The sequence below is a fragment of the Pseudocolwellia sp. AS88 genome (assembly GCF_030551755.1).
GTDB lineage: Bacteria > Pseudomonadota > Gammaproteobacteria > Enterobacterales > Alteromonadaceae > Pseudocolwellia.
In genome coordinates this window covers 1-57,671 of record NZ_JAUPEC010000024.1, presented here as the reverse complement: position 1 = coordinate 57,671, position 57,671 = coordinate 1, and the positions used below count along the sequence as shown (strand labels likewise).

55 protein-coding genes (1 of these 55 running past the window's edge) are annotated in these 57,671 nt (G+C 35.4%); 23 read left to right on the top strand and 32 right to left on the bottom strand.

Annotated features, from left to right (window positions below):
* Together Q5N69_RS15045 and Q5N69_RS15040 are read left to right on the top strand one after the other, a co-directional pair.
* On the top strand, positions 1-318 hold the 3' portion of the coding sequence (locus tag Q5N69_RS15045) for an HlyD family efflux transporter periplasmic adaptor subunit (protein ID WP_304369906.1). Its footprint begins 1,836 nt before the window's first position; the window shows 318 of its 2,154 coding nt (coding positions 1,837-2,154); the start codon falls outside the window, past its left edge; it ends in the stop codon at positions 316-318.
* A 65-nt stretch (positions 319-383) separates the two neighbouring features.
* Complete coding sequence (locus Q5N69_RS15040; protein WP_304369905.1) at positions 384-1,199, top strand: PhzF family phenazine biosynthesis protein; 816 nt, start codon at positions 384-386, stop codon at positions 1,197-1,199.
* A 109-nt stretch (positions 1,200-1,308) separates the two neighbouring features.
* Here Q5N69_RS15040 and nhaD read toward each other — a convergent pair whose 3' ends face one another.
* From nhaD to Q5N69_RS15015, 5 genes are all read right to left on the bottom strand, one after another.
* Positions 1,309-2,550 (bottom strand): sodium:proton antiporter NhaD, encoded by a 1,242-nt coding sequence (gene nhaD, locus Q5N69_RS15035; protein ID WP_304369904.1) that lies wholly within the window; start codon positions 2,548-2,550, stop codon positions 1,309-1,311.
* A gap of 332 nt (positions 2,551-2,882) precedes the next feature.
* The gene (locus Q5N69_RS15030) at positions 2,883-3,368 is read right to left on the bottom strand and encodes a YHS domain-containing (seleno)protein (protein WP_304369903.1); all 486 of its coding nucleotides are present in this window, start codon (positions 3,366-3,368) and stop codon (positions 2,883-2,885) included.
* Positions 3,369-3,958: 590 nt separating this feature from the next.
* On the bottom strand, positions 3,959-4,150 hold the full coding sequence (locus Q5N69_RS15025; RefSeq protein ID WP_304369902.1) for a hypothetical protein: 192 nt from the start codon (positions 4,148-4,150) through the stop codon (positions 3,959-3,961).
* Between the two features lie 145 nt (positions 4,151-4,295).
* Positions 4,296-5,447 (bottom strand): anhydro-N-acetylmuramic acid kinase, encoded by a 1,152-nt coding sequence (locus Q5N69_RS15020; RefSeq protein WP_304369901.1) that lies wholly within the window; start codon positions 5,445-5,447, stop codon positions 4,296-4,298.
* The gene (locus tag Q5N69_RS15015) at positions 5,447-6,859 is read right to left on the bottom strand and encodes a peptidoglycan DD-metalloendopeptidase family protein (protein ID WP_369686665.1); all 1,413 of its coding nucleotides are present in this window, start codon (positions 6,857-6,859) and stop codon (positions 5,447-5,449) included. Before Q5N69_RS15015 ends, Q5N69_RS15020 begins: the two co-directional genes overlap by 1 nt.
* 156 nt (positions 6,860-7,015) lie before the next feature.
* Between Q5N69_RS15015 and tyrS the strand changes: the two genes are divergently transcribed.
* Positions 7,016-8,215, top strand: a complete 1,200-nt coding sequence (tyrS, locus tag Q5N69_RS15010; protein WP_304369900.1) for a tyrosine--tRNA ligase — start codon at positions 7,016-7,018, stop codon at positions 8,213-8,215.
* Positions 8,216-8,264: 49 nt separating this feature from the next.
* Here tyrS and Q5N69_RS15005 read toward each other — a convergent pair whose 3' ends face one another.
* The gene (locus Q5N69_RS15005; protein ID WP_304369914.1) at positions 8,265-8,798 is read right to left on the bottom strand and encodes a helix-turn-helix domain-containing protein; all 534 of its coding nucleotides are present in this window, start codon (positions 8,796-8,798) and stop codon (positions 8,265-8,267) included.
* A gap of 113 nt (positions 8,799-8,911) precedes the next feature.
* Between Q5N69_RS15005 and Q5N69_RS15000 the strand changes: the two genes are divergently transcribed.
* The 4 genes from Q5N69_RS15000 (at position 8,912) to Q5N69_RS14985 (ending at position 15,360) form a co-directional block, all read left to right on the top strand.
* Entirely contained in the window at positions 8,912-10,087 is a 1,176-nt protein-coding gene (locus Q5N69_RS15000) for a benzoate/H(+) symporter BenE family transporter (RefSeq protein WP_304369899.1), read from the top strand.
* A gap of 245 nt (positions 10,088-10,332) precedes the next feature.
* Complete coding sequence (locus Q5N69_RS14995) at positions 10,333-10,803, top strand: hypothetical protein (RefSeq protein WP_304369898.1); 471 nt, start codon at positions 10,333-10,335, stop codon at positions 10,801-10,803.
* A 241-nt stretch (positions 10,804-11,044) separates the two neighbouring features.
* Positions 11,045-11,542 carry a DUF3016 domain-containing protein gene (locus Q5N69_RS14990; protein WP_304369897.1) on the top strand — a complete coding sequence of 166 codons (498 nt, stop codon included), beginning with the start codon at positions 11,045-11,047 and terminating at the stop codon, positions 11,540-11,542.
* 281 nt (positions 11,543-11,823) lie between these two features.
* Positions 11,824-15,360, top strand: coding sequence for an EAL domain-containing protein (locus Q5N69_RS14985; RefSeq protein WP_304369896.1), 3,537 nt, complete (start codon positions 11,824-11,826; stop codon positions 15,358-15,360).
* Positions 15,361-15,469: 109 nt separating this feature from the next.
* On the opposite strand, the gene Q5N69_RS14980 is transcribed toward Q5N69_RS14985, so the two are convergent.
* Entirely contained in the window at positions 15,470-15,772 is a 303-nt protein-coding gene (locus Q5N69_RS14980; RefSeq protein WP_304369895.1) for a hypothetical protein, read from the bottom strand.
* Between the two features lie 43 nt (positions 15,773-15,815).
* Entirely contained in the window at positions 15,816-16,832 is a 1,017-nt protein-coding gene (gene epmB, locus Q5N69_RS14975) for an EF-P beta-lysylation protein EpmB (protein WP_304369894.1), read from the bottom strand.
* 35 nt (positions 16,833-16,867) lie between these two features.
* Here epmB and efp point away from each other — a divergent pair, with 35 nt between their 5' ends.
* The gene (gene efp / locus Q5N69_RS14970; protein WP_304369893.1) at positions 16,868-17,437 is read left to right on the top strand and encodes an elongation factor P; all 570 of its coding nucleotides are present in this window, start codon (positions 16,868-16,870) and stop codon (positions 17,435-17,437) included.
* 82 nt (positions 17,438-17,519) lie between these two features.
* On the opposite strand, the gene Q5N69_RS14965 is transcribed toward efp, so the two are convergent.
* Positions 17,520-18,527 carry a GlxA family transcriptional regulator gene (locus Q5N69_RS14965; protein WP_304369892.1) on the bottom strand — a complete coding sequence of 336 codons (1,008 nt, stop codon included), beginning with the start codon at positions 18,525-18,527 and terminating at the stop codon, positions 17,520-17,522.
* A gap of 136 nt (positions 18,528-18,663) precedes the next feature.
* Here Q5N69_RS14965 and Q5N69_RS14960 point away from each other — a divergent pair, with 136 nt between their 5' ends.
* Positions 18,664-20,565, top strand: coding sequence for a beta-ketoacyl synthase (locus Q5N69_RS14960; RefSeq protein ID WP_304369891.1), 1,902 nt, complete (start codon positions 18,664-18,666; stop codon positions 20,563-20,565).
* Positions 20,566-20,741: 176 nt separating this feature from the next.
* The gene (locus Q5N69_RS14955) at positions 20,742-21,182 is read left to right on the top strand and encodes a hypothetical protein (protein WP_304369890.1); all 441 of its coding nucleotides are present in this window, start codon (positions 20,742-20,744) and stop codon (positions 21,180-21,182) included.
* A gap of 105 nt (positions 21,183-21,287) precedes the next feature.
* Here Q5N69_RS14955 and Q5N69_RS14950 read toward each other — a convergent pair whose 3' ends face one another.
* The 3 genes from Q5N69_RS14950 to folE2 form a co-directional block, all read right to left on the bottom strand.
* Positions 21,288-22,706: an FAD-dependent oxidoreductase gene (locus tag Q5N69_RS14950; RefSeq protein ID WP_304369889.1), complete on the bottom strand. Its 1,419-nt coding sequence runs from the start codon at positions 22,704-22,706 to the stop codon at positions 21,288-21,290.
* Positions 22,707-22,734: 28 nt separating this feature from the next.
* Entirely contained in the window at positions 22,735-27,201 is a 4,467-nt protein-coding gene (gene gltB, locus Q5N69_RS14945; RefSeq protein WP_304369888.1) for a glutamate synthase large subunit, read from the bottom strand.
* Between the two features lie 484 nt (positions 27,202-27,685).
* Entirely contained in the window at positions 27,686-28,612 is a 927-nt protein-coding gene (folE2, locus tag Q5N69_RS14940; RefSeq protein ID WP_304369887.1) for a GTP cyclohydrolase FolE2, read from the bottom strand.
* A 298-nt stretch (positions 28,613-28,910) separates the two neighbouring features.
* Between folE2 and Q5N69_RS14935 the strand changes: the two genes are divergently transcribed.
* A complete protein-coding gene (locus tag Q5N69_RS14935; protein ID WP_304369886.1) occupies positions 28,911-29,261 on the top strand; it encodes an Hpt domain-containing protein in 351 nt (116 codons plus the stop codon).
* 38 nt (positions 29,262-29,299) lie between these two features.
* On the opposite strand, the gene arcA is transcribed toward Q5N69_RS14935, so the two are convergent.
* Complete coding sequence (gene arcA, locus Q5N69_RS14930; RefSeq protein ID WP_304369885.1) at positions 29,300-30,001, bottom strand: two-component system response regulator ArcA; 702 nt, start codon at positions 29,999-30,001, stop codon at positions 29,300-29,302.
* 295 nt (positions 30,002-30,296) lie between these two features.
* The gene (locus tag Q5N69_RS14925; RefSeq protein ID WP_304369884.1) at positions 30,297-31,328 is read right to left on the bottom strand and encodes a methyltransferase; all 1,032 of its coding nucleotides are present in this window, start codon (positions 31,326-31,328) and stop codon (positions 30,297-30,299) included.
* Between the two features lie 183 nt (positions 31,329-31,511).
* Here Q5N69_RS14925 and Q5N69_RS14920 point away from each other — a divergent pair, with 183 nt between their 5' ends.
* From Q5N69_RS14920 to Q5N69_RS14910, 3 genes are read left to right on the top strand one after another with little or no spacing between them, the layout of a single operon-like run.
* Positions 31,512-32,744 carry a DsbA family protein gene (locus tag Q5N69_RS14920; protein ID WP_304369883.1) on the top strand — a complete coding sequence of 411 codons (1,233 nt, stop codon included), beginning with the start codon at positions 31,512-31,514 and terminating at the stop codon, positions 32,742-32,744.
* 54 nt (positions 32,745-32,798) lie between these two features.
* Positions 32,799-33,905 carry a succinylglutamate desuccinylase/aspartoacylase family protein gene (locus Q5N69_RS14915; RefSeq protein ID WP_304369913.1) on the top strand — a complete coding sequence of 369 codons (1,107 nt, stop codon included), beginning with the start codon at positions 32,799-32,801 and terminating at the stop codon, positions 33,903-33,905.
* Positions 33,906-33,964: 59 nt separating this feature from the next.
* Positions 33,965-34,861: a DMT family transporter gene (locus Q5N69_RS14910; RefSeq protein ID WP_304369882.1), complete on the top strand. Its 897-nt coding sequence runs from the start codon at positions 33,965-33,967 to the stop codon at positions 34,859-34,861.
* Positions 34,862-34,938: 77 nt separating this feature from the next.
* Here Q5N69_RS14910 and yjgA read toward each other — a convergent pair whose 3' ends face one another.
* Positions 34,939-35,457, bottom strand: coding sequence for a ribosome biogenesis factor YjgA (gene yjgA, locus Q5N69_RS14905; protein WP_304369912.1), 519 nt, complete (start codon positions 35,455-35,457; stop codon positions 34,939-34,941).
* Between the two features lie 125 nt (positions 35,458-35,582).
* Between yjgA and pmbA the strand changes: the two genes are divergently transcribed.
* Positions 35,583-36,938: a metalloprotease PmbA gene (pmbA, locus tag Q5N69_RS14900; protein ID WP_304369881.1), complete on the top strand. Its 1,356-nt coding sequence runs from the start codon at positions 35,583-35,585 to the stop codon at positions 36,936-36,938.
* A 124-nt stretch (positions 36,939-37,062) separates the two neighbouring features.
* On the opposite strand, the gene mgtE is transcribed toward pmbA, so the two are convergent.
* From mgtE to Q5N69_RS14840, 12 genes are all read right to left on the bottom strand, one after another.
* Positions 37,063-38,421: a magnesium transporter gene (mgtE, locus tag Q5N69_RS14895; RefSeq protein ID WP_304369880.1), complete on the bottom strand. Its 1,359-nt coding sequence runs from the start codon at positions 38,419-38,421 to the stop codon at positions 37,063-37,065.
* A gap of 309 nt (positions 38,422-38,730) precedes the next feature.
* Complete coding sequence (locus Q5N69_RS14890) at positions 38,731-39,006, bottom strand: HPr family phosphocarrier protein (RefSeq protein WP_304369879.1); 276 nt, start codon at positions 39,004-39,006, stop codon at positions 38,731-38,733.
* A gap of 14 nt (positions 39,007-39,020) precedes the next feature.
* Positions 39,021-39,875: an RNase adapter RapZ gene (rapZ, locus tag Q5N69_RS14885; protein ID WP_304369878.1), complete on the bottom strand. Its 855-nt coding sequence runs from the start codon at positions 39,873-39,875 to the stop codon at positions 39,021-39,023.
* 39 nt (positions 39,876-39,914) lie between these two features.
* Positions 39,915-40,367 (bottom strand): PTS IIA-like nitrogen regulatory protein PtsN, encoded by a 453-nt coding sequence (ptsN, locus tag Q5N69_RS14880; protein ID WP_304369877.1) that lies wholly within the window; start codon positions 40,365-40,367, stop codon positions 39,915-39,917.
* Positions 40,368-40,400: 33 nt separating this feature from the next.
* The gene (gene hpf, locus Q5N69_RS14875; protein WP_304369876.1) at positions 40,401-40,688 is read right to left on the bottom strand and encodes a ribosome hibernation promoting factor; all 288 of its coding nucleotides are present in this window, start codon (positions 40,686-40,688) and stop codon (positions 40,401-40,403) included.
* 33 nt (positions 40,689-40,721) lie between these two features.
* Positions 40,722-42,233 carry an RNA polymerase factor sigma-54 gene (locus Q5N69_RS14870; protein WP_304369875.1) on the bottom strand — a complete coding sequence of 504 codons (1,512 nt, stop codon included), beginning with the start codon at positions 42,231-42,233 and terminating at the stop codon, positions 40,722-40,724.
* A 54-nt stretch (positions 42,234-42,287) separates the two neighbouring features.
* Complete coding sequence (lptB, locus tag Q5N69_RS14865; RefSeq protein ID WP_304369874.1) at positions 42,288-43,019, bottom strand: LPS export ABC transporter ATP-binding protein; 732 nt, start codon at positions 43,017-43,019, stop codon at positions 42,288-42,290.
* Positions 43,020-43,022: 3 nt separating this feature from the next.
* On the bottom strand, positions 43,023-43,568 hold the full coding sequence (lptA, locus tag Q5N69_RS14860) for a lipopolysaccharide transport periplasmic protein LptA (protein ID WP_304369873.1): 546 nt from the start codon (positions 43,566-43,568) through the stop codon (positions 43,023-43,025).
* Positions 43,534-44,100: an LPS export ABC transporter periplasmic protein LptC gene (lptC, locus tag Q5N69_RS14855; RefSeq protein ID WP_304369872.1), complete on the bottom strand. Its 567-nt coding sequence runs from the start codon at positions 44,098-44,100 to the stop codon at positions 43,534-43,536. The genes lptA and lptC overlap by 35 nt, the downstream gene beginning before the upstream one ends.
* On the bottom strand, positions 44,097-44,642 hold the full coding sequence (gene kdsC / locus Q5N69_RS14850; protein ID WP_304369871.1) for a 3-deoxy-manno-octulosonate-8-phosphatase KdsC: 546 nt from the start codon (positions 44,640-44,642) through the stop codon (positions 44,097-44,099). The genes lptC and kdsC overlap by 4 nt, the downstream gene beginning before the upstream one ends.
* Entirely contained in the window at positions 44,643-45,605 is a 963-nt protein-coding gene (locus tag Q5N69_RS14845; protein WP_304369870.1) for a KpsF/GutQ family sugar-phosphate isomerase, read from the bottom strand. It lies immediately after the preceding gene.
* Positions 45,606-45,628: 23 nt separating this feature from the next.
* On the bottom strand, positions 45,629-46,603 hold the full coding sequence (locus tag Q5N69_RS14840; protein ID WP_304369869.1) for a calcium/sodium antiporter: 975 nt from the start codon (positions 46,601-46,603) through the stop codon (positions 45,629-45,631).
* Positions 46,604-46,917: 314 nt separating this feature from the next.
* On the opposite strand from Q5N69_RS14840, the gene Q5N69_RS14835 reads away from it, so the two are divergent.
* From Q5N69_RS14835 to murA, 7 genes are read left to right on the top strand one after another with little or no spacing between them, the layout of a single operon-like run.
* Positions 46,918-47,721 carry an ATP-binding cassette domain-containing protein gene (locus Q5N69_RS14835; RefSeq protein ID WP_304369868.1) on the top strand — a complete coding sequence of 268 codons (804 nt, stop codon included), beginning with the start codon at positions 46,918-46,920 and terminating at the stop codon, positions 47,719-47,721.
* A complete protein-coding gene (gene mlaE, locus Q5N69_RS14830) occupies positions 47,721-48,500 on the top strand; it encodes a lipid asymmetry maintenance ABC transporter permease subunit MlaE (protein WP_304369911.1) in 780 nt (259 codons plus the stop codon). The genes Q5N69_RS14835 and mlaE overlap by 1 nt, the downstream gene beginning before the upstream one ends.
* 43 nt (positions 48,501-48,543) lie before the next feature.
* Positions 48,544-49,014: an outer membrane lipid asymmetry maintenance protein MlaD gene (gene mlaD, locus Q5N69_RS14825; RefSeq protein ID WP_304369867.1), complete on the top strand. Its 471-nt coding sequence runs from the start codon at positions 48,544-48,546 to the stop codon at positions 49,012-49,014.
* A 26-nt stretch (positions 49,015-49,040) separates the two neighbouring features.
* Entirely contained in the window at positions 49,041-49,739 is a 699-nt protein-coding gene (locus Q5N69_RS14820) for an ABC transporter substrate-binding protein (RefSeq protein ID WP_304369866.1), read from the top strand.
* Positions 49,739-50,038 (top strand): lipid asymmetry maintenance protein MlaB, encoded by a 300-nt coding sequence (locus tag Q5N69_RS14815; protein WP_304369864.1) that lies wholly within the window; start codon positions 49,739-49,741, stop codon positions 50,036-50,038. The genes Q5N69_RS14820 and Q5N69_RS14815 overlap by 1 nt, the downstream gene beginning before the upstream one ends.
* 47 nt (positions 50,039-50,085) lie before the next feature.
* Entirely contained in the window at positions 50,086-50,343 is a 258-nt protein-coding gene (locus tag Q5N69_RS14810; RefSeq protein ID WP_304369862.1) for a BolA family protein, read from the top strand.
* Between the two features lie 23 nt (positions 50,344-50,366).
* Positions 50,367-51,626, top strand: coding sequence for a UDP-N-acetylglucosamine 1-carboxyvinyltransferase (murA, locus tag Q5N69_RS14805; protein WP_304369860.1), 1,260 nt, complete (start codon positions 50,367-50,369; stop codon positions 51,624-51,626).
* A 319-nt stretch (positions 51,627-51,945) separates the two neighbouring features.
* Here the strand turns inward: murA and Q5N69_RS14800 are convergent, their stop codons facing one another.
* From Q5N69_RS14800 to Q5N69_RS14790, 3 genes are all read right to left on the bottom strand, one after another.
* Positions 51,946-53,016 (bottom strand): trypsin-like peptidase domain-containing protein, encoded by a 1,071-nt coding sequence (locus Q5N69_RS14800; RefSeq protein ID WP_304369858.1) that lies wholly within the window; start codon positions 53,014-53,016, stop codon positions 51,946-51,948.
* 107 nt (positions 53,017-53,123) lie between these two features.
* Positions 53,124-53,606: a histidine phosphatase family protein gene (locus Q5N69_RS14795; RefSeq protein WP_304369856.1), complete on the bottom strand. Its 483-nt coding sequence runs from the start codon at positions 53,604-53,606 to the stop codon at positions 53,124-53,126.
* Positions 53,607-53,665: 59 nt separating this feature from the next.
* Positions 53,666-54,784 carry a fatty acid desaturase gene (locus tag Q5N69_RS14790; RefSeq protein ID WP_304369854.1) on the bottom strand — a complete coding sequence of 373 codons (1,119 nt, stop codon included), beginning with the start codon at positions 54,782-54,784 and terminating at the stop codon, positions 53,666-53,668.
* 150 nt (positions 54,785-54,934) lie between these two features.
* On the opposite strand from Q5N69_RS14790, the gene fabR reads away from it, so the two are divergent.
* Complete coding sequence (fabR, locus tag Q5N69_RS14785) at positions 54,935-55,570, top strand: HTH-type transcriptional repressor FabR (RefSeq protein WP_304369852.1); 636 nt, start codon at positions 54,935-54,937, stop codon at positions 55,568-55,570.
* Here fabR and trmA read toward each other — a convergent pair.
* Both trmA and Q5N69_RS14775 read right to left on the bottom strand, forming a co-directional pair.
* The gene (gene trmA / locus Q5N69_RS14780; RefSeq protein ID WP_304369851.1) at positions 55,560-56,654 is read right to left on the bottom strand and encodes a tRNA (uridine(54)-C5)-methyltransferase TrmA; all 1,095 of its coding nucleotides are present in this window, start codon (positions 56,652-56,654) and stop codon (positions 55,560-55,562) included. The genes fabR and trmA overlap by 11 nt on opposite strands.
* Positions 56,655-56,859: 205 nt before the next feature.
* Positions 56,860-57,306, bottom strand: a complete 447-nt coding sequence (locus tag Q5N69_RS14775; RefSeq protein WP_304369849.1) for an RNA-binding protein — start codon at positions 57,304-57,306, stop codon at positions 56,860-56,862.
* Between the last annotated feature and the right edge of the window lie 365 nt (positions 57,307-57,671).

Genomic DNA, 57,671 nt, shown 5'->3' with positions numbered 1-57,671 from the left:
GCTGATGATCCGGCTTCGCCAGCGATTAAACTTTCTTTAAGCGCAATAGCTCCAGTGGCTGCTGACCAAATTGATCTTAGAGTACTCACCTCAGTCAATAGTGGTGATATTGCTGTAGACACGGATGACGATGGAAGATTAAAGCCACGCCAACCCGTTTACCTTTTAAAACTGTCCCCCGTAGACCTTGAACCTACGTCGGTTCATAGTGCACGTACTATTATTGGCGCTGTTGAAATACAAGCTGAATCAAAGAATCTTGCTTCGCGTATATTTCAGCAAGTAGCCCGCGTGCTTTCAAGTGAAATTGGTTTATAATGAAGCACTTGCTGTTATTTACTTAGGGATGGTCGTCTGTTGATTAGGCTGGCATATTAAAACGTATGAAATTAAAAATATATCAGATTGATGCGTTCGCATCTAAAATTTTTCAAGGTAATCCTGCGGCTGTTTGCCCATTAACTCAATGGTTAGATGACGATGTACTACAAAAAATAGCAGAAGAAAATAACCTCTCTGAAACTGCATTTTTTGTGATATCTGAGGATAGTATTCGTTTACGTTGGTTTACGCCAATGGAAGAAGTAGATTTATGTGGTCATGCAACGTTAGCAGCAGCTTTCGTGCTTTATGAATACCTTGATTATGCTAAACCAGAAGTGAATTTTATTACTAAAAGTGGTGAGCTTATTGTGAGTAAAAATGAGCAAGGTTTTAGTATGGACTTTCCTGCTTCAATGCCAAGTGTCATAGAGGCTCCGAAAGCTTTACTTGCTGGCTTAGGTTTAAACATAAATACAACTGATGAAGTTTTACCTACAAAAGTTATGGCAGCATTCGATTACGTTGTTGTGCTAAATAGTGAAGCGGAAGTACGTGCACTAAAGCCTGATTTTTCAAAATGGTTAGCACTTGATTTACGCGGCGTGGTTGTTACCGCTGTTGCTGATGATAATGCTGTAGACTTTGTTAGCCGAAGCTTTTTCCCTAAATTAAGCGTAAATGAAGATCCTGTTACAGGTTCTGCTCATTGTGAGATTGCTCCATATTGGAATGAAAATCTTAATTCTTCAGCTCGTATATTAACAGGGTTACAGGTATCTAAAAGAAGCGGTACTGTATTATGTGAAGTTAAAGGTGATAGAGTCATTTTAACGGGACAAGCAGTCAGTTATATGACAGGCGAAATAACGATTTAAGCTAACGTTTTAAGGCCAGAGAAAGTAGATTGGAAAATGCTTTCTATTATTCTCTATAAATCATTAAGAGAATAATAGAAGCAATCATTTCATAACATTGAACAGCGACTTAATAAAAGTGTTGTGCCAGCATTATAGTTACTACATAGCCAAAGACATAAGCGGCGAATAAAGCAGGGATGTACTTAGAGTAAGACATGAAAGTAATTTCTTTCATTTTACTCATAGCAATAATACCTGCCGATGAACCAATAACAAGTAATGAGCCACCTACACCTACAGCATATGTTAGTCCTAACCATTGTGGTGTGGTCAACGCTGGGTCAGCTTTTAATAAAGCCGCGGTTAAAGGTACATTGTCGAGTAAGGCTGAACCTATACCTGCTAAGAAGCTGGAAACATTTGGATCGAATTTATTGTAAATTTCAGTAATTAGTTCTAAAACACCAATCTCTTTCAACATACCGACAATTAATAAAATTCCTAAAAAGAACAACAAAGTGTCGTATTCTATTTTACGTACATAATCTAATATTAAGGTAACTTCGGTATCTGTTTTGTAGGTTCTGCCTACTAAAAACATAATAGAAAGACCTGATAAAAAAGTTAATACCGGTGGTATTTTAAAGAAAATGTTAAACGCCATCGTTAAGATAATGGTACTAAAAAATATGGCAGCAATAACAATATCTATTCTGTCGTAACTTTGTTCTGATGGCGTTATATTGGCTTGGCCTTTCGTACCAAAAGAAAGAATAATTGCTAAAAAGAAAACACTCGCAATAGCAGGAATAAGTAACATTAACAGTTCAGAGATCTTCACGTGACCATCTAAGAATATCATAAGTGTAGTTACATCACCGGTGATCAAAGACACACCACCTGAGTTAACGGCAAAAATAGTTAACACAGCCATTTTAAGCTTGGTTTTCTTATCTAAATCAAAAGATTGCAATAAGGTTAAGGTTACTAGTGTTGCGGTAACGTTGTCACAAATCGCTGATAGAACTAACGAGAATAAGGCAACTAATAACATAAGCCTGCGTTTTGAAAGCTGTGTGGGGAAAAGCTTTTGTACGGCAACCTGAATTACACCTTTAGCATTTAAATAGGCAACAAAGGTCATGGTAGACATTAAAAACAACCATAAAACAGCAATTTCTAAAAGGTTCTCTTCTAGATGGTGGTTAAGTGCTGAATGTTGATCAGGTTGTGCATGTATAAACAATGCAACCCATGAAATACATCCAAAAAATAGAGTGGTTTTGGCTTTATTAATATGTGTAACTTCTTCAAAAATAATACTTAATAAAGCAAGAACGGCAAAAGCAATAAGCAGGTATTCAAACATGATATTCGACTCGGTATTAACTAAAAACGTGTAGGCTAAAAAAATCAAACCTAGCAGAGGGCGCAATTAGAGCATGTATACTAATTTATGCTAAATAATTTTTAGAAAGATTATAATAAGGAAATCATATATAGGAGGTAAGTTGCTATAGAAAAAGTATTAAGACGAGTAGGTTACAGATTTAAAAGTGAGAGAAAAATTTGTTTAGATGATTTATCTTTAAGGTAACCAAATATTAACGTGCTGTTAGAAGATGAATAATCAGTATGTTCTTATTAATTTTTTAGTGCATATATAAAATTTAATATATGCACTTTAATATGTAATTTTACTTAGAACGTGCGTTTAAAAGTAAGCCAGTTATTATCTCTTACTATATTTTTTTGAGTAAAAGTAAACTTGTTAACTTTAACGTCTTGTTTGGCAACCTCTTCATTAAAATAAAGATAAAGTTTGTTATCACGCACTATAAAAGCTTCAGGGTTTGAATGAACAAGCTTGTTCTCATGGATTGAATGTGAGCAGTAACCACCATATTGAGGTATAAATTGCTCAGGGTTTTCTAAAAATTTATCGCGGTTTTCTGCTGATGAGAAATGCCAAGTTCTATTTTGATATTGGCAGCTATGTATAGATGTACCTTTAACTGCTTGATTTTTAGTAAAGTAAGCTACAGGATCAAAGCCGTCGATAGCAATTCCTTTTTCATTCGCTTGAATTGGGCTTGCTTGAATAGGATTCGACATAGTCTCTTTTGAGAAGATGTTTTTATCTTTTACCATTTCTTGGGCTGAGTTTGTTTTAATAGGGTTCGACATACTCTCTTTAGAGAATATATTTTTGTCTTTTATCATTTCCTGCGCTGATAATGAGAAAGACAATAAAATAAGTAAAATAATTTTTATTTTCAATTTAGTCACTAGTTATTAATAATTTTTAGTGAAAAGAATGTAGCATAATAATGGGAAAGCGGCAAAAAGCCATTTAGTTACAGACATGAATCAATGGTTAAAATAAAAAAGCTCTTATTCGTGTCTATTGATCTTTCGAGATTGTTTTTACAGCAAGGTGTTTGATATTTAGACAAGGCAGAGTATGTGACGTGTAGCTGGCTACTCGAACATACGATAACGCCCTGTTTATCCAAAGTTAGAAATATCAAACACATGCTGCCCTTTGGATTCATTTAAACCGAATTTACTCATTGCTGCCTACATGAAGTCCGTACTTGGGTTATGTTGGAACGTATAACCCGTGTTCGCTTTTTTAATACGACTGCATGGATGCAGAAGGTAGGGCGACTCAGGAGACAAAGCTCACATCGCGATTAAATCCGTTTTAAATTGAATAAAATTAAACTCTGAAAGTTCAACAGACCCTAAATAAGAGCTTTACATATATATTATTTTTAGTAGTAAGTGTCTTCTCTATTATGAGCTTGTGGATCTTCGATTAATTCCTCGAATTCTACTTCAAAACTGTTACTGTCGTTACAGTCTGCCATATAAATTCTTCGCGTTGAGCCATCAATTGAAGTAACCGTACCGCTACCTTTTTTGCTGCCACATTTCATACCTACGTGAATATCATCAAATTGCATCATTTCCCCTTAGCTTAACTATATATAGTAAGGCGCACAAACTAGATTGATTTATAATTGTAGTACAATCTTACAACAATGCGCGTCTTATTTTTGAACAACGAACAATCATTATAGAGAGAGACATTTTTATATCTAGTCTTTTTTACGGGTGAAACTCAATACCTAAAACTGCTTCTTTGCTAGCCCCTGTTACTGCTGGAATGTTGCCTGGAGTCTTTTTATCGAAAGCATAAGCAAACCAAGCAAAGGCAGAGGCTTCTAAAGCGTCACTATTAATGTCAATTGTGTCGCTACTTGTTACGTTTAGATTGTTAAGTTTTTGTTTTATTAGATTAAATAGGTAAGAGTTTAAGGTGCCGCCACCGCAAAGGTATACGTTGGCTTTCGTACTTAAAATGTTTATTTGATCGCTAATCGTTTGTGCTGTTAGCTCGGTCAATGTAGCTTGAATATCTTCAGTTTTTAGTTCTATGTTATCTTTAGACAGCTCAACAAACTCAGTTATATTTTTGTTTACCCAATCAAGATTAAAATATTCTCTACCTGTACTTTTAGGTGCTGGTAACTTGATATAAGGATCATTAAGAAAGTGCTGTAAAAGTGCTGAGTTTGTAGTACCTGATTGCGCCCATTCACCATTATGATCAAATCGACCTTGCTTGTGAGCTTTATACCAATCATCGATCAGTGCATTTCCTGGCCCAGTATCAAAACCTAATACTGACGTCTTTGTGTCTTTAGGAAGGTAAGTTACGTTAGCAATCCCACCTATATTAACTACAAATACATCTTCAGATTCGTTGGGAAATAATGCTTTATGAAAGGCAGGAACTAATGGAGCTCCTTGACCGCCTAGCACCATGTCTTTTGTTCTAAAGTCACCAATAACTCTTATATTAGTTAAAGTAGCTAAGGTTTGATTACAGCTGATTTGAAGTGTAAATGGAGCCGCTATGTCAGCTGTTATTGTTGGTCTATGGCGGATGGTTTGTCCATGATTGCCAATAGCGATAATTTTGTTTTTATCGAGCTTCTCTTTAGAAATAAATGCCTCAATAGCTCCGGCAAACTGTTTAGCTAGTAAAACATCTAAAGCAAAGGCTTTATCAATTTCATTAGATGCAGGTTGATAAAGTTGAGTTATCTTTTGATAGGTGTTTTCATCGTAAGCTTGGTAATAACTAGTAACAAGTTCAGGTTTACCTGATGAAAAGTCGACAAGTGCTAAATCTATTCCATCAGCACTTGTACCCGACATAAGACCAATATATAACTGATTGTTAATTGTGGTCATTACTGATTTGATTGTGTTTCTTGCATACTTAACATAACTTGGCGTGAGCCAGCCAGTTCAGCTAAACGTTGTTCAGCTAGCATTGCAAATTCTGCTTTGTCTTTTTTAGCTAAAGGGTTTGCATTAGGTAATTTTACTGTTCTAGGATTGCGATGCACGCCATTAAGTAAAAATTCATAATGTAAATGTGGTGCTTCAGACATACCTGTAGAGCCTACATAGCCAATAACATCGCCTTGTTTAACACGTTGACCTTTTTTAACTTTACGCTTAGAAAAGTGTAAGTATTTGGTCACAATATCATTACCATGCTGAATAAACACATAGTTACCATTGTACTTGTTATAAGCTGACTGAATAACTTTACCATTACCTGCCGCAACAACAGGGGTGCCTGTTTTGGCTCTGTAGTCAGTGCCGTTATGTGCTTTCCATTTTTTCTGTATTGGGTGAAAGCGCTTTGGCTTGAAGTTAGAACTAATATATCTAAAGTTTACTGGTGCGCGTAAAAAAGCTTTACGCATACTTTTCCCAGTAGCTGAGTAATATTCACCATCAGTAAATCGGATAGCTTGGAAAGGCTCATTTTGGTTAACAAATTCAGCAGCTAATATTTTCCCTGCACCAATAAATTCACCATCGATATATTTGTTTTCATAAACAACATGAAAGCTGTCGCCTGATCTAATATCTAAAGCAAAATCTATATCCCAGCCAAAAATGTTGGCTAAGTTAATTATTTGAGCATCATCTAAACCTGCTTCAATACCGGCACTCCAGAAATTCGATTTAATAATCCCATGGGCGGTAGTTTCTCTAATTTCTACTGTTTTAGTTTCTACGTGAGATTCGTAATGATCGGTATTCCAGTTTACATATAAAGTATCTGTTTTACTAAGAGGGTAGGTAAGCGCTACTAATTTGCCGCTTTCGTCTTTTGCTATATGAAGTTGATCACCAATATTTAATTTTTGTAGTAACTTTGAATCTTTACCTTTAGCAATACTTAATTCATGAGTTGTGCGGGGGCTGTAACCTAAACGTTTTAATATTTTTGCTAAAGAATCACCACTTTTTACTTTTGCGGTATCCCATGTATAGCTTTCAAAAAGCTCTGATTCATCTTCAGTAACTTCATCTATTTCATTTTTTTTATTTTCATCATCAGCTTCTACAGCAACATTGGTATTACTCGCTTGAGTCTTTTCACTTTCAGCTGAAGATAATGAGTTTTGAGGGACAGGTAATTGATATCTTTTACCAATTTCTAATGCTGTATCTTGCGTTTGACGTCCCGCAGTTGCTTTTTCAGAAGGTAAAATAAGCAAGAGCACAAATATAATAGTGCAAACACTAATTATAATTTTATGTTGCTTAGGCAGCTCTAGGAAGTAATTATGTATAATATTCAATCGTTTAACTTCTATTGTCTAAATTTTACGAAAAGGCGAATGAGTAACTATAACAAAAAAAAACAAATACAACAGCTATAGGGTTTTATCCTAAGCATAAAGTGCAGTAGAATTCGTCTATAAAATATCAAAAATTACCCCCTATTGGAGCCCTGAATGACCGATGTCAGCCAAGCGTTTGAAGAAATTAAACGCGGTGCAGAAGAGATCTTGTTAGAAGATGAGTTACTTGCAAAGTTAAAAAAAGGTAAGCCATTAAAAATAAAAGCTGGTTTTGATCCTACCGCTCCCGATTTACACTTTGGACATACCGTACTTATAAATAAGTTACGTCAGTTTCAACAGTTAGGTCATGAAGTTATATTTCTTATTGGTGACTTTACAGGAATGATTGGTGATCCGACGGGTAAAAACGTTACACGTAAACCGTTAACCAAAGAAGATGTACTAGCCAATGCTGAAACATACAAAGAGCAAGTATTTAAAATTCTAGATCCGGCTAAAACTACAGTAGCTTTTAACTCTACTTGGATGGACCAGTTAGGTGCTGCAGGTATGTTGAAACTTGCTTCTCGCCAAACGGTTGCTCGCATGATGGAGCGTGATGATTTTAAAAAGCGTTATGCTGGCGGTCAAGCTATTGCTATTCACGAATTTATGTACCCACTTGTTCAAGGTTGGGACTCAGTGGCTTTAGAAGCTGATGTTGAGTTAGGTGGTACAGATCAAAAATTCAATCTATTAATGGGTCGTGAACTACAAAAGTCTGAAGGGCAACGTCCTCAAACGGTACTAATGATGCCATTGTTAGAAGGTTTAGATGGCGTACAAAAAATGTCTAAATCATTAAACAACTATATTGGTATTACAGATAGCCCAACAGAAATGTTTGGTAAAATGATGTCGATTTCAGATGTATTAATGTGGCGTTATTTTGAATTGTTAAGTTTTAAGCCGATCGCTGAAATTGAAGCTTACAAAACTGATATTGAGAACGGTGCTAACCCTCGTGATGTTAAAATTAATTTAGCGAAGGAGTTAATTGCTCGTTTTCATGACGAAGACGCAGCTGAAGCAGCTCATCAAGAATTTATCAACCGTTTTCAAAAAGGTGCAATGCCTGACGAAATCCCAGAAGTTGATGTTAATTCAGAAGATGGCACTATTGCTATCGCCAACTTGTTTAAAGATGCGGGTTTAGCTGCAAGCACTTCTGAAGCTATGCGTATGATAAAACAAGGTGCGGCCAAACTTGATGGTGAAAAAATTGTTGATAATAAATTAGCCATTGAAGCTGGAACAACAGGTATTTTTCAAATTGGTAAACGTAAATTTGCGAAAGTAACAGTAAAGTAAATCACCTCTTAATTGTTTCATACAAAGCCAGTAATAATTACTGGCTTTTTTATGTGTTTTTTTTACCTTCATCCGTATAAAAAATCACATTATGAAACGTTGCTGTTTTAGCTGACAGGTTACGATATCCATGCTCCACATCTGCGTTAAACTTCACAAATTCACCTTGTTTTAAGTGATGCCACTGGTTGTTAATGAAATATTCCATTTCACCATCAATAACAATAAGGTGTTCTATTACGCCTTTACTGTGCGGTACTGATATATGTTGATGTGCTGGCTCTAAAGTTAATAGTAGAATTTCGCTTTTTGTTGCCGGATCAAAAGAAAATAAGGTAGAAACAGCGATGCTTTTTTCCGTAATGAGTTTTTTAGGCTCTACATTATTACTTTCTAATTCACCAAAGAAATAAGTTAAGGGTAGTGCAAAACCATTGGCTATTTCCCATAATTTACTTACTGTTGGACTTGACTCACCACGTTCAATTTGACCTAACATGGCTTTTGAAACACCAGTATTTTTACTTGTAGTATCAAGGCTCCAGCCTTTATTGCTTCTTGCTGACTTTAGTTGAAGGCCGATAATATTATGAGGAAGGCTAATATGGATTCTCCTTGTGCGTTATTGCGCACGGTGTTATAAGTAATAATTAAAATATTTTTCAAGCGTACGTTAAAACATACAAACGTCTTATTATGGGAGTCTGGTCTTTGTTAGTCAATCGAGTATTAAACGCTACTCTTGCTGGTTTTGTTGCTGTTCTAATTGGTTTTACAAGCTCTATTGCGCTTATTTATCAAATGGTTATTAATTTTGGTGGTGATGCTAATCTTGCTGCTAGTTGGCTATTTACTTTAGGTTTATCGCTAGGCATTAGTAGCATAGCGCTATCATATTTTTATCGTATTCCTATTTTAGTTGCTTGGTCGACTCCTGGTGCAGCATTATTAATTGGTAATGCCCAAGGGCTCACGATAAATGAAGCTGTTGCAGGTTTTATCTTTTCTGCCGTACTCATATTCTTATGTGGTGTAACCGGTTGGTTTGAAAAGCTGATGAATAAAATCCCTTTTCAATTGGCAACAGCGATGTTAGCAGGTGTTTTAGTTAATTTTGGAATAGGTGTATTTGATCAAATGAATACACAGCCTTTTCTTATTATGGTTATGTTTATTGTTTATCTTGTTAGTAAGCGTGTTTTTCCTAAATACACTATGTTGTTTGTATTAGCTGCTGGTGTAATCGTTGCGGATCAAACAGGTCTGATCCTACCTAATGATGCCAAATTTACTTTTGTTGGGCTTACATACATAGCACCCAATTTCACTATGCAGAGTGTGCTTGGTGTTGGTATTCCTCTTTTTATTGTAACTATAGCAGCACAAAATTTACCTGGAATTGCTGTGTTAAAAGCACATGGATATAAAGCGCCCATTTCAAAAATACTGAGCTTTACAGGGCTAGCAAATGTAGTTGCAGCACCTTTTGGTGGTTATTCTTTAAATTTAGCTGCGATAACTGCGGCTTTGTGCATGAGTGAAGATGTAGACGCAGATCCTAATAAACGTTATTGGTCAGCTGTTGCTGGAGGCATTTTTTATATTCTTATGGGGATTTTTTCTGGTTACCTCATTGGAGTGTTTTCTACATTTCCAGCCGCACTAATTTTTGCACTAGCGGGATTGGCCTTATTTGGTACTATCACAAATAGTATTAAACAATCTTTATCGGATGAGCATTATCTGGAAGCGTCAATGATCACCTTTTTAGTCACAGCATCAGACTTGAGCATGTTGGGTATTAGTTCAGTAATGTGGGGCTTGATTGCAGGAATATTTACTTTATTTATAATGAACGTATTTCGTCGGTAATTAACAGACATGAAAATGTGCAAATGGTAGCAGGTTTTATATTGCGGGATTGATTGGAGGAATAGATAGAGGCATAAAATGTTTCAATGGTTAACAGGTTCTATATTGTGGGATTGATTGCAGGAATAAATAAGAGGCATGAAAATGTGCCAATGGTTAACAGGTTCTATGTCACGGGATTAATTGCAGGAATAATAACTTTATTTATAATGAATGAATTCTGTCGATAAGTTAGGGGCTTAATAATGTATAAATGGTTAACAATTATGGGGATTGTTTGCTTTGGGTTTGTAGTTGTATTACTAAGCTTAGGTTATGCACTTAAAGAAAACGAAGCTGCAACAACTGCTCTTAAAAATAAGCTAAACCAAGAAAAGCTTAATGCTACAGAACAAAGCTCTCCTAAAGCACAATTAACTTTTGTTGATAAAGACAAGGTGAATCTAGATAAGCTAACACGCTATAAAAATATTATCGTTAAAAACGTTACCTGCGTGAATTCAGCACAATGTGTGCTAATTGATACAAAAGAAGTTGGTTTGAATTGCGTAGTCGCTGTAAATACGATTGGTGCATCTTTATTAATGAAGGAATTGAGAAAAGATTTTGAGGGTAAATCAATTCCACAAAATAACTGCGATGTTCAAGCAAAGAACTTAACACAAGTTTGCGCGCAAAATATGTGTCAGGTAGAAGCATTAATTACGGAAAAATAATGTCCTTTTCAGTGTAGTTGGTAGCACTTGATTACATTTTCAGTAATGAAATTACTTACTAAATAATGTCAGTAAAGTTAAGCTATTTTTATAAAGGGTGATTTAGATAGAAAAGTTCCATTGCATGAGACGTTTTATGTATAACAAAAACGGTTAATGGCAACATCTAAGTAAAACTTTAAAATTGAATACATTGCTGCAAAGTTCACTTAAATAACAACAGACTTTTTTTGGAGGTAATATGAAAATATTAAAAATATCTTTAATACCATTCTTTTTACTCACTACTATAGGAAGTGCCACAGCAGGTGAGTCTGAAGTCATCTGGACAGAGCCCGATAAATATACTGATGTTCGCTCAGGTAACGAAAATAGAAAGCATTTTAAAGAAAGAATATTTAAAAATTTTGAAAAACACTTTGCCAAATTAAGTGAAAAGTTACCTGAAGGGAAAACACTTAAAATTAATGTAACGAATGTTGATTTAGCCGGTGATGTTCGTTTTTCTAGTATGCAACAAGTCCGTATTGTTAAAGATATTTACATTCCTCGTATAGAGTTTAGCTATGAGTTAATCAATACCGATAAAAGTATTGCAGCCTCCGGAGATGTGGATTTAAAAGATATGGGCTTTATGACTTCTTCATCTTCTTATAAATCAAACAGCGTCCTTTATTACGAAAAACGTATGATAGACAAATGGTTTAAAAATACATTCGTACCAGACAAAATCGATTAAAACCACGAACCTCTATGCCGTTAATTTGGTATAGAGGTATAAATGACTATCTCTAGTATTTCTTACCTTTTCTCTACTTCATTAAATCTAGTTTACATCTAGCGCTAATATTATAAATTTAAGCACTGAACTGGTTGACTTCATCGCTATATAAATCATTGAACATTGCTCAACAAAAAAGCAAAAAGTGTAAATTTCTGCTACGATCAAGTTAACTAATAAATATCTGATATTGTTAAATGTATAAAATTTTCTATGGAATGATTCTTCTCTGCGTGATGATGTCGCAAGCATCTTCTTCAGATAAAGTGGTCTTGCAGCTGAAATGGGAACATGAATTTCAATTCGCGGGTTATTATGCGGCACTTTGGCAAGGTTACTACAAAGATGTTGGTATAGATTTAGATATAAAATCCATAACTCGGCCTGATGGCACATTTGTATCTGCGGTGGGCGAAATACAAAATGGGAATGCTGACTTCGCCATAGGAGGCGTTGATATTCTCACTGCAAAAGATCATGGTTTAGACGTTGTGGTTTTATCCTCAATATTTCAACGAAGCCAATATGCTGCATATTCTCTTTCAGATACCCCCATAGAGGATCTCTTACAACTATCTAAATTACGCATTGGAGCTACATCCATAAGTTCTGGTCAAGCTGAGATTGAAGCACTGTTTATTGCTCATGGCTATGATCTTAATAAGATTGATTTTGTAAATACCTCAGAACCTATAGATGCATTAATTAATAAGGAAGTAGATGCTGTATTTACACATGAAGTTTATATTTCTTTTAAAGCTAAAGAAAAAGGAATCATTCTTAATAAATTAGACCCAATAGATTTTGGTGCGAGTTTTTATGGGGATACGTTATTTACTTCTTTGCAGCTAACCCAAAGAGACCCAGAGCTTGTCGCTAATTTTATCTCAGCGTCTAAAAAGGGTTGGAAGTATGCGTTAAGCCATAAAAAAGAACTGATTAATAGAATAGTTAACGACTTGCCTCGCTATGCATACAAATATGAAGATCTTTATGGTTACAACCTGGCTTATGCTGAAATAGTTGACTCATTAATAAATTACCCTGAGCAGTCAATTGGCGAAATCGATCCTAATCGTTGGATTGCGATGAACGACAGTTTACGAAAACTGGGGATTGTCAATTCTCATCTAGTTGAAGAAGAATTCTTTTTTGATAAATTTAATGAAGCAACAAATTTATCATTTAGTTTTATCTTATTTTTTATACTAATCCTTCTTGTTATTGGTATGTATATTTCATGGAATAAACGTAGCATATTATTAGCTATTACATGCCTTTTCTTGTTTTCATATGTTATTGATTTGCAAGTTGTAAAAATACTTAATAAAGACCATGCCCAAAAGAATAAATTAAATCTTTACAGACAGTTAACTTCAATTAGTGCCAAACTTGAAAGAGACTTACAAACAAATTTATCTATGTTAAGTGGCTTTGCTGCTTATATCTCTGCTGAACCTAATTTAGATCAAGATGATTTTAGTAATTATGCACAAGAGATATTTAAAAAAGAACCCATGCTTATCAACTTTGCTGCAGCTAAAGGTTTAGTTGTTAATTATGTATATCCTTTAAAAGGCAATGAAAAGGCGATAGGGCTTGATTACCGTAAAAATGTCGCTCAAAAGCAGATGGTAATGCAAGTGACTAATACTGGGCGATTATTGGTTGCTGGCCCGGTTCTATTAGTTCAAGGAGGTAAGGCATTTATTGGTAGAGCTCCTATTTATACAGGTAAAGGAGACGACCGTAATTTATGGGGGATTATTTCTGCGCCACTGGATTCAGACATGTTATATCTTAGGTCAGGTGTTCTAGCTACAACTAAGTACTTTAATTTGGCGATACGCAGTATTGATATAGAAGGGGGGGAAAGCGCTGTTTTTTTTGGTGAACAGGCTACTTTTGATAATCCAGATAATATTCAAATAGCTATTAATGTTGGTGCGGGTACATGGCAGTTGGCCGCTACACCTAAAACGATTAATAATACCGAAATTAATATTATCATTTTTAGAATGATCTTAATCCTATCAACGTTGATTATATGTGTCTTTGCCGTGGTTCGTATTAGACAACAAAATGAACAACTAAAACTTCAAGCAACTATTTTAACGAACCAAGAGTTACTTGAAAATGTAGGACAAGTAGCAAAAATAGGCGGATGGAAGCTAGATAAAGATTTACAGTTTATTGATTGGTCCAAGCAATCATCACGTTTATTAGGTAAACCGTTAGATTTTCGTCCCTTTGTTTTAGATGACGTCTCTGACCTATTCGATACGTCGGAATTTAATGAGTTGAAAAATAGCATAGAACAAGCTTTTCTTACTCATAAACACTTTGAGCTTGATTTAGAGTTAGTGTCTGATAAAGAAGTTAAAGACTGGCTTCGTGTCATCATGAACGTATCTAAAAAAGATATGAAAGATGTTTTAACGGGCACTATGCAAGATGTAACAGATAAAGTGCTGAGTGGAAAAATTATAGAACATCAAGCCACATACGATGCTCTAACTAATTTACCTAATCGAGTTTTATTTAATGACCGTTTAGAAAACGCGATGGAAATAGCTGCAAGAAAAAATAATAAAGTGGCTGTGCTTTTTATCGACTTAGATAGGTTTAAAGATATTAATGATAATCATGGGCATCAGGTAGGCGACAAATTACTAGTTTCTGCTGCAAATAGAGTTAAACATAGTGTACGTGATTATGACACGGTATCGCGATTAAGCGGTGATGAATTTGGGGTTATCATTTCAGACATTCATAAATTATCAGATGCTATACACATCAGCGATAAGATTCATGAGGCGATGCAAAAAAGTTACGACATTGATGACAAGTTTTTATATTGTAGTGCAAGTATTGGTATTGCCATTTATCCTGAAGATGGTGTTGATGCTGCGTCATTAATTCAAAAAGCCGATCAAGCTATGTATGAAGTTAAAGGCAGTGGAAGAAATGGCTGTCAGTTTTATACAACTGAAATGCAAGTTAAATCGGAATATCGGCATAATCAACTTAATGATTTAATTGCCGTTATTGATGCCAATAAAATCATTCCTTATTTTCAACCTATTCTTGATTTAAATACGAATACCGTTTGTAAGAGTGAGTCTTTAGCCAGATGGCAAAAAGATGATGGAACATTCGTACCTCCTGTAGAATTTATTGAATTGGCAGAAGAGTCGGGTTTAATCAATAAAATAGATTTAGCTATGCTACAAAACTCGGCGCAACAACTTATTTCAATTAACCAAAATGGTCATAATATTGGGTTAGCAATTAATATTTCACCTCGTATTTTTCATACGAAAGATAAAGCACTAGAAAATTGGATGGTGTGTATTAAAGAGCTAAGCCAAGAGTTAAATATTACGATTGAAATAACAGAAAGGTTACTAACAAGTGACTCTGAAAAGGCTTTGGATGTTTTAAATACATTGAAAGGGTATGGAGTCAAAATAGCAATAGACGATTTTGGTACTGGTTACTCATCATTGAGTTATTTAATAAAGTTTCCTGTAGATATTATTAAGATTGATCGAAGCTTTGTCGATGACATAGGTAAAGATGCGTCAGTAGAAACTCTAGTTGAGACGATTTTATTGATGGCTAAAAAACTGGGTTTACGTGTTGTTGCTGAAGGTATTGAAACTCAAGAGCAGCTAGACTTTTTAAAGGCGCTTGAGTGTGATTATGGGCAAGGGTATTTCTTAGGGCGTCCGATGCCGGAAAATGAGTTTTCTCATTTTGTTAAACAGAAGTAAGAATTCAATAACGATTCAAGGTTAGCACCATAATCTAATATGAATGTTTAGCAAGTTGACTTCATTTCATAATAAAGTGTTGTTATGGAATGAAGTCAGTGAGGAAAGCTTATTTATAACTTTCTTCAAAGCTACCTAGTACGATAAAAAGCTGCTCAATTTTTTTCACTATGTTAATAAGTAATTTTTGATCTTGGTTTTTTTGCCATAAGATAAATTCGTCTGCAACTTCTTCAACATAAGGTTGAAAAGTATTAGCTGTACAATTAAAGCCTGCTTCTTTTTTAAATACCGCTTCAAAGCCTGCTTGTGTTTTCTCTCTTAAATCAGCTAGTGTTGCATCTGCAGCTAACGATTTTTTTAAAACTAATGAAATGTTATCAAGTAATTGTTGATTTACAGTGCTGGTCATGAATTTAAGCTCTTTGTTTTTTGGTAAATATATTTTGTGCGTATTATGTCAAATTAATAGGGGTTTTGTTAGCTTCACCCGCAATTTCTCTTACTAATTTAGGCATTAAAAAACCGGGTAAAATTGCCATCGTTTCATTTACAATATTAATGGCTACTTGTTCATCAACTTCAAAATGCGCAACACCTTGCACTTTATCAAACATGTGTAGGTAATAAGGTTGAATGCCGCTATCAAATAATTTTTCACTGAGTGCAGATAATATCTGCGCGTCATCATTTATGCCTTTAAGTAAAACACTTTGATTAAATAAGGGGATACGGGCTGTTATTAAAGGTGCTAGCGCATTATCTAGTTCGGTATTAATCTCATTTGGATGATTAATATGCAGGACTATTGTTGCTTTCAAGCGGCTGCTTTCTAATAAATTAACCAATGCTGGCGTTATACGTTGAGGAATAACAACAGGGAGTCGCGTATGAAGTCGCAAACGTTTCACATGGCTGATGTTTTCTATTTGCTCAACTAACCAACGTAAATGTCCGTCATTTGCCATCAGTGGATCGCCGCCACTAAAAATAACTTCGTTGATTTCGGTATGCTCAGCAATGTAGCTTAAGGCTTCTTGCCAGTCGGCTTTACTTGGGCTGTTGTCTTGATAGGGAAAGTGTCGTCTAAAGCAGTATCGACAATTAATCGCACATCCTGCTTTTACAATCATTAACACTCGATGTTTGTATTTGTGTAGTAAACCCTTTGCAACAGTATCGTGCTCTTCTAACGGATCTGTTGAAAAGCCATCAGTCACTAAAAATTCATTATTTAACGGCATGACTTGTTTTAATAAAGGATCGTTTATGTCGCCTTTTATCATTTTATCAATAAAAGGTCGGGGCACTCTTACAGGAAATAACTGTCTTGCTTTGAAGTGTTGTAAGTACTTATTTGCATCAATTGAAAGTAATTCTAGTAACTCTTTAGGGTCAGTTACAACATTTGCCAATTCTTTTTGCCAAGAAATGTGCATTTTATTGGCTATTTGGGTTATTATTTGCGGCATTAAAAATCTCAGTATTTATATAGAGCACAATTATCATGGCTAATTTTAGTACAAACCAATTCAAAGCAGGTTTAAAAATCATGCTTGATGGCGAACCTTGTAACATTCTTGAAAACGAAATTGTTAAACCTGGTAAAGGTCAAGCATTCAACCGAGTGAAAATTCGTAAGCTTATTTCTGGCAAAGTTCTTGAAAAAACATTTAAATCTGGCGACTCAGTTGAAGGCGCAGATGTAATGGATATAGAACTTGCTTATTTGTATGCTGATGGTGAATTCTGGCATTTTATGAATAATGAAACGTTTGAGCAAGTTGCTGCAGACGATAAAGCAGTTGCCGATGCGACTAAATGGTTAGTTGAAGGTGATCTTTGTACGATTACATTGTGGAATAATTCTCCAATTTCAGTAACACCACCTAACTTTGTAGAAATTGAAATCACAGAAACTGATCCCGGCTTGAAAGGCGATACTGCAGGAACTGGCGGTAAACCGGCAACTTTATCTACTGGTGCTGTAATTCGTGTACCTTTATTTGTGCAAATTGGCGAAGTTGTTAAAGTTGATACAAGAACAGGCGACTACGTTTCAAGAGCGTCTAAGTAATTAAATAAACAATTTTATTTAGTTCTTAAAAGCTCACTTTATTTGTGAGCTTTTTTATTTATGCTTTTTGAAACTTAAATCATTAATGCTGACTAAATAATTTCTTTCTTACTGTAGCTCGATATTCTCTGGGTGTAATTTTCATGGTTTGTTTGAACAAGCGGGTTAAGTTTGCTTGATCTTGATAGCCTATTTGAAAAGCAACTTCTTGTATCGATAAGTTACTTGAAGCTAATAATTCTTGTGCGGCTTCTAATCTTATTTTTTTCCAATACTCTAATGGTGTTTTACCTGTTGCGATCTTAAATCGTCGAGTCAATGTCCTTTGGCTAATGCTGAAATCATCTGCTAATTGATTTAAAGAAATGGTAGTTGATAAATTAGTGCGCATCCAGAATTGTATTTGAGTTATAAGCTCGTCAGGGTGACGATCTACAGCTCCTTCTAAGTAACGTTGGTCTTCGTAAGGTTTTCTTATTTCATGAGAAAAATTGCGCTCTACGTGTTGCGCTGCTTCTTCACCATAGGTTTGATGAATAATATGAACAACAATATCGGCTAAAGCATTTAAGCTTGCAGCACAATACATGCGTTCAGATTGTGTAATAAAAAAATCAGGTTTTAATTTAACTTTAGGGTAGGCACGTTTAAATTGTTCTACGTAGTGCCAATGGGTGGTTGCCGGATGGTTATCAAGCACGCCTGATTCAGCAATAAAACAAACACCTGTTCCTCCACCGATCAAAGTGGTTCCATCTAACCACATGTTTTTTAACCACGAAATGATTTTAGGATGCTTTTTTAATAAAGGTCTAGGGTTACGCCATAAGCTAGGTATAAAAATAAAATCAGGTTTGCTGGCAAGTTCAATATTAAAGTCAGGTTGTAATTTTATTAATGCACGTGTTGTTACTGGAGACAAGTCTTCTCCAACCATCTCAATAGAAAGTCGTTTCGCTGTTTTATTTTTACGTAAAGCAAAAGCTTCACCTGCTCGTAACATTTCTACAGGTAAACTCACACTCGTTGATAACATGTGGTTATAAAGTATTAATGCAACTTTAATCTTTTCATGTTTTCCAGTATTCATAAACAGCCTTAGCTAAGTTAAAAAACTATTTTTGGCTATTATTACATTATTTTTGGCGTAATTTACATGTTTTTTGTTTGGCTTTAACTATAGAATGCTGTTAATTATTTTTTAGATCACTATTTTAGGGTTTGTTATGACAGCTTTACCTCTTATTGTTGGCATGGGTGGCGTTAATGCTTCTGGTCGCTCTTCTTTTCATCAAGGCTTTCGTCGCATCATTATTGATAAGTTAAATGCTGAAGCAAGGCAAGAAACCTTTGTTGGCTTAGCGTCATTAATGAATCTAATAAAATTTGAAAATGGCAGTTTAGTTGACTCTCAAGGTAACCTTGTTGCTAAGCAAGATGTTGAAAACCTTTTTGGACAACAAATTCTAGATGGCACCTTGATCAGAAAGATTGAAAAAAATCATTTTGATCCGGATGCAACCCACGTACATCAAAAAATTACTATGCAACCAGCAGATAATGCTATTTGTTTTGAAATGCGTAAGAGAGATTTACCTGTACCTTTACCAGCAACATGGAAGGTAACAGAGTTAGAAGAAAAGAAAGTACGTGTTGAGATTGAAGGTGAACTGGAAGTTAAGCACGATACTTTCCGCAATAACCCAATTAAAGCAGCAGGCCAACTTCCTACAGGTTTCGAACCTGCTAACTTATACAACAGTCGCTATCAACCTCGTGGTTTACAAACCACTATTTTTGGCGCGTCAGATGCTATTCATTCAACTGGTTTTTCGTGGGATGAAATTATTGCCAAGATAAGTCCTGATTTAGTGGGTACATATTCAAGTTCAGGGTTCGGTCAAATGCAAGCTGAAGGTTTAGGCGGTATGATGAAAAACCGTTTGAATGGTGAACGTGTTACTACTAAAAACTTAGCTCTTGGTTTAAATAGTATGTCATCTGATTTTATCAACGCCTACGTAACGGGTAGTGTTGGTACAACTTCAACTGTGACCGGTGCTTGTGCAAGTTTCTTATATAACTTACGTAATGCCATTCAAGACATTAAAGCTGGGCGTATTCGTGTAGCGATTGTTGGTAGTAGTGAGAGTCCGATCACACCAGAAATTATTGAAGGTTTTGGTAACATGAGTGCCTTAGCTAACGAAGAAGGTTTGAAAAAGCTTGATGGTATTACTGATGGTGAAGCTGATCATCGTCGTACCAGTCGCCCATTTGGACAAAACTGTGGATTTACTATAGGCGAAGCTGCACACTTTTTTGTATTAATGGATGACGATTTAGCTATTGAACTTGGTGCTAAGCCACTAGGTTCAGTTGCTGATGTATTTATTAATGCCGATGGTGTTAAAAAATCAATTACGGCTCCAGGCCCTGGTAATTATATTACTATGGCTAAATCAGTCGCACTAGCCAATAGTATTTTAGGTGAAGAGTCGGTACAAAAACGCAGCTTTATATTAGCTCATGGTTCAAGTACTCCCCAAAACCGAGTTACAGAGTCATTAATTTATGATCGTATTGCTAAAACTTTCGACATTAATGATTGGCCTATAGCAGCACCCAAGGCTTATGTAGGACATACCATAGCACCAGCAAGTGGCGATCAATTTACGATGGCACTAGGTATTTTTGCACATAACATCATGCCAGGCATTAATACTATTGATAAAGTAGCTGAAGATGTTTACGACGAGCACTTAAAAATTACTACAGAACACTGGGATTGTGGTGATATGGACGTGGCTTTTATTAACTCTAAAGGTTTTGGCGGCAATAACGCTACAGCAATATTATTTTCACCTACTGTTACGCTAACAATGTTAGAAACACGCCACGGTACTGAAGTATTTAATGCGTATCTTGAGAAGACTGAAAAAGTTGCATTAGCGCAAAAAGTTTATCAAGAAAAAGCAGATAATGGTGAGTTTGATCTTATTTACCGTTTTGGCAATGGAATGATTGAAGAAAGTGATATTGTTATAACGAAAGAAAATATGAATATTCCTGATTTCGGTATTGGTATAGATTTACCAACAGAAAACCCATTTTCTGACATGATTTAGTTTATTAATAAACCCATTAAAAAGCTTAAGTGTTAACGCACTTAAGCTTTTTTATATCTGAAAAACAATAAACTGTTGATTAAATACACAGAGATGTTATATTTTTGTTAATTTACTAAAGATAAGATATATAACTAAGTAAATTATTTTATTAATTAACATAATTGGAGAACGTTATGAAAGGGATCATTAAAGGTTTAATTGCTGTAGTTATCGGTTTAGGTTTGTCAGTAACATCAGCAAATGCTGCAGATTGTAAAGGGATGTCGTCATCGGCTTGTTCATCAAACTCATCATGTAGTTGGGTTGATGGTTATAAACGTAAAGATGGTGTATCTGTTAATGGATATTGTCGAACAGCCAAAGTAAAAAGTAACCTAGAAAAAGCGGCTTCATCTTCTAAAACAGATGCGATGAAATCTAAAACTAAATCTACAACAGACAAGGTGAGTTCGAAACTTAGCTCATCAAAAGATAAAGCCATGTCTAAAACAGATAAAACTGACGCTAAAAAAATGACTAAGAAGGAAACTGCTCAAGCTAAGAAAGATGCAAAAAAAGCAAAGGCTAAAGCTAAGAAAGAAGCAGAAGAAGCCAAGAAAAGTACATCATCATAGAGTGCCAACTTAACGAATTAATCTTATTTGATATTAAAAAGATATTGGATCAAAAAAGCCTAAATAATTAAATTATTTAGGCTTTTTATTATGTGGTTAAGTTATCTATTCATTACAAACGTAATCAAGAATACCTATCGCCGCTTTTCTGCCTTGATCTACAGCAGTAACAACTAAGTCTGAACCTAATACCATATCGCCACCTGCAAAAATGTTTTCTTTACTTGTTTGTAAAGCAAAATCACTATTATCTACAGCAATAACTCGACCTCTTGAGTCAAGTTCCACTCCAGCGTCTTTCATCCACTGTGGAGGGCTTGGCAAGAAACCAAATGCGATAACTACAGCATCAGCTTCCATAATAAACTCAGAGCCTTCAATTGGCTCAGGATTGCGTCTGCCATTAGCATCTGGTGCACCAAGTTGAGTTTTAACAAACTTAACGCCACATGCGTTACCATTTGCGTCAGTCGCAATATCTAAAGGTTGAATGTTAAACGCAAAGTTAACACCTTCTTCTTTAGCATTTTGTACTTCACGCGGAGAACCAGGCATGTTTGCCTCATCACGACGGTAAGCACATGTTACTTCTGTTGCACCTTGGCGGATTGATGTACGAACACAATCCATCGCTGTATCACCACCACCTAATACAATAACTTTTTTCTTGTCAAAGCTAACATATGGTTTAGCATTCTCAGTAATACCCATTAAGTTTTGAGTATTGCCAATTAAGAAATCTAAAGCGTTGTAAACACCTGTAGCGCCTTCGTTTTCGAAACCACCAGTCATATCTGTGTATGTACCTAGTGCTAAAAATACAGCGTCGTACTCTTCACTTAATGATTCAAATGTAACATCAACACCTACGTTAACATTCAACTTGAATTCAATTCCCATACCTTCAAATATTTCACGACGTTTTTTGATAACATCTTTTTCTAATTTGAATGAAGGAATACCGAAAGTTAACAATCCACCTATTTCAGCATGTTTATCATAAACAACAGCATCGATACCGTTACGTGTTAGTACATCAGCACATGATAAACCTGCAGGACCAGCACCAATTACGGCAACTTTCTTACCGAGTTTTTCAACATTAGATAAGTCAGGCTTCCAACCTTGAGCAAACGCTGTATCAGTAATATATTTTTCGATATTACCAATGGTAACAGCACCAAAGTCATCATTTAACGTACAAGCTGATTCACATAATCTATCTTGCGGGCAAACACGGCCACACATTTCAGGTAAGCTATTTGTTTGGTGACATAAATCAGCCGCTTCAAAAATTTTACCTTCAGTGACTAACTCTAGCCATTGTGGGATGTAATTGTGAACAGGACATTTCCATTCACAATAAGGGTTACCACAATCTAAACAACGGTCAGCTTGGCCAGCACTTTGTTCAGTACCTAATGGTTGATAAATTTCAACGAAGTTAACTTTGCGCTCATCGATCTTCTTTTTAGGAGGATCGATACGCTTAACATCTATAAATTGGTAAACATTTTTACTCATTCTGTTTCTTCCTCAATTCGCGTTCAGTTTATTGTGCTTGAACGCGAAGTTCTGCAGATGAACGGCTACGATGACCCAATAGAGTTTTAATATCAGTAGCTTTAGGTTTAACTAGTTTAAATAATGGTGCAAAAGCATCAAAATTATTTAATATTTCTTGTGCACGAAGGCTACCAGTTTCTTCAAAGTGTTCACTGATAATGCCTCGTAAATGCTCTTGGTGAATAGTTAAACTATCGATATCAATTGATAACATTTCAATTGATTCTTTGTTTAATCTAGTGTCTAGGTCATTTGCTTCATCAAGTACGTAAGCGAAACCGCCTGTCATACCTGCACCAAAGTTAACACCAACAGTACCAAGTACAGTAACTATACCACCAGTCATGTATTCACATGTATGATCGCCTGTACCTTCAACAACAGCGTTACAACCAGAGTTACGTACACCAAAACGTTCACCAGCACGACCACAAGCGTATAATTTACCGCCAGTAGCACCATATAAACAGGTATTACCCATAATCATGGTTTCGTGTGATTGATAAGCAACACCTTTAGGTGGTTTGATAGTTAGCTGTCCGCCAGCCATACCTTTACCAACATAATCGTTTGCATCACCTGTAAGGTACAGCTCTAAGCCACCAGCATTCCATACACCAAAACTTTGCCCAGCAGTACCAGATAAGTGAACCTTAATTGGAGATGCCGCCATACCTTGGTCGCCATGATGACGAGCAATTTCACCTGAAAGTGAAGCACCTACAGAACGATCGGTGTTTTGGATAGGGAATCTAAATTCGCCACCAGCACTATTGATAATCGCTTCTGAAGCTACAGCTAACATTTCTTTATTCAGTTTACCTTCATCGTACGCAATATTTTCTTCTGTTTTATATTGAGCCGTATTAGGACCTGCAACAACAGGAGCAATAATTGGAGATAAATCTAATTTCTGTTGTTTAGCTGTAATGCCTTTAAGTGGAACAAGTAAATCAGTTCTACCGATAATCTCAGTTAAACTTTCAACACCTAACTTCGCTAAAATTTGACGTACATCATGTGCAATAAATTTAAAGTAATTCATTACTTGATCAGGCAAACCTTTGAAGAATTGCTCTCTTAGTACTTCGTCTTGTGTTGCAACACCTGTAGCACAGTTGTTTAAATGACAAATACGTAAGAATTTACAACCTAAAGTTACCATAGGCGCAGTACCAAAACCGAAGCTTTCAGCACCTAAAATAGCTGCTTTAACAATATCAATACCTGTCTTCAAACCACCATCAACTTGTAAACGTACTTTATGACGTAAGCCATTAGCAACAAGTGATTGGTGAGCTTCGGCTAAACCTAGCTCCCAAGGACAACCTGCATATTTCACAGAAGTTAACGGACTAGCAGCTGTACCACCGTCGTAACCTGAAATTGTAATGAAATCTGCATATGCTTTGGCAACACCTGAAGCGATAGTTCCAACACCCGGACCAGATACTAATTTAACTGATACAACTGCTTTAGGATTAACTTGTTTCAAATCAAAAATTAGCTGAGCTAAATCTTCAATTGAATAAATATCGTGATGCGGTGGAGGTGAAATTAATGTTACACCCGGAACCGAGAATCTTAATTTGGCAATTAATGGCGATACTTTATCACCTGGTAATTGACCACCTTCACCTGGTTTAGCGCCTTGTGCTACTTTAATTTGTAGTACGTCAGCATTAACTAGGTAATGAGGAGTTACACCAAAACGGCCCGAAGCGATTTGTTTAATACGTGAGTTTTTCACTGTACCAAAACGACGTTCGTCTTCACCACCTTCACCAGAGTTTGAATAACCGCCTAAACGGTTCATCGCAATGGCTAATGCTTCATGCGCTTCAGGGCTTAATGCACCAATAGACATTGCAGCACTATCGAAACGTTTAAACATTTCGCTATCAGGTTCAACTTCACTAATATCAATACTTTGAGTATCTTCTTTTAATGCAAGTAAATCACGTAACATTGCTGGTGGACGGTTATTTACCGTATCAGCATATATTTGGTAATCTGAATATTCACCTGTTTGAACGGCTTTTTGTAATGTGCTTACTACATCCGGGTTGTACGCATGGTATTCGCCATTATGTACATACTTTAATAAACCACCGTGAGGTAATTTCTGATGTGGTAAAAATGCTTTACGCGCTAAGTTAATGTTGTCTTGTTCAATATCTTCAAAATCAGCACCTTGAAGACGACTTGGTAATTCAGGGAAACATAACTTCATAATGTTATCGTTTAAGCCGATAACTTCAAATAAACCTGCACAACGGTAACTTGCGATAGTTGAAATACCCATTTTAGAAAGTATTTTCAATAAGCCTTTATTGATACCATCACGATAACTAGTAATAGCTTCTCGAGCAGTGCCATCAATTTGCCCTTGTTCAACTAATTGCTCAATAGTTTCAAATGCTAGGTATGGATAAATCGCCGTAGCGCCTAATCCAAGAAGTACTGCAAATTGATGAGAATCACGAACTGAACCTGTTTCAACAATAATATTTGAATCACAACGTAATTGCTCATCAACTAAACGTTTTTGAACAGCACCAACAGCCATTGCCGCAGGAATAGGTAATTTACCTTTTTCAATGCCGCGATCTGAAAGTATTAAAATAACGCTGTTTTGATTACGAACTAATTCAACCGCTTCATCACATATTCTAATGATAGCCGCTTCTAGACCTTCTGCTTGATCATAATTTAATAAAAGTGTGTCACTTCTATAATGTTCAGGATCAAGTTCGCGTAATTGTTTCAAACCAGTGTACATAAGTACAGGAGTACCAAATGAAATACGATCCGCATGGCCCGTAGTTTCATTAAATACGTTATGCTCACGTCCAACACAAGTAGCTAAAGACATAACGTAACGCTCACGTAATGGATCTATAGGTGGGTTTGTAACTTGTGCGAATTGCTGACGGAAATAATCATATAAAGTACGTGATTGGCTAGATAGCACTGCCATTGGGGTATCATCACCCATAGAACCAGTCGCTTCTTGACCATTTTCAGCCATAGTTTTTACAACTTGATGAATTTCTTCATAGCTGTAGTTAAATAACTTATGGTATTTAGATATTTCAGCATCATCAAAAGCTCGTTTACCAATAAGCTCTGCTGGTAACTCGCTGAACGGCACCAAACGGCGAATGTTATTATCTAACCATTCACGGTAAGGGTGGCGTACTTTTAATTCACCATCGATAGCTGCAGAGTTGTAAACTTGGCCGGTATAAGTATCTATAGCAAGCATTTCACCAGGACCTACTCGTCCTTTTTCTACAACTTCATCTTCGCCGTAGTCCCAAATACCTACTTCAGAAGCAAGTGTAATAAAGCCGTTACGCGTAATAACATAACGAGCGGGACGTAAGCCGTTTCTATCAAGGTTACATGCAACATGACGACCGTTTGTCATTACAACACCGGCTGGGCCATCCCATGGTTCCATGTGCATTGAGTTAAACTCATAAAATGCTCTTAAATCATCATCCATATTAGGACTGTTTTGCCATGCAGGCGGCATAAGTAGACGCATTGCACGATATAAATCCATACCACCAGCTAAGAATAGCTCAAGCATGTTATCTAATGATGATGAATCAGAACCACTTTCATTAACAAATGGAGCTGCATCTTGTAAATCTGGTAATAAAGGTGATTGGAAGCGGTAAGTACGCGCGCGACTCCATTGTCTATTACCTTTAATTGTATTGATTTCACCGTTATGAGCTAAAAAGCGGAAAGGTTGTGCTAAATGCCATTGTGGTGATGTGTTGGTAGAAAAACGTTGATGGAATACACAAATTGCGCTTTGTAAGCGAATATCTGCTAAATCCAAATAGAAGTTTGGTAAATCTACAGGCATTACTAAGCCTTTGTAGATAGTTACCGAGCAAGATAAGCTTGCAACATAAAAACGTTCATCGGTAATACGTTTTTCAGCACGGCGACGAGCCATGTATAAGCGACGCTCTAGATCGCGACTACGCCATCCAGCAGGAGCATCAATAAATACTTGCTCGATACCAGGTAAGTTACCAGCGGCAATTTCACCTAAAATAGTTTTATCTGTAGGAACAATTCTCCAGCCAACGACTGTGAGTGTTTCTCTTGTTAGTTCTTCTTCGAAAATCCTTTTAGAAAGAGCGGCTTCAATAGGGTCAGGATTGAGAAATATCATTCCAACCGCGTATTTACTGCCTAGTTGCCAATTATTTTCTTCGGCAATAGCACGAAAAAACGAATCTGGTTTTTGCATCAATAAACCACAGCCATCGCCTGTTTTACCGTCAGATGCAATACCCCCACGGTGTTGCATACGGTCTAAAGCGTGAATAGCGGTTTTAATGAGCTTATGGCTCGTTTCACCATGCTGATGAGCAATTAAACCAAATCCACAGTTGTCTTTTTGGAAGTTGGGATCATAAAGCTGCATATTGTCTCTCCTAATACCTAATTATTATATCGTCTTGGCAACATTGGAATTAAAAAAGATAAAGTTATGTAAAAAATGCATAAACATCCTATTTTTTAACCAAGAGGAACCCGCTACATTAAACACTTTTAGTAAAAAGGTCAATATAAATTAGAGCATTTGCTCGTAACTTAATTACATAAAAGTAAGTCTTTGTATTTAAATGATTTAAATGTGTTTTTTGGAGGCTTTTATCACTCGGTAAAAGCCCTGAATATTGATTAACAAATAATCGTTGATTAAATGTTCATTTATATGTAAAAAAATTACATAATTATTCTGTTTTTAATGTCTGAAAAATGACTGAATTAAGAAAAGTTCTTATTATTTGGGCTGTTTAACTGGCTGTAATTATACAACAAAATGGGGATGTTATTCTTGATGGAAATAAAACAGGATTTATTCTTAGAAAAAGATATTCATCCTGTTTTTTGTTGTTATTTAATTATGCCTGATATCCGCCAGGAATACCTTTAGTTGTAATACTCACTGCATCATGTGCATGTAATGATTCTAGGTGATTTATTTTCAGCCAGAAATCATCAATGTTTGTAGCTTTATTCATTTCATATTGTAAACGACGAGCTGCATCTTCACAAAACATTAAGTTTTGACCATTTAATCGGGCAAACTCTTGCTCGTCTTCACGCTTAACAGCTGCTTGAACAGGTGTTTTTAATGAGTTTTCAACAAGATCAACTAAATAGGTAATTGGAAATTCTTGAGCTTCATCATTTAATAACACTTTTACTTCAGCTACTGAGCGTTGGCTATGAGGTGTTGCAACAACACCTTCTGTTGTTCCTAACCATGCGTGAACAGTCTCTAAATCAACTTGTTGTTCATCGCCAAACTTATCTGAAAAAGCTTTCTGAATAAGTTGTCTTGCTAGTGCTGCCGAACAAGGACAGGTTGATGAATATCTAATATCGACTTTCAGCTCTACAGTAAGTTTACCTTTATTCACTCTTCCTGTGACAGTAACAGGATATGACTTCCAGCCTTGCTTACCACTAATTAATGACTTTCTGCGCAAATGATAATCAAAGGTAAATTCTACTTTTGCATTATCACTCAAGTCTTGATGGCTACTAATAAAACCGTCAAGTACAGTAACTAAACTTTGATAATTTAAAACGCCGTTGTTCGATAAGTCATCAATTAATAGATACAAGCGAGACATATGTATGCCTTTTGCTTTTGGATCTTTAAGATTAACAAATGCGTCAACATGCGCCGAAACCATGCGCTCTGATTCGTCTTTAGACGCTACGACAATAGGCATCTCGATATTACTCATACCTACCCAATCTAAAGTACCTTCAGTTTGTGCTTTAGTGTGATTGGCAATATCAGGCATTGATGTTGGCATTTATACTCCGCTATATAGCTAAATGTTGTAATGGCTTATTATGTGATCATTAAATCGACAAATTTTGTGTGGCATAGTTTATCGCATTTTTGGTACAGATGAATAATTAATATGTTCTTGGATATAACAATTAATAAGGGGATATAAGGGATCTGTATGAAAAACGCGGCTATTCTGACGTAAAGTACATTTAAAATCAATATCTATAGCGGTTATCGACGATAAAGCTATATGATCAGTGACTTTTTTGCTAACTTACTACAAGATGCTAAAAAAGATGAACAGGCAAGGAATAAAAGTGAATAACACAACACATTTAGATTTAGATTTATTACAAGGTTACATTGATAACTTAGGTAAAGCTGTAGTTGAACAAATGTTGCAACTGTACATAAACCAATCAGCTATTTATTTAGATGATATTCGCGCTAATGTAAGTGACGATAAACAAAAGCTTTGGCAAGAAAGTTGTCATAAGATGAAAGGCGCAGCTGGGAGTGTTGGTTTATTACTCGTTCACAAAAAGTTAGTAGCAATAGAAAAAAGTGAAGAATCTGAGAGTGCTAAACAAGCGCATTTAGTTGAATTAGATGAAATAAATACGCAAGCGAATAAAGAATTTAGTGAATGGTTAAGTAAAGCATATTAAATGCTTTACTTAGTAACCTGATAAATCTTTATTAATACTTAATCAAGCGTACCAATAAAGCGATATCCCTCACCATGAATGGTATTAATTAACTCTTTAGAGCCTTCAATAGATTCAAAATGTTTACGAAGGCGTCTAATGGTTACATCAACAGTTCTATCATTCGAACGTAAATCTCGTCCTGTCATTTCTTTAATAAGTTGTTGTCTTGTAACAATTTGACCAGCATTTTCTATAAGTAAATGTAACGCTCGGTATTCGCCACGTGGAATAGAAATGATGTCGCCGTTAGGAGATGTCATTTTTCTAGAGTTACCATCTAATGTCCATTGATTAAAGCTTATAACGGCATTTTCCGACTCTGGAGTTGTGCTTGAAATACGACTTAAAATATTTCTTGCTCTAATAGTTAGTTCGCGTGGATTAAAAGGTTTAGTTAAATAATCGTCAGCGCCAATTTCTAAACCTAAAATCTTATCAATATCACTATCACGACCTGTAAGAAATATTAACCCCATATCTTGGTTACTCGCTAATTCACGCGCAAGCAGTAAACCATTTTTACCTGGGAGATTAATATCCATAATGACTAAGTTAATAGTATGTTGCTGTAATTGCTGATCCATACTTTCGCCATCTGTAGCTTCAGATACAAGATAACCTTCGGCTTCAAATAAATTTCTTAGGCTAAATCGCGTAACTTCTTCGTCTTCAACGATAAGTATATGAGTTTTTTGCATTTCATCTCGTCCAGGTTAATTCTTTGTACTTATTTATTAAATAATAGTTATAAATTTAGAATTAGTATGTTTATTTTTAGTTAATAACTAATTGTATATTATGTTATATAACACGAATCAATAACACAATCTCGTACTACTTATATAAAATAGATTGTACTGAGTAATAATATATTTAACCATCTTATTATATATTTAAGTTAACACAAATTTTACATTTTGCGTAAGTTTGCAACATTAAAATTAAGATAATTACAAAAGAAGTTATTTTTAAGGCGCTATTTTAATCAATTTTTCACTTTTTACATTGATAAATAGTAAAGCCTTGCTGAGAAAGTAAGCGCTTAGTTTGGCCTATTGTTTTCTGCATAATAGGTTCGTATTTTAAAAAGCTATTAGCAACAATAATAACATCAGCACTCTTGTGTAAATAACTTTTAATACCTTCTAAAAATTTTTCTGTCGCACTGTAATCAGTCGTTATGCCTTGATGGAACGGAGGATTTGAAATAACTACATCATATTTATTATTCACTTCAGATAAACTGTTAGAAGCAAAAACATTACCCGTTAAGTTATTTAAAGCTAATGTTTTACGTGATGACTCTAATGCTAATGCATTTACATCAAGTAAATTTAATTTTGCCTCATTATGTTTTTTACCAATAAAGCTAGCAATTACACCAGCCCCACAGCCAAAATCTAATACCTCGCCTGATTTTATATTAGGTAAATTCTCTAATAAAATTTTAGTGCCTTTGTCTAGGCCCTTTTGGCTAAATACACCGGGTAATGCCGCTACTTTTATTTGCGTGTTTACTATATCTACTTGGTAATAATCGTACCAATCATCTAATGTAAAGGGAGTGATATTTTGTGCTAACTGAGCAACAAAAAGTAAACAATGTCGTGCTGAGTCATATTTATTACAATTAACAAGTGTTTGCTCGGCAACTTTATTCAGAGTTTTTATACCGCTTTTGTTTTCGCCAACGATAACAATGTTAGTATTTTGATCTGTCGCATGAAAGATCATACTGAGAGTAAAGTTTAGCTCTGCTTTACTCTTGGGAAATGCGATAATCACTAGGTCATGCTTTTTTTCTGTTTGATAATGAGCAGTAAAAAAACTTTGTATATTCTTGTTTGTTTTATAATCACAATATTCTTCAAAATTCGTGTTGTAACAAGAAAGCTCTGCTTGAGGATATAGGTTTATATATTCTTGAATAAACACATCATTTTTTAAATTAATAAATAAGGGAGCCTTAGCTTCCAAGATATTAATATTTCTCGATAGAATTTGATTCACATTGATTGAAGACATATAGGTTTACTAGTACCACAGAAGAATAAACGTCTATTCTACTGTAACAATTACTCTGATCCTAATGCCTCTTTTAATTGTAAATTAAAAAGTTATGTTATTTACATTATATTAACGTTAAAATAACATTTCATTGTTTTTAGGTTTAAGGAGTAATTTATTTTTAGCAAAATAAAGGCATGGATGAAAGTGCATTGGCTGCAGAGTAGTATGCGTCAGTCATTCTTAACATATAGATTTTACAATCTACCGCTTTTATTCGGTAATAAACCTATTGCAGATGTGTATGTTTCATTAAATGATCCTCATAGTTTTATGCTTCTCCAAGTATTATCTGATATAGAACAAAGATTTAATCTAACGTTTAGGTTGTACTTAGTCACTAACACTACATTAAGTTCTGAAGTTGATGCTGCTTTATTAAAGCAATGGGCAATAAAAGATGCTAATTATATAGCCGATAAATATGATCTAATTAAAGTTTCTTTATTCCCTGAGATGAAAACTTTAGTTACAGGGCAGCAGACATGGTTATTACATGTTAAAACGGCAGAGCAAGCCTTAGAAGTATTTGCTGATACCTGGTCTGATAATTTTACTGAGCATTTTCCTATATCAACTCCAGTAATCACAGCACAAATTAACAACCAACGTAGAATGTTTAGAAGAGGTTACCATGCCTCTGGAGCTGTTTTCTTTTGCGGTAACTGGTTTTCAGGTATTGATCGTTTAGAGCATTTAGAGCTCTTATTAATTGAGAAAGGCTTAAGTAAGAAAGAGAGTAAGGTTTCTTTCAATAGGAATAACTTAAAGTTTTCGGATGTGCCTAAAGATAATATTGATCAAAGTCCGGTTGAAGCGTTTATATCTTTGAATAGTCCGTTTGCTTATTTAGGCTTAATACAAGCTAAAAAAATGACTGAACATTATCAAGTTCCCTTGTCGATAAAGCTTATGCTGCCAATGGATATGAAAGGTGGTGTAATATCAGAGCACAAACAACGCTATATGCTGCTCGATGCAACAAGAGTGGCTCATAAAAATAAGATCCCTTTAAAAGAATATGCCAAACCTTTAAATCAAGGTGTAATGAACATTTATTCATTGTTTTCGTTTGCTGAATTAAAAAATAAATCTTATGAGTTCATTTTAGCTGCCTTTGATGCAATTTATGTTACCCCAATTGATTTAGAGCTTGATAGAAATATCAAATTGATTTGTCAGAAAATTGGTATCAACTATGAAGATGCTATTTCTTACAGTGAAGAAAATGATTGGCAGCAATGGTCAGAAAAAAACTATCTAGCACTTAATGATTTAGGTTTATGGGGCGTACCTTGCTTTAAATATAAAGAGGTAAGCTGTTGGGGGCAAGATAGATTAGTACAAATAGAAGATGCTATATTAGCTACCTAGTTATATGTCCTTACTTAAAACAGGTAGCAAGTGAATAAAATTTCTAAAGAAGTCATGCATGTAGGTGAAATGGCCAGTGGTGCACAATTAACGGTTCCAGTTTATCGGATTAAAGGTAATGCTCCCTCAGCACCTAGTGTTTATATTCAAGCCAATATGCATGGTGCAGAAGTTCAAGGTAATGCGGTTATATTTCAATTACTCGAAATATTAAAAGATTCGCAAGTTTATGGTGATATTACATTAGTTCCTTATGCTAACCCTGTAGGTTGTAACCATAAAAATGGTGAATATACTTTAGGACGATTTGATCCTATAACAGGAGTGAATTGGAATCGTATGTATTATTTTGATGAAAGCTTTATACCTGCTTTCGTTGAACAATACAAAAATGAAACATCTTCTGTTATTCAATCAGCATTTAAAAAACAACTTGTTCAAAGTATTGATAAAAAACTCGAAAATAGTGATTTTGGGCTAACAACAGGGCAGAGGATTGCTTACCAGTTGCAGCGATTAGCTCATCAAGCTGATATTGTTTTAGATTTACATACTGGCCCTATTTCAAGTAAGCATCTTTATTGTCCTGAATATGCTCAAAGCAGTGCATCATATTTTAATATTCCTCATACTATATTGATCCCTAATGTTTTTAGTGGAGCGTTAGATGAAGCAACTTTTTGTTCATGGTGGACATTGCAAGAGGTATTGAACTATGTGGGTAATGATTTTTCAATAAGTTCTGCTGAATGTGTAAAAGAAAGTTTTACTGTTGAGCTTGGCTCACAAGAACAAATTGACTTAGCTGAAGCTTATCAAGACGCATTGAGTATTTTGACCTACCTTCAACATAAAAATGTTATTGAAGAAAAACAATTAAAGCCTGAAGAATTAACACGTTATGCTTGTTATTTGAAAGATTACAAAGCATTTTATTCACCTATGGGCGGTATGGTTGATTACCTTGCCGAATTTGGAAAGCCTTTAGTTGCTGGAGAGCCTTTAGCTCAAATTCTTCGTATGGATAATTATGGAGACGGTGAACCTCTGCATCAAATCACTTTAGAATACGATGTTTTACCCATTCTTCATTTCGCTTCTGCTAGTGTTAACCAAGGTACTGAACTTTATAAAGTATTTACCCATTATTTTATTTTGTAAGTTAACTGATAAACCTAAGGTCTATTTATGATTACGGAACAAAAAATGACTATTTCATTATGATTTTTGCTTTAACAGTACTCTCTTTAATTGCTTTTGCAGCCAATTCAATCTTGTGCAGAATTGCATTAGGTCAGCATTATATCGATCCTGCGGGTTTTACTATTATTAGACTGTTATCGGGAAGTATGGCTCTTTACTTTATTTTGGTCTTTCATCAATACCGTAAAAAACCAAATGCTAATAATTCACCAGAAAAATTAGATCAAAGTTTATCTGCATCTAAAGGAAGTTGGTTAGGCAGTGCTTTATTGTTTGCTTATGCTCTGTCTTTTTCTTATGCCTATGGTTATTTAGATACAGGTACTGGAGCACTTATATTGTTTGGCTCTGTGCAAATTTGTTTGATTTTGTCAGCATTAATCGCAAAGCAAAAGTTGTTGATAAGTGAATGGTTAGGTTTAGGCTTAGCCTGTATTGGGTTTGTTTATCTTATTTATCCTGAATTAACAACACCGTCTTTAATTGGATTTATTTTAATGATGGTTTCAGGTGTGGCATGGGCTGGATATACTTTAGTTGGTAAACGTTCTAAAGCACCATTAATAGATACTTGCTATAACTTCTTTAGAACTACACCACTTGTTGTTATTTTATTACTATTAACGCTTTCTACTACCGAATATTCTTACGATGGAATTTTACTGGCAGTATTATCGGGCGCTATTATGTCTGGTGTTGGTTATGCTATTTGGTATGTTGCGTTAACAGGCTTAACAACAACTAAAGCTGCTGTTGTACAACTTTTAGTTCCGGTTATAGCAACTATTGGTGGTGTTATATTTATGAATGAAGCGATGACTACACGTTTACAAATATCAACACTTATGGTGTTAGGTGGAATAGCACTTGTTTTATTAAGTAAGCAGTTTTTCGTTAAATCGAAGGCGATTTAGTCGAGCCATCGCTATGAGTGGTTAGCTCCAATAACGATTAAATTTGATCGTTATTGGATTAATTTGATATGTATAAATTAAAATACAATATGGCTTTTTAAGTAATTAAATAATTCTTTAAAATACTTTGCTGGTTTTTCTGCTTTTGCTTCTTTTGATGCTTGGCGTACTAATTGGCGCAGCTTTTGTCTTTCCATCGCTGGATTTTCAGCAAGTAATGATTCTATTGTTTCATTACCACCTTCAATCAACTCATCTCTTAGTGATTCCAACTTAGTATGTTTAACTGATTCTTGCTGATGTTTATTCGCCATTACATCTAAAGCTTGGTTTATTGGCTCTAGATCCGTTTCAGAGAGTATTTTCGCTATATGACGAATGTGTCTGCGTAATGCCTCATGCTTATTTAGAATTTTGTCCGCCAAAACCATGGCGTCTTTTAACTCATCAGTTAAAGGAAGACGACTACGTTGATGTTTAGACATTTCTACAATCTTTTGTCCAAAATCTTGTAATCTGTGCATTTCACGTTTTATTTCAGATTTACTTTTTAAATCTTCATCTAATTCGTCGATATCGTTAGCAGACTGGGGCATAATGTTTAGTAATATAATTGAAATTAGCAATAGTATACTACACCTCTGCAATCCAAAAATAGTAGATAGCCTTATTTGTTAGTATTTCATCAATCATTAAATGCATTAGAGACATAAATTCCATCATGACAGAATCAAACGGCATTATTAACCAACTTGAACAAGTAAAAGATCGCGTAGCCAAAGTACTTGAATTAGCAGAAACCTTAGGTGTTGATTCTGCTGAAGTTGCAATGAGTAAACAACAAGGTTTAAGTGTTGGCACTCGCATGGGCGAAGTTGAAACGGTTGAATTTACTAATGATGGCGCTTTAGGACTTACTGTTTATATAGAAGGTCGTAAAGGCAGTGCATCAACTGCTGATCTTTCTGAAGCCGCATTACATCAAGCCGTACAAGCGGCTATTAATATTGCTAAATATACCTCTGTAGATGACTGCTCTGGTTTGGCTGATAAATCGCTACTTGCGATGGAGCCTGAAGACTTAGATTTATACCACCATAAAGCAATCAATACTGATGAAGCAATTGAAATTGCTAAAGCATGTGAAGATAGCGCGTTAGCCTTTGATAAACGTATTACCAATTCTGATGGTGCAAGCTTAGATACTTTTGAAGGTTTTAAAGTTTATGGTAATACTCACGGTCAACTTGTTGGATATCCAAGTAGTCGTCATAGCTTAAGTTGTGTAGTTATAGCCGGTGAAGGTGATGACATGCAGCGTGATTATGCTTATACCGTAAGCAGAAAATTTGATTTATTAGATGCGCCAGCTATTGTTGGTGCTGAAGCTGCCAGAGAAACGCTATCACGTTTAAACCCACAAAAATTACCTACAGGTAAAGTACCTGTTATGTTTAAAGCGGATATAGCTAATACTATTTTTGGGCATTTTATTGCAGCAATCAGTGGTGGTAATTTATATAGAAAATCGTCTTTTTTATTAGACTCTATTGGCAAACCTGTTTTTCCAGAGTTTTTGAATATTAGCGAACGTCCACATATTAAAGGTGCGTTAGCAAGTAGCGCATTTGATAGTGAAGGTGTACGAACACTAGACAGAGAAATTATTACGGCAGGTTGTTTAGAAACATATTTATTAACAAGCTATTCAGCAAGAAAGTTAGGTCTACAAACAACGGGTCATGCCGGTGGTATTCATAATTGGATATTAAACGCTGAAGGTGAAGGTCGAGGCGGTAGTTTTGATAATATGCTTAAGAAGTTAGGCACGGGCTTTTTAGTAACAGAGTTAATGGGCCAAGGCGTTAATGTTGTAAATGGTGATTACTCGCGCGGTGCAGCTGGTTTTTGGGTTGAGAACGGTGAGATCGCATTTCCTGTTTCAGAAGTGACTATTGCCGGTAATTTGCAAGATATGTTTAATGGCTTAGTAGCTGTTGGTGACGATGTTGATATGCGAGGCAGTATTAGAACCGGTTCGTTATTAATGAATGAAATGCAAGTTGCGGGTAATTAAGATAATTTTGGATTTGAGTTGAACTTAGTTGAGGTTTAACTTAAGTTTTTCACAATTTAACGAGAAACATACTAAAAAATAAAGCGTGAACACTACCAAGTGAACACGCTTTTTTTGTTTATGGCTAAGTAAGTAATAGGGTCGCCGTACCTAAAAAGGCAAATATGCCTACAACATCGGTTACGGTTGTTAATATAACACTACCAGCTAATGCGGGATCAATATTCATTCGTTTAAGCAACAAGGGTACTGAAACCCCTGCAAGACCAGCCGCGGTCATATTCATTAACATAGCAAAGGCAATAACCAATCCGAGTGTAAAATCTTGTTTCCATACAGCAACGACTGTAGCGATTAATAAAGCCCAAATAATACCGTTTAGAAAGCCAATAGCTAATTCTTTAAGTAATAATGTTTTAGAGTTACTGTCGCCTACATGTCCAAGCGCCATACCACGAATTACAAGTGTTAAGGTTTGATTGCCTGCTACACCACCCATACTTGGTACCAGTGAATTCAATACAGCTAAAATAGCTAACTGGGCTAATATGCCTTCAAACATACTGGTGACTGCTACGGCTAATAAAGCTGTAATTAAATTAACTCCTAACCAAACTGAGCGTTGTTGAGTACTTTTTAAAACGGGGGCGAAAGTATCGGCTTCGTCATCTAAACCCGCCATACTCATCATGGAATGTTCGGCTTCTTCACGAATAATATCAATCACATCATCTATAGTGATACGACCTAAAAGATGACCTTTTTCGTCGATAACGGGTGCAGAAAACCAGTCATATCTTTCAAATAGTTGGGCAACTTCAGTTTCTGGCATTGTAACGTTAACCGCTTCAATTTCGTCGTTAACTAAAGTTAATATAATAACATCTGGTTTTGCGGTAATAATAACGGATAAAGATACCGAACCAATAAATTTGTTATGTCGGTCCACAACATAAAATGAATCGGTAGATTCAGGTAATTTACCTTTTAAACGTAAGTACCTTAATACCACATCAACTGACACGTCTGGGCGTATAGTGATGGTATCTGTGTTCATGATACCGCCAGCCGTGTCTTCTTCATAAGATAAGGCTTTTTCTACTCGACTTCTGTCTTGCGAGTCCATCGAGCTTAATACGTTTTGATAGGCACTATCAGGAAGTGTTCTTAATACCTCTGCAACATCATCTACGTCCATACCTTCTGCAAGTGCAGCAAGTTTTTCAGGACGCATACTTTTAAGTATACCTTTACGTACTTCTTCGTTTAGTTCTTCAAGTACATCACCATGGTTATCGTTATCGATAAGCTGCCATAAAATGGCACGTGTTTTTGGTGGAGATGATTCTAGAATAAGAGCTAAATCATAGGCTGGCATTTTCTGGAGTAGTTTTCGAACATGCACAAACATACCACTGCTAAGCGCGGCATTAACTTCGAGGAGTCTTTGTTGATTGTATTCTTGTTCTACTATTTCTGCCATAAACCCTCATGTACAAATTAGGTGGGTTACATTTACTCCTAATTGAATTCAGTTGAAGTAATACCAAACAGATTGATTTATCGCCCTTCGGGAGCTCAATAAATTAATCCGTTTGGTATAAAGTCTTCGATTGTCGATTTTGTACTATTTATATGAAATTAATATTAAACGGCACATTCTATCGGTATCGGATATGACTGTATTAGGAGGTACTGAGATTAATGATTCTATCTTAACTCTATTGTTTTATCAGCTTTTTTCTTTCTGTAATACTATTTGGATTGAGACGATAACGTTTAATAATCGCTTTTATTCTTCTTCATCAAATTTGTCTGAGAATAACTGACAAACACTCTCAATGGCTGCTTCAGCATCAGCGCCCTGGGTTACAACAGTGACGCTTTTTCCTTGGCTGCCAGCGAGTAACATTAGCCCCATAATACTGCTAGCATCAGCTGAGTTATCGTCTAACGATACAGTAACTGAAGCATCAAACTTTTGGCATAATTGAGCTAGTTTAGTTGCAGCTCTTGCGTGTAAACCAAGTTTATTGGTGATGATGAGTGTTTTTTCGCATGTCGTCATGTTGTTTTCTTATCTTAAGTACTTGATATGGTGATATCTCGATGACGAGATTGCACATCTTCACGTTCTTTTCTTAAATTATTAGCTAGCAATTCGGCAATATATACTGAGCGATGTTTACCTCCAGTACAACCAATTGCTATGGTCACATAACTACGGTTATTACGTTCTAAATGAGGTAACCATGTCATCATAAAGCTATTAATTTGCCAAATAAATTTAGTCACTATAGGCTGACTCGAAAGAAAGTCTTTAACAGGCTGATCTAATCCGGTGTAGGTTTTTAACTCTTTATCCCAAAATGGATTGGGTAAAAATCTAGCGTCAAATACATAGTCAGCATCTTGTGGTACGCCATGCTTAAAACCAAAAGATTCAAATACTACTACCATAGAGCCTGACTTTTTACCTAGAATTCGTTCTCTAACTAAATCTGCAAGCTGATGAGGAGACAGTTGGCTGGTATTAATATAAAGCCCAGTTCGTGTTGAAATAGGTTCTAATAACTTTTTCTCTAAGGCAATCGCTTGATCAAGTGCTATATTTTTTTTGATTAAGGGGTGTAATCTTCTTGTTTCACTGAATCGTCTAATAAGATCACTGTCGTCAGCATCAAGATATAATATATTTAAGTCTACGGTATTAGGTAGATAATCTAATATTTCAGAAACATCTTGAGGATTGTTTGGTAAATTACGGACATCAATACTTACAGCAACATTTTCGTAATCGTTGATCACGGTATGAGTTAATGCGGGAAGTAAATTTACTGGTATATTATCAACACAGTAATAGCCTAAATCTTCTAATACTCTTAATGCTACTGACTTTCCTGAACCTGAGCGTCCACTGACGATAATTAACTTCATTGAGCTGTTCGGTCCTTTTTTATAATAGGAAGGTTATTCTTATGCATTTTGTTGAATAATATTGAATAATTCTTCATTACTTTGACATTTTCTAACTTGTTTTGCTATTTGCTTATCACCGAATAATTTGGCGATACTTTGTAAGGTGGTTAAATGTTCCTTACAGGCATCTTCGGGTACAAAAAGAGCAATAAAAATATCGACAGGTTTATTGTCTATCGCGTCAAAATCAATAGGTGTTTCTGTAGTCACAACAACAGCAACTACAGACTTTGCATTTGCAAGTCGTCCGTGAGGGATAGCAATGCCATTACCTATTCCGGTTGAGCCTAGCTTTTCTCTAGAAACTAAACTCTCTAATAACTCGTATGGGCTATGCTCAACAATCTTGTCGGATGCTATGGTGCAAATTTGGTCTAAAATTCTTTTTTTGCTAGAACCAGAAATTGCACAAGATGTGCAATCTGGTAATAAGATGTCTTGCAAAGTCATAATTACTTCTAAAGCCTAGTTTATTCTACAGAGTTAATGGGATGCTGTTTTGCCTTTGTGCTTTAATATTTGACGGTCTAATTTGTCAATTAAGGCGTCTATCGAAGCGTACATATCTTGGTTATCTGCCGTTGCGTGAACTTCTGCACCTTTCAAATGCACAGTCGCTTCAGCTATTTGGTTAATCTTCTCAACTGTTAATACAACATGCACATTATTAATTTGATCAAAATGTCGTTCTAACCTTACAAATTTCGTATTAACATATTCGCGTAAAGAGTGAGTGATATCTACATGGTGGCCGGTTAGGTTTATTTGCATAAGTTAACGTCCTCTTTTAGTCATATTAGAAAATTATATTAAGCTCTTACGTTGATTCGATGGTGGTATTGATAATGACTCTCTATATTTAGCAACAGTTCGACGTGCGACTTTAATCCCTTGTTCTGCAAGAATTTCAGCCATTTTATTATCACTTAATGGTTTGGCTGGAATTTCTGCGGCAACAAGTTTTTTAATCAATTCTCTTATTGCTGTAGAAGAACAGTCTCCGCCATTATCGGTACTTACATGGCTTGAGAAAAAGTACTTAAGTTCAAATATGCCTCGTGGCGTATGCATATACTTTTGTGTGGTTACACGAGAAATAGTTGATTCATGCATATCGACTGCTTCAGCAATATCATTTAATACCATAGGTCGCATAGATTCTGGACCATGTTCAAAGAATCCTTGCTGGCGCTGTACTATACAATTAGACACTTTTAATAATGTTTCGTTCCTACTTTCTAAGCTTTTAATAAACCACTTAGCTTCTTGTAAATTAGAACGAATATATTGAGTATCATTTGATGATTTCATTGAGCGACTCATGGACGCATATTGCTGATTCACAGAAAGTTTAGGTGCTGTATCTGGATTTAGTTCAACGACCCAACGACCATTTTTCTTTTCAACAGAAACATCAGGGATCACGTATTGTTCTTCACTTTTAACAACACTGTCACCAGGGCGAGGATCTAATGATTGAATCAGGCGTAATACTTCGCGTAATTGATCTTCTTTTAAACGCGTTTTACGCATTAATTGTCGGTAATCTCTATTACCTAATAAATCGATATGATCTTTGACAACTTGTTTACTTTCTTTAAGCCAAGGCGTTGCAGTATCAAATTGATTAAGTTGTATAAGTAAACAATCTGAAACAGAGCGTGCGCCAACACCTATAGGATCAAAAACATTGATACGTTTAAGTACGGCTTGAACTTCGTCTAATTCAAGATCTTCAATACCTACGCAGTCGAGAATATCTTCACAAGAAACTGTTAGGTATCCTGATTCATCTATGGCTTCAATTATTGCTATTGCGATAGTTTTATCGGTGTCACTAAAAGGAGTTAGTTCCATTTGCCATAACAAATGATCTTGGAGTGAATCTTTGGTTTCACCTTGGTAAGTGTAGTCTTCAGAAGGAGAGCTTATACTACCTGTGTTAGAAATACCTGCGCTGTAACTTTCATCCCAAGTTGTATCTATATTAAGTTCTTCAGGAATGTCAGTATTACTCATCGCTTCAGTTGTTGATATTTCATCAATAGAAGGAGTCGAGTCTTCGGAACCATCAGTACTGTTTTTATCAGTTTCATTTTTTGCATTAGCAGAAAATGCATCTTCTAGATTATTAACAGAACTATCCTGAGAATTTGAAGAACTCTCATCAACTTCAAGCAGCGGGTTATTCTCCAAGGCTTCTTGAATTTCTTGTTGTAAATCTAACGTTGATAGTTGCAGCAATTTTATTGCTTGTTGCAACTGAGGTGTCATCGTTAGATGTTGTCCTATACGGAGTTGTAAAGAAGGGCGCATCTACGTATTCTTTATCCTATTAATCATATAAACATTATTGACGATTATTAATCACTATAGCGTAAATTGTTCGCCAAGGTATACATCTCTTACCTGTTGATTTGAAAGTATCTCATCTGCATTACCTTCAGCGATTAATTCACCATGACTTACAATATAAGCATGTTCACATACATCAAGTGTTTCACGAACATTATGATCGGTAATGAGTATGCCAATGCCTCGTTCTTTTAAATGAAGAATAATCTTCTTGATGTCACCCACAGAGATTGGGTCAACACCGGCAAAAGGTTCATCTAACAATATAAATTTAGGATCAGCAGCTAATGCTCGTGCAATTTCTACTCTACGACGCTCACCACCTGATAAACTCATGCCTAAATTGTCTTTTATATGGCCTATGTTGAACTCTTCCAATAAGTGTTCTAACTTTGTTTCACGCTCAACTTCATTTAAGGCTTTTTGTGTTTGTAAAATTGCCATTATGTTGTCGTATACGCTTAATTTTCTAAAAATTGAAGCTTCTTGAGGAAGATAGCCTATGCCTTTTCTGGCGCGTTCATGCATAGGTAGCAAGGTAACATCTTCATCATTTAAAACAATTGAGCCTTCATCATTTGGTACAAGGCCAACAATCATATAAAAAGAGGTTGTTTTACCTGCGCCATTAGGTCCAAGCAATCCAACAATTTGACCTGCATTTACTGTTAGGCCAACATTTTTTACTACTTTGCGGCTTTTGTATGATTTAGCCAAACCTTTTGCAATTAAAGTTGAGGTTGTCATGCTTTATTGGATTTCCTCAGCAGTTGCTTTGTTTGTTTTTTCTTTAGCTTTAGGTTGAATAACGGTTTTAACTTTGTCATTTTCATTACTTTCAGCATTCACATATTCTGTTTCAGCGTTATAAGTAATTTTACTACCACTTACTTCACTACCATCTTGTCTTAATAATGCATTACCTGAAATAACAACAGTATTTAAAGAGGGTTCGTATCTAATTTCGTTAGCTTGTAAGTTAATGGGTTTACCATCGTCAAGGGTTTGCTCAAAGGTTGCTGGTTTGCCTTTTGCAATATAAGTTTTTTCACCCGTGTTTACATCAGTGATCACTTGTACTAAATCAGCTTTAATGATCAAAGTACCTTGTTTAATCACTACATTGTCGATATAGCTAAAAATTTTATTTTTTAAATCAGCAGATTGTTTACTCGCATCTATACTTAGCTCTTGATTTAAATCGAGCTTTTTAGCTAAAGCTGTTGAGCTAGCTAATGACGATAGTACGAGAACTAATAAGCTATTTTTGAGTTTTTTGGTAAATTGTTTGTACATGTTCAGTTAGTGTCATCTTTTTAGTGTTTATATCAACAATTAATCCAGAACCGTACACGGTAAAGCCATTACCTATTATAACGATGGCTTGTTCTGAGCTAATAGTGTTTGTATTTAAGTCTAATTCAATCGATTTTCCATGAATTTGTTGTATTAAGCTATCAGGATCCGTAGATTCTAATTTAACTCTATTTTTTAAGCTCACTCGATTGTTTTTAAACAGTGTGCCTTCTTTTGAGCTAACTTTCCATGGAACATCTTTATTTTCTGGGTATAAGGTTAAACTTGGAAATTCAAAGTGAGTTACTTCTATACCAGAATAATGTTCCATTCTTTGCGCATCAATAATATGAGAAAGAGCGCCTGTTTCATTAAACGTGTTACTTTTTAGCGACTCCGCAATGAAATCAGGTGCTAGCTCTGTATCTATTGTTTCTACTATTTGCTTTTTAGATTGCTTCCATTCAATTAATCCGTAAGCAATACAAGCTATTAATAAGGCAACAAAAGCTATGCTGTAAAGCCTATTCATATACTAGCGCCGGTTGCATTAGCTAAAGTATTTTGAGTTTGCATTATTAAATCGCAAACTTCACGAACAGCTCCAAAACCGCCACGAGTAAAAGTTGTATAATCTGCTAATTTTAATATTTGTGGGTGCGCATCGTTTACAGCAATACTTAATCCAATATACGCCATGCATTCATAATCAGGCATATCATCGCCAATATAAGCTACTTGCTCGGGTTCTAGGTTTAACGTGTTTAATATATTTTTTAATGCTGGGAGTTTGTTTTCTTCTCCTTGAACAATATGTTTAACATTGAGGGCTGTCATTCTGGTTTGAACTATATTTGATTGCCGACCCGTAATAACAGCAACATCAACGCCACTTGCGCCCAATGCTTTTATCCCATAACCATCTTTGGTGTGAAAGGCTTTTAATTCTTCGCCATCATTACCTAAATAAATTCGACCATCGGAAAATACGCCGTCGATATCACATATAAAAAGTTTTATGTTTTTAGCTTTGTTTAGAACTTCTGTCGAAACATTTCCATAAAGTGTATTCATTTAAATGATCCCTGATTTTAGAAGTACATGCATATTCATTGCGCCAATTGGGGTGTTGTTTTCGTCTACAATAATAAGACCATTAATCTTTTTGTCTTCCATTATTTTTAGTGCTTCGGCTGCTAACATGTCGGCTGATGCTACTGTAGGTTTTTCTGTCATTACGCTGGTAATATCATCCTGATGAATATCTATTTTTTGGTCTAGTATTCGGCGCAAATCGCCATCAGTGAATAAGCCAACCAGTTTATTGTTATTAACAATAGCAGTCATGCCTAAGCCCTTTAAGGACATCTCAACTAATGCATCTTTAATTTTTGCAGTGCTTTGCACGACTGGAACGCGCTCATCAGTGTGCATAACATCAGAAAGTCTGAGTAATAGACGTTTACCTAAACTGCCACCAGGGTGCGACAAAGCAAAATCGTCAGCTGTAAAACCTCGGGCGTTAAGTAAAGCAACGGCTAATGCGTCGCCCATAACTAAAGTTGCAGTGGTACTTGATGTAGGCGTTAAGCCTAATGGGCAAGCTTCTTTAGAAACCTTAATACATATATGTGTATCAGAGATACTGGCTAAATTGGAGTTATTGTTACCTGTCATTGCAATTAACTTGCTACCAATTCGCTTTATCACTGGCATAATTGAAAGCACTTCTTCAGTTTCACCTGAATTAGAGATGGCTAGTACCACATCATCTTGGGTGATCATACCTAAGTCACCATGGCTGGCTTCTCCGGGATGTACAAAAAACGCTGGTGTACCTGTGCTTGCCAAGGTCGCTGCTATTTTTCCACCAATATGACCAGACTTTCCCATGCCAATTACAATAACTCGTCCGGTACAATTAAACATTAATTGGCACGCTAATTCGAAGTCGTCGTTTATATACTGTTTAATTTCTTCAATGGCTTGTTGTTCAATATTAATAACATTGAGGGCAAGCTGCTTAAATTGTTTCATGAGATTGTCTCGTTAATCTAATTTTATTGAGAAAAAAGTAATATTTGATAACCAAAGAAAATAGCGAGTAATAATAAGCCCTTCAGTCTAGTTATTCTGAAGCTACCGCGTTTTCTACTGAAACAAAGAACAAATAATAATAATGTGATACCCAACATAATTGGTGCATCTCGAGTTGCTGCATGGGTATCAATATCGCCCGGCGCTATAAGTCCTGTAAGCGATAACACGGCTAAAATATTAAATATATTTGAGCCAATAATATTACCTAGCGCTAAATCATCCTCTTTTTTAAGGATACTAGCAATACTCGCGGCAAGTTCAGGTAAGCTTGTACCTATTGCTACAATAGTTAAGCCGATTACTAAGTCACTAATACCAAAAGATTTAGCGATAAATTCAGCAGAGTCAATTAAATAGGATGCACTTACCGGCAGTAATATCATGCCAACAACTAACCAAATTACAGACATTCCCGTGCTAACTGGATCGGGTACGTCACTTTCTGCGCCTAATATCATTGGATCATCAACTGGCGCTGTTTTTGCTCTTTTTAAAGTAATAACAAGTAAGGTGATGATGTAAGCGAAAAAGCCAATAATTAGAATTAAGCCTTCGATAAAGCTGAAATTATAATCAGCAAGCATCCAATAGGCTAAAGCAGTAACAGCTAAAATAAGTGGGATTTCTCTTTTTATCGTACCGGAGGATACGGTGAGAGGCTGCATCAATGCTGTGATACCTAAAACCAAGGCGATGTTAGTGATGTTTGAACCAATAGCATTACCTATAGCTGTATTTGGATTACCTTGAAGAGAAGCAGTTGCGGCAACCATCATTTCAGGCGCTGAGGAGCCCATGGCAACAATAGTTAAGCCTATTATCATTGGAGAAATACCTAAATTTCTCGCAAGTGATGAGGCTCCAAATACGAACTTATCTGCGCTCCAAACGAGCACTACTAGAGCGACCAATAAAATTAAAACTTGTATAAACATTAACGACTCCCATCTGTTATGTAAATTGTCGCTGGTTGAAGAGAAAATAAAAAGAAATTTTATCGAATCAGCGATAAAAATTCCAATAATGCTTAATGATTAGCCAATTTTTAACCAAATGTGAAATAATGCATTGCTAACAAAAATAAGAAGTGTTGAAACACTCTGTAATAATCTTACAAATACTTACACTTCAACGAGGTTTTAAACGCCGCCTAAACATATTTAATCATTAATTTCTAATGAAGTATTTATTGCGCTGGGTTAGAATTCTCATGTACTTAAACTAATTAACTGTGATGCCCATTAATAATATGTCAGATAATCTTGTTGATATTAAAAATATGTCTTTTAGGCGCGATGAACGTGTTATCTATGATGATATTAGTTTATCTATCCCTCGAGGCAAAGTGACGGCCATTATGGGCCCAAGTGGTATAGGTAAAACAACATTACTCAGATTGATTGGCGGACAACTAAAACCGCAGTCTGGTAGTATCATGTTCAAAGGTCAAGATATTCCAAAACTCCCACGAAATGATCTTTATGAATTGCGTAAAAGTATGAGTATGCTTTTTCAAAGTGGTGCGTTATTTACCGATATGTCTGTTTACGACAATATCGCTTTTCCAATTAGAGAACATACAAATTTATCAGAACATCTCATCGAAAAAATAGTGCTAATGAAGTTAGAAGCTGTAGGTTTACGCGGTGCACGCCATCTTAATCCTAACGAGCTATCGGGAGGCATGGCAAGAAGGGCTGCTTTAGCTCGTGCCATTGCTTTGGATCCTGAATTAATACTCTTTGATGAACCTTTTGCAGGACAAGATCCTATATCGATGGGGGTTATTGTTAGATTGATTGGCGCTTTAAATGACGCACTCGGTTTAACTTCTGTAGTGGTTTCTCATGATGTACCTGAAGTAATGAGTATTGCTGATTATATTTACATTATTGCAGAGCAAAAAATTATTGGCCAAGGAACTCCGGAAGAAATAACCGCACAAACATCTCCTCTTGTTCAACAATTTATTAAAGGTGAGTCTGATGGTCCAGTACCATTTCACTATGCTGCTCCTCCTTATCGTGATGAATTAATTGGTAAGGAACAGTAATAATGAATATATTTCAATTACTTGGTCGTAAGGTAATTAATCGACTAATTGGTCTTGGCAAAGCAATTATTTTACTTTGTTCAGCTTTGGTTCATATTCCTAATGTTAAAAAGGGTACACCATTACTCATTAATCAACTTTATGCGGTTGGTGTTTTATCCTTAGTTATCGTTATGGTTTCTGGACTCTTCATTGGTATGGTGTTGGCTTTACAAGGTTACACAATATTGGTTGGATATGGTGCAGAAGCAAGCTTAGGACCTATGGTTGCTTTATCTCTATTAAGAGAGTTAGGACCTGTAGTAGCAGCACTTCTTTTTGCTGGTAGAGCAGGTTCTGCATTAACAGCAGAAATAGGTTTAATGAAAGCTACAGAACAGCTTTCTAGCATAGAAATGATGGCTATTGACCCTTTAAGAAGAGTTATAGCACCAAGATTTTGGGCCGGTTTTATTAGTTTACCTTTATTAGCTGCGATATTTTCAGCTGTGGGTATTCTCGGTGCTCATCTTGTTGGTGTTGATTGGCTTGGTGTTGATGGCGGAACTTTTTGGTCTGTTATGCAATCACAAGTAGATTTCAGTAAAGATATAATGAACGGCATTATAAAAAGTTTATGTTTTGCTTTTGTTGTAACTTGGATAGCTGTTTATAAAGGATATGAATGTGTACCTACTTCTGAAGGTATAGCTAAAGCAACAACAGAAACTGTAGTACAGTCGTCGTTATTAGTTTTAGCGTTAGATTTTGTATTAACCGCATTGATGTTTACTAATTAGTAAACATAACGAATTTACATTTTATTATTGGTTGGTGAAAGACATGTTGTCTAAAAAAATTGAAATAATGGTTGGGCTTTTTGCAGCTCTAGGTATTGCAGCTTTATTAATGTTGTCATTAAAAGTTGCAGATAGCGGTATTTCAGGTAGTGGGGAAACCTATCAACTTTATGCCAAGTTCGACAATATTGGTGGTTTAAAAGTTCGCTCACCGATTAAAGTAGGTGGCGTTTTGGTTGGTAGAGTAAGTAATATTTCTCTAGATGCTGAAGATTATACACCTGTTGTGACCTTAGATTTAGATGCACAATATAACAAGTTTTCTGAAGCGACTTCAGTTTCAATTTTAACTGCAGGTTTATTAGGCGAACAATACATAGGTTTATTACCCGGATTTATTGATGAATCTGTAGCAACATTAGAGCCAGGCGACTTTATCGAAGATACTAAGCCAGCATTAGTGTTAGAAGAGCTTATTGGGCAGTTTTTATTCGGCCAAGGAAGCGATGATTAACTCGAAAGAGTAAGAGTAGGTTTATTATGATTAAGAAATTTTTAACAGTATTACCACTATTTATTGCGACATCAGCTTTAGCTAATGATGTAAACACATCGGCTATACAATCGGTTACTATTTTTAATCAACCTGAAGCAAGTGAACGTGTTGATAAGAAGAATCCGTATTTGATGATCAGAAAAGTTGCTGAAAAAACATTTAAGCGCTTTTCTAATGAGCAGTCTGCAATTCAAGAAAATCCTAACTTGCTCAAGAATATAGTGAATGAAGAATTGATGCCGTATATTGATTATAAATATTCAGCATACAAAGTGATAGGTGCTCAAAATTTTAAGAGTACAACAGAAAAAGAACGCAAGGCTTTTGTACCTGTTTTTAGAGATTATCTAATTACTTCTTATGCACAAGTATTTACTTTGTATAAGCAACAAGAAGTAACTTTTGAACCAGCTAAAACGTTAAAAAATGAAAAGATCGTGTCTGTAAATACCTCGGTAATTGAACCTGGACGCGAACCTATTAATATTTCCTTTAGAGTGCGTAAGAATAAAAAAACAAACGATTGGAAAGCCTATGATATGGTGGCTGAAGGTGTGAGTTTGCTTGATAGTAAACAGGCTGAGTTATCTAGTATTATTCGTCAAAAAGGTTTACCTCACGTTACTGAAATGTTGATAGAAAAAAGCAGTAAAGATATTGTTTTTAAAGACGGAATTAATTAATGACAAGCGTAGATTGGACTTATGAGAATGATGTGGCTACTTTTCATGGAGAGCTTTCTGTTTTCACTATAGATACAGCTTTTGAGAAGAAAACGCTGCATTCATTTCATAATAAAAATGTTGTTATAGATTTAGCCGGTGTCAGCAAAATTGATACTGCAGGCCTTGCTTGGCTTTTATGCTTAGTTGAAGAGGCTAATAAAACAAAGTCAGAAATAAGTTTTCACAATATCCCGCCAGATTTGATAAAATTAGCAAAACTAAGCGCGGTTGATCTATTCCTTCCAACCAAAATTTAATAAAAATGTGATTCACAATAAAGTAATCACATAATAAAGGTAGCCCTGTGGAAAATTCAGATATAGAAAAATTAATAAATGATGCAGTTGAACTTGATGAACTTCATGTGAAATTTGACGGTTCTCAATGTAAAGTTATCGCAATTGCTGATTTTCTTGGTGACTTAAGCCGAGTAAAAAAACAACAAACAATCTATTCACCTTTGTCAGAAGCAATTAAAGAAGGTGCGATACACGCTGTAACTATAAAAACATTTACCACGACCGAATGGCAGCGTGAAAAAATGTTTAATCTCCCTCTATAAATTTAATATAAAAGAAGAAAATATTGGACGCATTTAAAATAAACGGTGGTAATCCACTACGCGGTGAAGTAACTATTTCCGGTGCAAAAAATGCAGCATTACCTATTTTAATGTCGGCATTGTTATCTAAAACACCTATCACCTTTCATAACGTTCCAAAATTGAACGATATCGAAACGACAATTAAATTACTTAATCAACTAGGTGCGAAAGCTAAATGGGTTAGTGATAACTCTATTATGATTGATGCTAGCACCATTGATCACTGTAAAGCGTCGTATGAATTAGTTAAGACAATGAGAGCGTCAATATTAGTACTAGGGCCTTTACTTGCTCGTTTTGGCCACGCTGAGGTGTCTCTTCCTGGTGGCTGTGCAATTGGTGCTAGACCTGTGAATCTTCATATTCATGGCTTAAAGTTGATGGGAGCCGATATTAATGTAGAAAACGGATACATTAATGCTAAAAATGAAGGGCAGCTTTCTGGTGCTACTATTTTTATGGACACCGTAAGTGTCACAGGTACTGAAAACTTGATGATGGCTGCAGCTCTAGGTGATGGAACAACAATTATTGAGAATGCAGCAAGAGAGCCTGAGATTGTAGATTTAGCTGATTGCTTAAACTCAATGGGCGCCAATGTGATGGGTGCTGGTACCGATACATTAACTATTGAAGGTGTGCCTGAATTAAAAGGCTCGTCATATTCAGTTATGCCTGATCGTATTGAAACCGGAACTTTTTTAGTTGCAGCAGCGGTAACTCAAGGTAAAGTTAAATGTTTAAATACAGATCCTAAAGCATTAGATGCCGTTCTTAGTAAACTTCAAGAAGCGGGCGCTGAGATTGAAACAGGAGAAGATTGGATAGAGTTGTCGATGAACAAAAGACCAACAGCAGTCAATATACGTACTGCTCCTCATCCAGCTTTCCCTACTGATATGCAAGCACAGTTTGTTACTCTAAACGCAATAGCAGAGGGTACAGCCACAACAACTGAAACCATATTTGAAAACCGTTTCATGCACGTTCCTGAACTACAAAGAATGGGCGCAAACATTTCATTAGAAGGAAACACAGCGATCAGCCGTGGAGTTGACACTTTAACAGGGGCGCAAGTTATGGCAACTGATTTAAGAGCTTCTGCAAGTTTAGTTATTGCTGGTTTGGTGGCGACTACTGAAACACAGGTAGATAGAATTTATCATATCGATCGTGGTTATCAACAAATCGAAGATAAATTAACAAAATTAGGCGCTGATATAAAACGTATAAGTGCTTAATCGGTTTGTTGATAAAGCTTTACTCAGATCTTAGAGTAAATTTGTAAGTTAACCTCAACTTGGGTTAAGCAAAGTGACTCAATAAGTTATTTTTAAGCCTAACATTGTTGCCTACATGGATGTAGGTATTTAGTTGTTAGGCATAAAGCTACCAGTATTGAGTAATTATATTACATGCAAAGTGCTCTGGTAGTTCTTTTAATCTATTGATAAATCATTCTGTTTATTGGTGTTGATAGATTCATTATCCCGAGTTGGACTAACCGTGATTATCAAAGGATAATGAGTTTGTGAACTCTTATCCTTTTTTATTAAACCTCTATTTAAACGTATCTACTTTCTCTTCAATCGTTACCGATATATTCATCAACTTCTTCTTACGAGATACATTAAAAACTAATGAGGTCCCTGGAATTGTTTCAGCAACGAGATCTAATGCCTGGGCAACAGAAGTAATTGGTGTATCTGATATTTTTAGAATGGTATCGCCAGGAAGAAGACCTGATTTCTGAGCTGGGCTATTAGGATCAATTGCTTCAATAGTTATTCCTATTTCACCCGCTCTAGTTGAGTTAGTTGAAACACCTAGCCAACCGCGAGTAACTCGACCTGTTGCTATGATTTTTTGCATAACCTTATGAGCAAGTTTATAAGGCACAGCAAAGAAAATACCTTGAATGTTATGCTTCTGGTCGATAAATTTGCGAGAATTGATACCTACTAATTCACCATTAGTATTAATTAGTGCACCACCAGAATTACCATCATTAATAGCGGCATCCATTTGTAAAAACTCTAAATAACTAGTGATACTTAGACCACCGCCATTACGACCTGTTGCACTTATAATACCTTGTGTGATGGTTTGCCCTAAATTAAGTGGGTTACCTATTGCTAAAACTACATCACCAGCACGAGAGATTAGCCCTTCGCGCTGTGGAATAACTGGGAGGTTGATAGCATTTACTTTTAATACAGCTAGATCAGTGTATATATCGAAGCCAATTAACTCAGCAGAAAGAGATTGCCCTGTTTGTAATAACACTATGATTGAATTGGCATTTTGAACAACATGATAATTCGTTAATATGTAACCAGCACTATCCATTATTACACCTGAACCTAAGCTAATACTGCTTGATGCTTTTCTCCCATATCCTTGAGATGTTTGAATTTCTTCAGAATAAATATTAACAACAGATGGTCCTGCATTTTGCACTGCCTTAGCATAAGACAATGGTTGAACAACTGGTTCTGGAGGATTGAAAAATTCAATACCTGAAAAGCTGCTATCTCTCAAATGTGGAAATAACAAAATTAGAGCAATAGCGATAACAACGCCATAGAAAGCAGAGTGGATAATATATTTTAAAGATGAGATAAATTTCAATGGATTATAGTCTAATTAGGCTTTTGTAAATCGTACCATAAAATACGCGAGACAATAAATAAATGAAATAAGCTATGGAGCTTAAAACACAACATTTTGGTTAAATGTTAACACTCTAAAGGTTGCTTTAAGGCCGTTACAATCTGATGCTCGTCGGTTATGGTGATTTGATACAAAATGGTATGTTTATTTTTTTCTGTTGTATTAATTTTATGATCACTTATAAATTCAACAAGAAATTCAATTGTTCCTTGGTCTGCAACAATTAACACATTTTTAGTTTCTTGCATTACCGTTACCGCTAAACTGTCTAATAGTTTCTCAGTAAATATTTTTACAGGTATTCCATTTCTTGTTGCCAAAGGATTAGCTGTTTCCATCGTACTTCGTTCAGTTGTACTATATATACGTTCAATTTCAGAATAACTTAATAATGTAGATAGTTGATGTGCTCTTAGGCGACCACAATTTGAAAGGCTTGGATTAATATTTTTGTGTTTTGTTTCGGCTTGAGTTGTTAAATAAATATGGTGGAAAGTATTAGCGGTACATTGAAAACTGAACATCAATAAAAAAAATAAATATTTCATTAATCTCTCTTTTGTACCGCTAACTATGATGAATATTAATATTAGCTAACGCTGAAGCTTTATGCCAACTCAGCTAGAAACATTTGCCAACTTTTTTGCTGAGTTGTTAAATGATTCTTTAGTTCTTTGTATTGTGTAAAAAGCTCTGAATCTTCAACATTTTTAATTAGGTTGTTTCTTCTGGCAGTTAGAATGTTTTTTCTCACTTCATAAAATGCATTAATTTTTAAAATCAGTGCATCATATTCGTGTTGTAAAGCTTCTAATAACTGATCACCATTTGGATGATATTTCAGTTTACGTTGGCTCTTTTGTAAAACCATTTTGATACGTGCTTTCTCAATTTTCTCTTGAGGTGTTTTTCTCAAGTTAGAAGTTAACCCCAAATATTCACCTGATTTTATCAACCATTTAGTAGGGTCAAAATCCCACCATCGGATACCATTTCTATAATCATTTTCAAAAATATGATGATAATTATGGTAACCCTCACCAAAAGTAAAAAATGCTAGAAAGCCATTATCACGAGCTGTGTTTTTATCAGTGTAAGTTTGCTTACCCCAGATATGAGCTAATGAATTAATAAAAAATGTAGTGTGATGGTTTAAAACTAAACGGAGAAAACCTACAAGTAAAATAGCATTCAAAATATCGCCATTAATAACACCAAATATAATAGGAATACCAAAATTAGTCACAAGAGATAAAAGTAAATAATTTTTGTGCTGCCACATAACAATCTTATCTTTTTGCAAATCTCTTACATTAGAATAATCAGAATATGTTTCAGGATTGTAGCGTCTTATCATCCAACCAATATGTGAATACCAAAAGCCTTTCTTCGCCGAATAAGGGTCAACATCATTGTTATCTACATGTTTATGGTGAACACGGTGGTCTGAAGACCAATGCAAAATACTATTTTGTAGTGCAAAGGCTCCGCCAATAGCGAAAATAAGTCTGAAGCTCCAATGAGCTTGATACGTTCTATGAGACCATAATCTATGATATCCCGCAGTAATAGACATTCCACAATAGATAAAGCATAAAAGTGCGAAAATAATTTCTGCAGAATCAAAGCCGTGTGTGAAAGCTCTGTAAGGCACTGCTATTGCAGCAACTAAAAAAGTAATAATGAAAACAAAAACATTTAACCAAATGATTGGTGGTTTATTCATGGATTTTTCCAAGCTATAGTAATAAGAATTCAGCGTACGCGTGTACACTATTTTTATTCATCACTGTACATACGTCAAGTGGAATATGTATATTAGAGCGTGTTAATAGTATTATAATTACAATTCTCTATATTTTTAGGTTATTTATCAATGAGTGGTATCCGCGCCCAACAAAAAGAAAAAACTCGTCGTCAGCTAATTGATGCTGCGTTAGGGCAGTTAAGTAGCGAGAAAAGCTTTTCCAGTTTAAGTTTAAGAGAAGTAGCAAAAGAAGCTGGATTAGCGCCAACTTCTTTTTATCGTCACTTCACTGATATGGATGAATTAGGATTAACTTTAGTCGATGAGGCAGGGTTAACGCTCAGACAACTAATGCGACAAGCACGGCAAAGAATAGAGAAAGGTGGTTCAGTTATTCAAATATCTGTAATTACTTTTATGGAGTTCATTGAGAACAACGGCAATATATTCAGATTACTATTACGAGAGCGTTCTGGTACTTCTCCTGCATTTAGGGCAGCGGTGAACCGCGAAATACGTTATTTTACTATGGAGTTATGTGATTACCTTCAACAAGTAAATAAGCTGGATGCTGAAGTTGCCTACTTACAAGCAAATGCTGCTGTTACTATTGTATTTAGTGCGGGATCTGATGCATTAGATATAGAAGCAAAAGATTATGAACAGTTAGCCAATAGAACTATTCAGCAGCTCCGCTTTATTGCTAAAGGTGCTACTGAATTTAATGGGAGAACAGAGTTATTAAAAATTAAAACTAAAGTTTAGTTAGAATTACACCTGTTTCAACATGATGGGTGTACGGGAATTGATCAAACAAAGCAAATTGCTCAATTTTATGTGTTTTAACTAAATGTGATAGGTTTTCATGCAAAGTATTCGGATTACACGAAATATAAATAATCTTGTTAAATCGACTCACTAACTCAATACTATCAGGATCTAAGCCGGCTCTAGGAGGATCAACTAACACAGTATCGTAATTATAAGCGGTTAAATCGAAACCTTCCAAACGTCTGAATTTACGTTCACCATTCATTGCTTGGCTGAATTCCTCACTCGACATTCTTACTATATGTATATTATCTAAATTGTTCTCTGCAATATTAACTTGAGCTGACTTTACTGAAGATTTAGAAATCTCAGTACCTAAAACACGATCAAAGTTTTGAGCCAAAGCAATACTAAAGTTACCATTACCGCAATATAATTCAATCAAATCACCATGAGAATTTAACGTTGCTTCCTGAGCCCAAAGTAACATCTTCTCATTAACAGAAGCATTTGGTTGAGTGAAACTATTTTCAACTTGATGGTATATATATGATTGCTTACCAACCGTTAACTTTTCCATTAAATAATCTTTATGCAAGATCACTTTTTGTTTTCTAGCACGCCCAATAATATTGATTGGTGCAATAGAAGATAATCTATCAATTAATTGCTCTGCTTCTATTTCCCACTTATCACATAACTGTTTGTGATAGAGCAGGCTAATTAGAATCTCACCGCTTTTACTCGATAAGAAATCAACCTGGAACAAGCGTTGCCTCAATAACTCGTTATCTTTAATTTCAATTAATAGTTGCGACATACACTGATTAATAAGTTGAGAGGCTACAGGGAAGTATTCAACCTTATATTTCTCTTTCGTTTCACTATTAAACATTATGTAATAAAGATCATCACCTTCGTGCCAGATCCTAAACTCAGCTCTATAACGATAATTGATTGGCTCAGATTCAAAAACATCTAAGGTTGGTAGGTCATAATTAGAAAATAAATGTGCAATGTCATTCTTTTTATCCTCTAACTGCTGAGAATAATTACTGGGATTTATATGACTAAACATGACATACCTTAATACTGATTTTAAAATGAGGGCAGATTTTAGCGCGAGTAACTATTTTGTCTAGTGTTAAATGGATAAACAATAAGAATGATGTGTGAAGATAAAAGAGAAGTTAAATAAAAAATAGAAAGATTAAATAGATTAGATAATGGTTTAACAGAAGGGAATACGCCTACACAATAAATACTGTGTAGGCGAAATATAATTATTCTGCTTCAGAATCTTTTTCTGGACGTTCTTTAGCTTCTCTAACTTTTAAAGTTCGTTGTTGGAATTCTTGATCATTTAATGCTTCTACTGCTTTATCTGTGTCACTAGCTGACATTTCAACAAAACCAAAGCCACGTCTCTTACCCGTATGTTTATCTTTCATTAAACGAACTGAATGAACTTGACCAACAGTAGAAAATAATTCTCTAACAGCAGCTTCATTTGCTCTATATGGAAGGTTACCTACATAAAGTGTTTTAACATCATCTGAAACAACACTTTCAGATGTACCATCAAAACTTATTAAAGGACTAACTAAAGCAATAATGAAAATAGCGATAGCAACTGTTGTTTGGGTAGGTTCAATTAAACTAAAAACAAAGAACGCTAAACCAGAAAAAACTAATGCAGTAATTACTGTTGATATTTGAGGGGATTTCATAATGAATACCTAATTATTATTTTTAAAATTTATAAAATGCAATTCCATGTTACCCAGCTTTTTTTAATGTGCAACTATATAGTGGTATTTTTATTCAATTAAATTAAATACGTATATAAAAGCAAACCGTTATAAACAAAAGATCGGGTGTTAATGTAAGAAAAACAATCAAAGTGTATATTAAAGGAGCAAACAAACAAAAAATCAAAGAAAATATGAAATAAAGCTTGCTTGGATCAAAAAGATCGTTAGAATGCGCTCCACTTCTTAAGGGGAACCAAGAGAAGGTAAGTATAGGAAATACTTAGTTCACTTCATATGGAAAGCCAAGTGAAAGTTTTGAAAGGTTTAGTTAAGCATTTATG

Bases quoted from the DNA above. Each gene is read 5' to 3' on its own strand.
- Q5N69_RS14950 (WP_304369889.1), bottom strand. From the start codon at position 22,706: ATGAGTAAAAATGTTTACCAATTTATAGATGTTAAGCGTATCGATCCT.
- Q5N69_RS15030 (WP_304369903.1), bottom strand. From the start codon at position 3,368: ATGTCGAACCCTATTAAAACAAACTCAGCCCAAGAAATGGTAAAAGAT.
- epmB (WP_304369894.1), bottom strand. From the start codon at position 16,832: ATGCCGCAAATAATAACCCAAATAGCCAATAAAATGCACATTTCTTGG.
- Q5N69_RS14985 (WP_304369896.1), top strand. From the start codon at position 11,824: ATGTCGCAAGCATCTTCTTCAGATAAAGTGGTCTTGCAGCTGAAATGG.
- Q5N69_RS14990 (WP_304369897.1), top strand. From the start codon at position 11,045: ATGAAAATATTAAAAATATCTTTAATACCATTCTTTTTACTCACTACT.
- Q5N69_RS15000 (WP_304369899.1), top strand. From the start codon at position 8,912: ATGGGAGTCTGGTCTTTGTTAGTCAATCGAGTATTAAACGCTACTCTT.
- nhaD (WP_304369904.1), bottom strand. From the start codon at position 2,550: ATGTTTGAATACCTGCTTATTGCTTTTGCCGTTCTTGCTTTATTAAGT.
- ptsN (WP_304369877.1), bottom strand. From the start codon at position 40,367: ATGACTTTGCAAGACATCTTATTACCAGATTGCACATCTTGTGCAATT.
- Q5N69_RS14960 (WP_304369891.1), top strand. From the start codon at position 18,664: ATGACAGCTTTACCTCTTATTGTTGGCATGGGTGGCGTTAATGCTTCT.
- Q5N69_RS14820 (WP_304369866.1), top strand. From the start codon at position 49,041: ATGATTAAGAAATTTTTAACAGTATTACCACTATTTATTGCGACATCA.
- fabR (WP_304369852.1), top strand. From the start codon at position 54,935: ATGAGTGGTATCCGCGCCCAACAAAAAGAAAAAACTCGTCGTCAGCTA.
- efp (WP_304369893.1), top strand. From the start codon at position 16,868: ATGGCTAATTTTAGTACAAACCAATTCAAAGCAGGTTTAAAAATCATG.
- rapZ (WP_304369878.1), bottom strand. From the start codon at position 39,875: ATGAAGTTAATTATCGTCAGTGGACGCTCAGGTTCAGGAAAGTCAGTA.
- lptA (WP_304369873.1), bottom strand. From the start codon at position 43,568: ATGTACAAACAATTTACCAAAAAACTCAAAAATAGCTTATTAGTTCTC.
- lptB (WP_304369874.1), bottom strand. From the start codon at position 43,019: ATGACAACCTCAACTTTAATTGCAAAAGGTTTGGCTAAATCATACAAA.
- Q5N69_RS15020 (WP_304369901.1), bottom strand. From the start codon at position 5,447: ATGACCACAATTAACAATCAGTTATATATTGGTCTTATGTCGGGTACA.
- Q5N69_RS14845 (WP_304369870.1), bottom strand. From the start codon at position 45,605: ATGAAACAATTTAAGCAGCTTGCCCTCAATGTTATTAATATTGAACAA.
- Q5N69_RS15025 (WP_304369902.1), bottom strand. From the start codon at position 4,150: ATGCAATTTGATGATATTCACGTAGGTATGAAATGTGGCAGCAAAAAA.
- yjgA (WP_304369912.1), bottom strand. From the start codon at position 35,457: ATGCCCCAGTCTGCTAACGATATCGACGAATTAGATGAAGATTTAAAA.
- gltB (WP_304369888.1), bottom strand. From the start codon at position 27,201: ATGCAGCTTTATGATCCCAACTTCCAAAAAGACAACTGTGGATTTGGT.
- hpf (WP_304369876.1), bottom strand. From the start codon at position 40,688: ATGCAAATAAACCTAACCGGCCACCATGTAGATATCACTCACTCTTTA.
- Q5N69_RS14995 (WP_304369898.1), top strand. From the start codon at position 10,333: ATGTATAAATGGTTAACAATTATGGGGATTGTTTGCTTTGGGTTTGTA.
- arcA (WP_304369885.1), bottom strand. From the start codon at position 30,001: ATGCAAAAAACTCATATACTTATCGTTGAAGACGAAGAAGTTACGCGA.
- Q5N69_RS14775 (WP_304369849.1), bottom strand. From the start codon at position 57,306: ATGAAATCCCCTCAAATATCAACAGTAATTACTGCATTAGTTTTTTCT.
- Q5N69_RS14980 (WP_304369895.1), bottom strand. From the start codon at position 15,772: ATGACCAGCACTGTAAATCAACAATTACTTGATAACATTTCATTAGTT.
- tyrS (WP_304369900.1), top strand. From the start codon at position 7,016: ATGACCGATGTCAGCCAAGCGTTTGAAGAAATTAAACGCGGTGCAGAA.
- Q5N69_RS14890 (WP_304369879.1), bottom strand. From the start codon at position 39,006: ATGACGACATGCGAAAAAACACTCATCATCACCAATAAACTTGGTTTA.
- Q5N69_RS14915 (WP_304369913.1), top strand. From the start codon at position 32,799: ATGCATGTAGGTGAAATGGCCAGTGGTGCACAATTAACGGTTCCAGTT.
- Q5N69_RS14920 (WP_304369883.1), top strand. From the start codon at position 31,512: ATGAAAGTGCATTGGCTGCAGAGTAGTATGCGTCAGTCATTCTTAACA.
- mgtE (WP_304369880.1), bottom strand. From the start codon at position 38,421: ATGGCAGAAATAGTAGAACAAGAATACAATCAACAAAGACTCCTCGAA.
- Q5N69_RS14965 (WP_304369892.1), bottom strand. From the start codon at position 18,527: ATGAATACTGGAAAACATGAAAAGATTAAAGTTGCATTAATACTTTAT.
- folE2 (WP_304369887.1), bottom strand. From the start codon at position 28,612: ATGCCAACATCAATGCCTGATATTGCCAATCACACTAAAGCACAAACT.
- mlaD (WP_304369867.1), top strand. From the start codon at position 48,544: ATGTTGTCTAAAAAAATTGAAATAATGGTTGGGCTTTTTGCAGCTCTA.
- Q5N69_RS14870 (WP_304369875.1), bottom strand. From the start codon at position 42,233: ATGCGCCCTTCTTTACAACTCCGTATAGGACAACATCTAACGATGACA.
- Q5N69_RS14795 (WP_304369856.1), bottom strand. From the start codon at position 53,606: ATGAAATATTTATTTTTTTTATTGATGTTCAGTTTTCAATGTACCGCT.
- Q5N69_RS14790 (WP_304369854.1), bottom strand. From the start codon at position 54,784: ATGAATAAACCACCAATCATTTGGTTAAATGTTTTTGTTTTCATTATT.
- Q5N69_RS15040 (WP_304369905.1), top strand. From the start codon at position 384: ATGAAATTAAAAATATATCAGATTGATGCGTTCGCATCTAAAATTTTT.
- Q5N69_RS14955 (WP_304369890.1), top strand. From the start codon at position 20,742: ATGAAAGGGATCATTAAAGGTTTAATTGCTGTAGTTATCGGTTTAGGT.
- lptC (WP_304369872.1), bottom strand. From the start codon at position 44,100: ATGAATAGGCTTTACAGCATAGCTTTTGTTGCCTTATTAATAGCTTGT.
- Q5N69_RS14840 (WP_304369869.1), bottom strand. From the start codon at position 46,603: ATGTTTATACAAGTTTTAATTTTATTGGTCGCTCTAGTAGTGCTCGTT.
- Q5N69_RS14925 (WP_304369884.1), bottom strand. From the start codon at position 31,328: ATGTCTTCAATCAATGTGAATCAAATTCTATCGAGAAATATTAATATC.
- pmbA (WP_304369881.1), top strand. From the start codon at position 35,583: ATGACAGAATCAAACGGCATTATTAACCAACTTGAACAAGTAAAAGAT.
- Q5N69_RS14910 (WP_304369882.1), top strand. From the start codon at position 33,965: ATGATTTTTGCTTTAACAGTACTCTCTTTAATTGCTTTTGCAGCCAAT.
- Q5N69_RS14815 (WP_304369864.1), top strand. From the start codon at position 49,739: ATGACAAGCGTAGATTGGACTTATGAGAATGATGTGGCTACTTTTCAT.
- trmA (WP_304369851.1), bottom strand. From the start codon at position 56,654: ATGTTTAGTCATATAAATCCCAGTAATTATTCTCAGCAGTTAGAGGAT.
- Q5N69_RS14835 (WP_304369868.1), top strand. From the start codon at position 46,918: ATGTCAGATAATCTTGTTGATATTAAAAATATGTCTTTTAGGCGCGAT.
- kdsC (WP_304369871.1), bottom strand. From the start codon at position 44,642: ATGAATACACTTTATGGAAATGTTTCGACAGAAGTTCTAAACAAAGCT.